We start from the raw sequence: 56,974 nt of genomic DNA on the forward strand, positions 1-56,974 counted from the left end.
GATGCCGAACCCCGAGCCGTCCTGGGGGTCGGGTGCGGTCCGTACCAGCGGGTGCAGTCCGAGCTCGTCGCGGTAGAAGTCGACCGATCGCCCGAGGTCGCGGCAGTTGACGTTGCAGTGCTGCACGTGGCGGAGCATCTTCAGTCCCGGTCGGTCGGGCGAATGGTGGCGATGATGTCCTGGATGCCGCCGAGGTCGTAGGCCGTCTCCGGGTCGGCTCGCACCGCAGCGTCGAGCGCGTGGGCGTCGTCGCCGACCAGGATGCGCCACCGGCTCTCGCGCACCCCGTCGAGGATGACGGTCGCCGCGTCGGCAGCCGACATCGGGGCGTTCTGCTCGAAGGCATCGGCGGCGGCGTCGAAGAGCTGCTGGACGTCGTCGGTCAACGCCGGGTTCTCGCCGTGCCGAAGTGAGCTCCGCACGATGCCGGTCCCGATGTGGCCGGGCATCACGAGAGAGACGCCGACGTGGGGGGCGTGCACCCGCAGGTCGGTGACGAGCGCCTCGGTGAATCCCTTCACCGCGAACTTGGCGGCGGAATACGCGGTGTGTGGCTGGGTGGGGCCGAGGCTGGCCCAGAACCCGTTGACACTCGAGGTGTTGACGAGGTGGCCCTCGTCGGCCGCCACCAGCAGCGGCAGGAAGGCGCGGGTGCCCCAGTAGACGCCGCCCCAGCAGACGGCGAAGCACCGATCCCAACTCTCGCGAGTGCCCTCGAAGAGGCTGCCGCCGCCACTGATGCCCGCATTGTTGAAGACGAGATGGACGCGGTCCGTGTCGTGCTGCGCCACGACCTCGTCGCGGAAACGCAGGATCGCCTCCTCGTCGCCGACATCGCAGTGATGGCTGGTCACCTCGACGCCGGCCGATTCCTCGCGGATCTGGGCGGTGGTGTCGGCCATGTCGTCGTCGGACAGGTCACAGATGGCGACGTCACAACCCTCGGCCGCGAGTTGGCGGGCGATCTGGCGACCCATTCCGCTCGCACCGCCGGTGATGACCGCCAACTTTCCCGAGAAGTCCCGCATCCGGCGAGCATATGGGCGACGACGCTGCGGGACCTAAGCTCCCCGCGATGACCGATCCCCGCACGCTGAGCGATCTACCGACGCCGAGCCTGGTGGTCGAGCGTTCGATCTTCGACGCCAATGTCGCGGCGATGGCCGCCGCCCGGCCCGGGGCCCGGCTGCGCCCCCACGTGAAGGCGTTCAAGTCGACGGCCCTCGCCGCGGAACTGGCGGCGGCCGGCCACGAGAACTTCTGCGCGGCGACCGTTCGCGAGATGGAGGGCATGGCCCGGGCCGGTCTCGGCACCGACCTCCTCCTGGCCAACCAGTCGCTCGACCTGCGCCGCCTCACTCCACTGGTCGAGGCCGGTCACCGGATGACCGTCGCCATCGACTCGCCCGAGACACTCGCCGCCGCCGTGAACGCGGGTATTCCCGAGGTGCTCGTCGACGTGTTCGTCGGCATGCCGCGCTGTGGCATCCACGCCGACGGCGCCGGTGCGCTCGCCGACGCGGCACGGGCCGCCGGGCTCGGGGTGCGCGGGGTGATGGGTTACGAGGGGCACCTGATGATGGCCGACGCGGCCGACAAGCCGGCTGCCGTCGAGGCGGCGATGGCCCTTCTGCTCGCGGCCGCAGCCGATGTGGGGGGCGACATCGTGTCGGCCGGGGGCACCGGCACCTACGACGTGAACACGTGGGCCAGCGAGATCCAGGCGGGTTCGTACTGCCTGCTCGACACCGACTACGCGAAGCTCGAGTCGCCCTTCGAGATCGCCATCACGGTGCTCGCCACCGTGATCTCGGTGAACCGCGACGGCTGGGCGGTGGCCGATGCCGGCCTGAAGTCGTTGGGAATGGACCACGGCAACCCCACATGGCCCGAGGGCGATTTGTTCTTCTGTTCCGACGAACACACGACGTTGTTCGACCCCGACACCCGTATGCGGGTGGGGGACCGGGTGAGGCTCCAGCCCGGCCACGTCGACCCCACGATCGCTCGACACGAGGTGATGTGGGTCGTCGACGGTGAGGACATCGTCGATCGCTGGCCGGTCGATCTGAGGCACTGGTGAGCACGACCTTCCGCAACTGGGCCGGGAACCAGGTCTGTCTGCCGACCGAACGGGCGATGCCGCGGTCGTCCGACGAGGTGGCAGCGATCGTCGCCCGGGCCGCGGCCGACGGTGTGCGGGTGAAGGCGGTCGGCGCCGGTCACTCGTTCACCGCTGCGGCGATGACCGACGGCGTGTTGATGTCGCTCGACCATGTCGCCGACGTCATCTCGGTCGACACCGAACGCCGGCGGGTCACGGTGGGCGCGGGCATGCGGCTCGCGGACCTCAACGTGGTGCTCGACAAGGCGGGCCTGGCCATGCCCAACCTGGGCGACATCGCCTATCAGTCGATAGCCGGCGCGGTGGCCACGGCCACCCATGGCACCGGCGCCGAGCTCGGCAATCTGGCCACCACGATCGTCGGCATGGAGATCGTCGACGGCACCGGACAGCGGATCCGCTGCGACGAGAACGAGCGGGCCGACCTGCTCCGCGTCGCCCGAGTGGGCGTCGGTGCGCTGGGGATCGTCACCGAGGTGACCCTCCAGTGCGTGCCCGCGTTCGACCTCCACGCCGTGGAGACCATCGAGGTGCTCGACGACGTACTCGACGGCTTCGAGGACAACTGGCGGGGCAGCGACCACTTCGAGTTCTTCTGGATGCCGGGCGCTCGACGCTGTCAGGTGAAGCGCAACAATCGCACCACCGAACCGCGCCGCCCGCAGCCTCGGTTGGCCTACCTGCGAGACAAGATCGTCGCCGAGAACCTGGCGTTCGGATTGGTCACCAAGGTCGGTGCTCGTTTCCCCGGGGCGGCGCCGCGCATCGCCAAGCTCGTCGACTCCGGTGTCTCGGGGCGTGATCTCGTCGATGCCAGCCACCGGATCTTCGCCAGCCCGCGATGGGTGCGCTTCACCGAGATGGAGTACGGCATCCCGCGAAATGCCCTACCCGAGGCGATGCGGCGCGTGCGCGATCTCGTCAAGCGCGGAAGCGAGCCGATCTTCTTCCCGATCGAGGTGCGGGTATCGGCCGCCGACGACATTCCCCTGTCCACCGCGCAGGGCCGCGACACGGCGTGGATCGCCGCCCATGTGCACAAGGGCGGCTCCTACGAGACGTACTTCCAGGGCATCGAGCGGATCATGGCCGACTACGACGGCCGCCCTCACTGGGGCAAGCTGCACTTCCAGGACCACACGACGCTGGCGCCGAGGTATCCCGAGTGGGAAGCCTTCCAGGCCGTGCGGGCGGAGCTGGATCCCGCCGGCCGGTTCGCCAACTCCTACACCGATCGGGTGCTCGGACCGGTCGCATGACCGGGCGAGGTTGAGCCGGTGTGCCGATGAGTAGCGAGGTCGCCGACTTCTTCCGGGCGTTCGCCGACTACTCGTTGAAGGGCTACGCACCGATCTACGAATCGATGGTGCGCGCCGCAGCCGACAACGACGAGGTGATCGCGCTCGTGGCCTCGGCGCCGGCGGAAGCCCACGTACCCAACAACCTCCACGCGGCAGCCCGCTATCTGACGCTCACCGGCGTCGATCATCCCCTTGCTGCGGTCTACGAACCCGGATTCGTGATCGGGTCCGGCGAGGACGTGGGCGCGATGTTCTGCGATCTGGTGCTCGCCTGTCCCGATGAGATCAGCCGGCTGCTGGCGACCCGCTACGTCCAGACCAACGAGGTCAACCGGACGTCCGCGATCGCGCCCTTGCTCAATCTGATCGGCCGCCGGACCGGGTCGGGTCTCGCACTGATCGATGTCGGATGCAGCGCCGGGCTCAACCTGCTGCTCGATCGGTACCGGATCGATCTCGGCGCCGTTGCCCTGGGCCCGGCCGACGCTCGGCTGCATCTCGCCGCGGAGAGCCGGGGGAGCACGCCGGTTGCCGAGCCGGCCGACATCTCGTGGCGACGGGGCGTCGACCGCAACCCGATCGACGTCACCGATCCCGACGAGGCCCGCTGGCTGGAGTCGCTCGTGTGGCCGGACCATCCCGAACGGCTGGCTCGGCTCCGGGCCGCGATCGCCGAGGTGCAGGCCGACCCGCCGACGCTCGTGCGTGCCGATGCCGTCGCCGGTGTGCGCGCCGCGCTGTCGGCCGCGCCGCCCGACCTCCATGCGGTCGTCCTCACGACCTGGGTGGTCTTCTACTTCGACGAGCAGCTGCGCCGGGAGTTCGAGGCGGCGATCGTCGGCGCCGACCGGACGACGTCATGGTTGGCGATGGAGATGGCGGGCATCGTGCCCGGCATCGACGTCCCGCCGGCGCCGACCGGCGAAGGCGAGGTGAGCGTGATGACCCTGGTCAACGGTGGTGCCGGCCGACCCGTCACCCGCGAGTTCCTCGGCTTCACCCATCCCCACGGCGCGTGGGTGGATCTCGCCTGAGAAGCCTGAGGATCAGCGGACAAGCGTGGTGCCGCCGTCGACCGTGATGATCTGGCCGGTCATGAACGCACCCGCCGGGCCGGCCAGCAGCAGGGCGACCCCCTTGATGTCGTCGGCATCGCCCCAGCGGTGCATCGGGATCATCCGGAGTTCGGCTTCGTAGGCCGCCGGATCCTGCTTCGCGTATTCGGTGAGGTCGGAGTGGAACCGGCCGGGGGCGATGGCGTTCACCCGGATGTGTTGCGCAGCGAGCGTGGAGGCGAGATTGCGGGTCATCTGGTGCAACCCGGCCTTGGACACGCTGTAGCTGTAGGTGTCGCTTGCGTTGGCGCTGATGCCCGAGATCGACCCGATGTTGATCACCGCGCTCTGCTGCTCGGCCGTCGCCCGCTTGGTCAGCAACGGAATGAGGGCCCGGGTGAGGAAGAACGGTGACTTGAGGTTGAGGTCCATCACCTTGTCCCAGCCGTGCTCGGGGAACTCGCCGAGCGGGGCGAGCCAGCCGCGGCCGGCGTTGTTGACCAGCACGTCGAGGTGCGCTTCTCGCTCGCTGATCGTCGTGGCGAGCGTTTGCACGTCGTCCATGGTGGAGAGGTCGCCGGCCAGGGCGATGCACTCGCCCTCGTGAGCGGCCGTGAGTTCGGTGGCGGTCGCCTCGACGACGTCGGTGTTTCGCGCCGTGATGTAGACTCGGTCGGCCCCGGCCTCGAGGAACGCCTCGGCCATGTGGCGGCCCAGCCCCTTCGATCCGCCCGTGACGAGACACGTACGATCAACCAACGAAAAAAGTCCAGCGCCCATCCCGAAACCCTCCCACACCTGCAGCGTTGGGGTCAGACCCCCGTCCCAACTTGGGTTGTGAGGCGCTGTCGGGCGGACTCGAGGAGCGCGCGGAAGGCGGGGTCGGTCCGGGCGAGCGCTCGTGCCCGAGTCGTTGCTGACCGAACGCTGCTGGCGGAGCGAAAGCCGTAGCGATCGGCGAGGGTCTGGGCGGTGCCGGCGGTGAGTTCGGATGCAAGTAGGACGCAGGCCATCCGCAATTCGTTGCGCACCCCGCGCCCGCCGGCCCGGAGAAGCTCTCGCTCGGACGGCGACGACACACCGAGCGCCTGTTCGATGGCATCGGCGCCGGTGAGTCGTGGTGCAGAGCCGAGAATCGGGCGGTCGGGTTCGACCTCGCCGCCTACGACGAACTTCCGGTAGGCCGCGACATCCCCGGAGAATCGGTCCAGGATCGGTGTGATCGAGAGCCAAGGAGGCGCCGGTGAAACCCCGAGATAGGCGAGGTGGCTCGTCCATCGGAACACCGACAGCGTGGGCCGGTCCGAGGTGACCGGGTTGCGGTGGATGTAGCGCACGACCTGGTTGAGGTATCGGTCCTCGATGATGGGCTTCGTGCGATATCGGCCTCGAAGGAGCGCCCCGTCGAGGCCGTACTTGGTGTTGAACCGCTGTGTGTAGCCGCTGCACAACGCCTGCATGGTCGAGGAGAGCGACTCCACCGTGCCCCGGACGAGCAGGTGGAAGTGGTTGGGCATCAGTGCGTAGGCGTGGACCTCGAGTTCGTGGTGTCGCGCCGCCTCGCCGAGGCGGCGCAGGAATGCATCCCGGTCGCCGTCGTCGCCGAAGATCGGCAGCCGCCGTGCGCCCCGATTCATCACGTGGAACCATCCGTCGTCCATCAACCGTCTCGGAATTCGTGCCATGCGGTCGACGCTAGAAATCCACTGTGACACTCCGAGTTGGGACGGGGGTCTGACCCCAGCGCTGCAACTGGGGGAAGAAGCATGGGGGAACTGTGCGATGGGGGGTGTGGGTCGTCTAGGGTCACCGCAAAACCCCGAGAACTCGACAAGAGGAAATTTTTCAATGGCAACTTCGCAGCCCGCGATCCTGTCCGATCTCCAGAAGTACCAGTGGTACGTCCACATGAGCCGTGTCGACGGTGCCGACCTCGGCCACATCAAGAGCGTGCTGAAGGCCACCCAGGCCGACGCCGATGCCCAGGGCGTCAACCTGTGCATCCTGCTCGGCCCGTCGCTTGCCGCCGACCTCGGCGTCGAGACCGATGGCGATTTCCAGGCCTACCCCGGCTACGAGTCGCCCGACGGCGCCAAGGTCGCCAAGGGCACCCAGGAAGAACTGCTCCTGTGGCTGCACCACGCCGACAAGGACCTGATCTGGGAAGTCCAGCACACCGCCCGCAAGGCCCTCGCCGGCCACATGTCGGTCGCCCGTGAGACCCCCTGCTTCATCTACAAGAACAGCCTCGACCTCACCGGTCACATCGACGGCACCGGCAACCCCGAGCCCGAGGACCAGAAGGACCGCGGCATCATCGACGACGGCCAGGCCGGCGAGGGCGGTTCGTACTGCATCGCCCAGCGGTGGGTGCACGACCTCGACTACTGGGCCTCCCTGAGCCTCGATCAGGAGGAGAACACCTTCGGTCGCACCAAGGCCGACTCCACGAAGCTCGAGACCCAGGTCCCGCGCTCGCACCTCTCCCACGTGGAGCTGCGTGAAGGCACCACGGCCGACGAGTCCACGCCCAAGCGGGGCGAGATGGTTCGTCGTTCCACTCCCTACGCCTTCCACGACGGCACCGTCGGCCTCTACTTCATGGGGTTCTGCAAGACCCAGGCGCCCCTGCGTGAGCGCATGGAAGCCATGTACGGCCACAACGGCCACGAGACCGACTTCATCACCGACTACTCGACGCCTGCGTCGGGCGCGTTCTACTTCGCCCCGTCGGTCGAAGCGCTGGCGGCCGCGCTCGGCTGAGCCCCACCACTCGTGAGAAGGGCGGTCCTCCGGGGCCGCCCTTCTGCATTTTGGCGTGTCGCCCGGTTACCGTCGGGGCCATGGCGACCAAGGACGTGGCTCCCGCAGGAGCGGCCGACGGATCCGGATTGCGGGTCGTCGTGATCCGCACTCGGTGGAACCCCGAGATCATCCGACGACTGGCCGACGGCGTCGACCGGGCACTGGCCGAGGCCGCCGTCACCGACGTGACCGTCGTCGAGGTGCCCGGCGCCTTCGAGATCCCCTTCGCGGCCCGCACTGTCGCCGCCTCGGGCCGAGTCGACGCGATCGTCGCGATCGGCGCGGTCATCCGCGGCGAGACGACCCACTACGACCTGGTGTCGGAGGAATGCGCCCGAGGACTCCAGCACGTGCAGATCTCCACGGGTGTGCCGATCGGGTTCGGCGTGTTGGCCACCGAGAACCTCGAGCAGGCCCTGGCTCGCAGCGAGGGCCCCGACAGCAACGAGCCCGACAATGTCCCTCAGCCCCACAATGTGGGATACGACGCGGCACAGGTCGCGGTCGAGATGGCGTTGCTCGCCCGGGTCTGGCGCTGACCTCGTGACCGAGGCGCGTCGGCCGCCGACGACGCACGTGATCCACGAGCGACTCGCCGCGGGCTCGCGACCGGGCGAACGCACCGACGGCTACACGGTCGCCCTGGCAATCGAGGGCGGGGGCATGCGCGGTGTGGTGAGCACCGGGATGCTGGTGGCGCTCGAGCAGCTCGGTATGACCGACTGCATCGACTTCGTGGTGGGCACATCGGCCGGCGCGCTCGCCGGCGCCTTCTTCGTCGAAGGACTGGTCGCCGAGGGAAGTGTGCTCTTCTACACCGAACTCCACACCGAGCCCTTCCTCGATCGCAGCCGCCTGTTTCGACGTGAGGCCGCACTGGACCTCGACTATCTCGTCGACTCGGCTGCGGTGGATCGCGGTCTCGACTTCACTGCGGTCGCGGCCAGCCGCATCCCGCTGTTCGCGACGGTGTCGCCGACCGACCCGACCTCCGAGGTCCGCCATCTCCATGTCGGCGGCAGCGCGGTTCGGGTCTCGTCGATCCTCAAGGCCACGGCGTCGCTCCCGGTGCTCGCCGGCGGCGCGAGAACCGTCGACGATGCGTCCTACGTGGACGGGGGTCTTCATGAACAGATCCCGTGGCGCACGGCGGCGCGCCTGGGCGCCACCCACGTCCTGGTCCTGCCGTCGAAGCCGGTCACATCCCGAGAGGCGCTCGACTCGTTGAGCTTCGTCGAACGGGTGTCGGTCATCCCGGTGATCCGCCGTGTGCACGGTGACCACGTCGCCGATCTCGTGGCCCGACTGCCCCAGCGATCCTCACGCGAAGCGTGGAACCTCCGTGCCGTCGCGGAAGGCCGGGCGACGCCGATCGACGGGGTGGAGGGCCGGGGACAGCCGCGATTCGACATCGTTCACGTGCCCACGACGGTACGTCTGCCCGGCGCCCTCGAACGGGAACGCACCGTGCTCGTCGATGCCCTGATGGGTGGGGCGAGAGCGGTCATCGACCTTTTCGGTCTCAGCGACGACGACGGCGTGGTGGTCGAACCGCGGGTCGTCCTCACCCACCCGGGCGCGCCGGTGAAGCACTTCCGCGCCGCGCAGCTCACCGGGTTCGTGATCGACCGCGGGCCGGCGCCCGATCAGCCCTGACCTCTCCGCCGAATGCCGATCACGCCGGCACCAACCGCAATCGCCGCGGCCGCACCGGCACCGAGCACGAGGCCGGTGTTCGTACCGTCGTCGGAACCCGACCGGTCCGTGACCCGAGCGAGCGTGTCGGTGGGCGACGGGGTGGTGGTGGGCGCAACAGTGGTCGAGGTCGGTTCGTCCTCGGGCGCCACCGTGGTGGTGGTCGTGGTGGTGGTCTCCGGCGGTGCCTCGACGATGCCCCGGAAGGGACCGGTGACCTCGTAGGTGATGCCGCCGAACGACTCGGCCGAGTCCATCAGCGGGTTGATGTCGACGATCGGACGAGGCGACGGTCCCCGCTGGCTGGAGAAGTAGAGGCGGTCTCGCGCCGGGTTGAAGACCGGACCGGTGATCTCGGAGTGGTCCTGGTCGACCAGCCGGGCGAAGGGGGCGACCTCGCCGTCGGGGGTGATGACGACGACCTCCATGTTGCCGCCGTCCTCGGCCACGAAGATGTCACCGGAGCCCTCGTCGACGGTCAGGTTGTCGACGCCCGACAACACCGCGGTACCGGCCGCCACGTCGTCGGGGTTCGCCTCGTAGAGCAGCGTGTGGGTCTGGTTCGCCAGGTCGATGCCGTGGATCTTGTTGTCGAACTTCGTGGAGAAGAAGATCCAGTCCTCGAAGTACCAGATCCCCTCACCGCCGAGGAACGCGGTGGACTCGGGAACCTGGAGGCGGGTGGCGGTCTCGGCTGCGGAGGGATCGGGCACTTCGAGCCACGTCACCGATCCGTCGTCGGCCACCGCGCACACCTCGAGCAGGCCTGCCGTCAGGTCGGGGTAGTTGTCGGGGGTGAAGCGGTAGAGGCGCCCGTCGGGCATGTCCTCGGTCTCGAAGACGTGCTCGCGCACCGGATCGACGGCGGCCGCTTCGTGGATGAAACGGCCCATTGCCTCGAGAGCGACGGCGTCGGTCTCGCCCGACGGGTCGCATTCCCACAACACGCCGAGGCCGCCTGCGTAGTCCTCTTCGCCGGAGAGGAACGTGCCCCACGGGGTCGGCCCGCCGCCGCAGTTCGCGTTGCTGCCCCGCAGCACCTCGTAGGCGTCGGTGATGTTGCCGTCGGCGTCGTAGCGAATGGCACTGACGCCGGCGGCGCCGGGGATGAAAACCTCGCTGTTGACGGTGTGGATCCAGCCGCCGTCGTCTTGCGCGAAGACCGCGGCGCCGTCGGGAAAGATGTGCCACTCGAAGTCGGTGTCGCCGACCGGTTCTCCGGCCACCGCCACCACCCGCGACGTGAAGCCGGGCGGCAGTATCAGGCCGTTCTCGTCGGGTTCGATGCCATCGAGAGCCCCATAGGGGCTGGCGCCGGCGCTCTGTGCCCCGGCCGCGTTCGTGAGCAGCGGCAATGCGGCAGTGCCGCCTGCAGTGAACACGCCGGCCTGCAGAAATCGTCGTCGATCCATGGGCGTGAGAATCTCACATTCCAGTTCGGGCTGCGAGAACTGGGGGAGTGCAGGCAGGACGGGGCCCGGCGCGAGCCACGATCTGCCATCGGCCGTCGGATCTTCGCAGAACCGAACCCCGATCGTGGATGTCGTGGTGGCACCGGCGGCAGACCAGGACGAGGTTGGTGATGTCGGTCGAGCCGAAGTCCTCCCACGGGATCAGGTGGTGGGCCTCGCAACGATCGGGAGCGGCGCCGCAACCGACGCAGCCACGGTCGCGAGCGATCAGTGCTCGCCACTGTGCGATCGTGGCCGTGCGATGGTCGCGGCCGACCCAGATCGGCCGGCCGGGGCCGTCGAAGATCACGGGTGTGAGATTCGAGTTGCACGCCAACCGCTCGAGCACCGACTGCGGAAGTGGGGCGCCATCGATCACGGTCTGCGCCAGTCCGGAGGCGTCGGGGCTCAGGCGCTGGAGATCGGCGCTCACGAGGAGGTGGGCGCCGACCGGTGGAGTGGCTCGCCGCCCTGCGGCAAAGGAACCGGTCTCGGCACTGCACAGCGTCGAGAACGCGTCGGCGCCTCGCTGCGTGGACGTGCGGGCGTCCGCTGGGGCGTCGCGTCCGCCGTCGTCGTGCCACAGTTCCTTGAGCAGTGAATCGAGGCGACTCTTGGCCTCCTTGCCCGAGATCTCGTCGAGCTCGAAGAGGAACTTCCACATCCCGTCGTCGACCCAGTGGGCGTAGGACCGACGTCGCCGTTGCCGGGCGACCTGGTCGGCGCCGTCTTCGGGGGCGGCATGGGAAGCCGCCCATTCGCGGCTGCGCTTGGCGAACAGATCGGCGGGCGGCGCTGTCGTCTCCGGCACCAGCGCGGCGTCGGCCTGCTCGGGCGAGGTCGTCTCGCTCGCCGTCGCGATGGCCTTTGCGTGTTCGATGGTGAGGCGACCGTCGGCGAGTGCTTCGGCCGTGCGGGGCAGCGACTCGAGCTTCTCCGCCGTGTCGGCCAGCACACTGGCGGCTCTCGCCGACATTCCTCCCGTGCTGCGCAGCATCCCTGCGCCGTCGAGACCACGATCGCCGAGTCCGTCGGTGGCGTTGACGAGGCGGACTTTGTAGGCGGAGACCGCTCCCTCGAGTCGGCGGATCGCTGTGAAGCGGTCGTGGAGGCAAGCACGCGTCAGGTGGTCGACCGGGTCCTGTTCGAGAAGGTCGATCACGGCGGAGAACATGGGTCCATACTATCGAACACATGTTCGCCTTGCAAGGGATCTATGCAGAACCTCTCAGACGTAGACGAGCTCGAAGGCCACCGCGAGATCGAAGGGCGAATCGTCGCCCATTCCCTTGGCCGCTCCCCGTAGGAACGCATCGGGATCGGGCGGCTCGTCGAGGGCATCGAGGTAGACGCGATGACACTCGAGCGACGCGATGCCTCGATCGATCGTGTCGGTGACGTCGACGCAGTGCCGTGACTCAGGTGACGACCCGAACGCCACGAACTTCACGCCGGACCAGGCCGGACCGGCGTCGGGGAACAGCCACTCGTTGCCGGCGTCGCGGGCTGCGTCGAGCAGCGCCCGTCCGACGTTGCGGTGGTCGACGTGGTTCCACGAGGGACCGCCCCACGAGTCACGATGGTTGATGCTGATCAGCACGTCGGGCTTCGTCGCCCGGATCACCTCGGCCAGGTCACGCCGCAGCACGAGGTCGTTCTCCACCTGCCCGTCGGGGTGGTCGAGGTAGCGCAGGTCGTCGACGCCGACCGCAGCGCACGAGGCCTCCTGCTCGACGCGACGCAGACGCGTCGCCTCGGCCGGCTCCATTCCGGCGATGCCCGCCTCACCGGCCGTCACCAAGCAGTAGCCGACCCACTTTCCCTGGTCGGTCCAGCGCGCAACGGCGCTGGCGGCGCCGTACTCCATGTCGTCGGGATGGGCGACCACGGCGAGCGCACGGGTCCAGTCTTCGGGCAACGGTTCGAGCATGTTTCGAGCCTAGGGGTGCAAGAAACGTCGGTGCTCGTGCGTCGTTGTGTCTGATGGACGAGGTGGCGATGGAAGAATCGGCGCAGGTGATGAACGAACCGGAGGTGGCGGCGCTGTTCGAGCGGGAACGCCTCGGTCTCGTGCGTCTGGCGTTCCTCATGACCGGCTCGATCGAGACGGCCGAGGACGTCGTGCAGTCGGCGTGGATGAACGTGTTGCCCCGATTGGCCGACACCGACAAGCCCGGTGCGTACCTGCGCACCGCCGTGGTCAACGAGGCCCGCTCGCGGCTGCGTCGCCGGCGGCGAGCGCCGCGGCTCCCGTTGCCCGTCTCGGCCCATGTCGACGAATCGGCGGTGGAGCTCTGGGACGCGCTGCGACGGCTCCCCGAACGGCGCCGGGTGGCGGTGGTCCTGCGCTACTGGGGCGACCTGTCGACCGACGAGATCGCCGAGGCCATGGGCTGCCGGCCGGGCACGGTGTCGTCGCTTCTCCATCGAGGAATCGACTCTCTTCGCAAGGAGCTTGGTGATGACTGAGGAATCCGACTTCGAAGCGCGCATCCGCCGCGACCTCGACGCAATCGCCGGCGCGGTAGCGGACGTCCCCGCGGAGACGCCCGCGCCTCAGCCCGATGATGCCCACCCTCGGCACGCGCCGCTACTGGCCGCCGTGGCGGCTGGTCTCGTACTGCTCGCCGGCCTGCTCTGGGTGGCGAACGACGGTGATACCGACTCGAGTCCTGCCGACGTGGCCGGTAGCACCAGTACGAGCGTGGCCCCGACCTCGACCACGACACCGAGCAGCTCGACGACGGTCCCCGCTGCCGAGGCCGCGCCGCCGTCGGAAACCGGCTCCTATCGGCTCTGGCTTTCGACCGAGGCGGTTTCGACCGATGGCTCCGATGTCATCTTCGTGGTGCTCGGACCATCCGATGTCTCTGAGGTTCTGGAGTGGGACTCTGCCGTGTTGGTCGATCGCTGGAACGGTGAGGATTGGCAGCCGGTCGCCGAGGGCGGGAGCTGTCAGGACTTCTGGCATTGCTGGGGTGATCTCGGCGAGCGGGGCGCGAGTCTGGTCGAGTATCGCGAGCGACGGCAGTTCCTGCCCTCGGGCGTCGGCTACGCGGAGTACATCCATCTCGACGGACTCGACGAGGGATGGCACCGCCTCCGCCAGACCATCGACGGGGAGCTGGCCACGGGCGTGTTTCGAGTCCTGGAACCAGCCGTGATGCCGGCGGTCGCCTCGCTCGCGCCGGTCGGGGAGGATGCTCTATTCGTCGAACCGGTACTCGCCAGTACCGCCGGCGCGGTGCTCACCGTGAAACCGGCGATTGCCGCACCCGAGAACGACCTCGGTGAGGTGGCGTCGACCACCCGCCTCGATCAATGGGACGGCGAAGAATGGGTCGAGTTGCTGACGTTCGACACACCCCGTTTGACGCTCGAGATACAACTGCCACCCCTGCCACCGGGTCCCTACCGCGTAGTCCGGGGCCGAACCCCCGGTTCCGATCTGATCGGGAACCTCTGGGTGATCGACGGCGGCCCGAATCCGGTCGCGTGTCATGTCCTGCCGAGCCTCGATGCGCTGCTGACGAACGCGGACGACTTCGACGGCCCGACGCCCCCGACGACGGAGCTCCGCCCGTCGTTCGACGTCGGTGGCTTCCGGGTGCAGTGGGACTCACCGGACACGACGATCGCCTACTCCTATCCGATGGGGTCGGTGATCGATCTCGTGGGTGAGCGGTACTTCCAGGACGGACTGTTGCTGCTCCGGCCACTAGGGGACGCTGTGGAGGTGTGGGTCGAACTGCCCGGATGTGGCGATCCGGGTACCGTCACCGCCGGGTTCCTCGTGTCGGGGGGCTCCGAACAGCAGAATGTCGCGCTCGCGGCTCGACTGGGTCGCTCGCTGGCCCAGCGCTGGAACGTCGACGGGGGTACTCGAATCTGGGAGCAATGCCCGGACGGGGAATCGGTGATCTCGACGCCTCGCAACGGCGTGATCCTCGATGTCTGGATGTACTGCCGTGAGGTGGGCGACACCGATTCGCGGTTGGTTCCGGTGGCGACGAACATCATCTCCGAGTCGGTGATCGAGTCGGCGATCCAGCGCGGCCTTGGCGGCGGATGGAACGGACTGGAGTCGGCGATCCCTCTCGAACTTCAGTGGGCCTTGTCGGAGATCGCCATCATCGACGGCGTCCTGACGATCGATTGGGACTGGGACTTCGCAGCCGACCCGATCGACGACCTCACCACGTCGAACGTGTCGGGCCGGATCATCGATCAGATCGCGGCCAATGCGTTCCAATTCGAGGAGATCGATGCCGTCGACCTGGGCGACCTGCCGCTCGACCTCGGCGGCGACTCCGTCTACACCCGCGAACAATGGGAGCAGGCGCAGGCCGAGAACTAGGGTCGCGTCTGACCCAGGAGTTCCCATGGCCGACAAGAAGATCGTCACCGTTCTGCACCCCGAGGACGAGTACACGCACGAGCCCGACCCGGTTCCCAACTACAACGAGTCGATGTACCTCAACGGCTTCGACCTGGAGCGCGAGGTCGGCGCGTGGTTCCGCATCGGCAACCGGGTCAACGAGGGCTATGCCGAGATGACGGTGTGCATCTATCTGCCCGGCGGACGCGTGGCGTTTCTCTACGGCCGCCCCGAGATCGACAACAACGACGAGATGCACGCCGGTGGGCTCGAGATCAAGGTGGTCACACCGTTCGAGCACCTGAAGATCAACTACGACGGCAAGGTCTGCCTGCTCGATGAGCCCGAGCAGATGGCCAACCCTCGCGAGGCGTTCAAGACGAACCCGTTCGTGGAGTGCGAGGTGCGCCTCGACGTGCACGGCGTGTCGCCCATGTACGGCGGGCTGCCGCAGTACGAGGACGGCACCCCGATCGAGACCGACGCCGAGAAGAGCTTCGCCAAGGCCCACTACGAGCAGCACACCAAGGTGACCGGGACGATCCAGGTGGGCGACGAGATCATCGAGCTCGACGGCCTCGGCCTGCGGGACAAGTCGTGGGGTCCCCGCTACTGGCAGGCCGTCACCTGGTACCGCTGGCTGCCCATGATCTTCGGTCCCGACTTCGCGATGATGCTGTCGATCATCGACAACGAGGGCAGCACCCGTTATTCCGGCATGGTCCTGGAGGATGGCGAGTATCACCACATCCGCGACTGCCGTATCGAGTCCGACTGGGACGACAACGACTACCAGACCGGCATGCGGTGTTGGGCCAAGACCGACCACAAGGAGTACGAGATCACCGGCGAGGTGATCTCGATGATCCCGCTGCGCAATCGGCGCAAGACGCCCGACGGCGAGCAGCTCCACACCCGCATCACCGAGGCCATGACCCGCTACGAGTGCAACGGCCGCAAGGGCATGGGCATGAGCGAGTACCTCGACCAGATCGTCGACGGGAAGCCGGTCGGCACCGACGTCGGCACGTGAACCCGTTCTCGTGAACGAGCTCGCCGACCAGCTCGGCACCGAACTCGACGCCGAGATCACCGACCTCGTCCGACTGTCGGCGGGGGCGAGTCGCGAGACCTGGTCGTTCGCGGCCGACGGCGAGCCACTCGTTCTCCAGCGCTCGCGGTTCGCCGCCGGTCTCGGGGCCGGTGTCGACGAGCCCGCGCTGCTGCGCCACGCGCATGCGGGCGGCGTGACTGTGCCCGAGATCGTCGCGTCGTCGACCGGTGGTGAACATCCGTTGGGGAGGCAGTTCACGATCTCTCGCCATCTCGACGGCGAGTCGATCGCCCGCAAGATCCTGCGCGACGACGAGTACGCCACGGCGCGGGAGCGCTTCGTGGCCGACTGCGCCCGCGAGCTCGCGATGATCCACGCCCTCGACCCCGGGCCGATGACCGACCGGCTGCCGACGATCACCGATCCGGTCGCCGCCCAACGGGGCACCTACGAGATGCTGGGCGACCCGCACCCCGTCTTCGACCTCGCCTTCCGCTGGCTCGACGACCACCGTCCGCGGGCCCGTGAGCCCCGGGTGGTCCACGGCGACTTCCGCATGGGCAACTTCCTCATCGGCCCCGACGGCGTCGTCGCGGTGCTCGATTGGGAGCTCGCCCATCTCGGTGACCCGGTCGAGGACCTCGGCTGGCTCGTGGCCCGGGCCTGGCGATTCCGGGGCACGGGAGAGGTCGGCGGCCTCGGGTCCCGTGACGAACTCCTCGATGCCTATGCCCGGGAGAGCGGCGTCGAGGTCTCGCCCGCCGAGCTGAAGTGGTGGGAGGTGCTCGCCTCGCTGCGCTGGGGGGTGATCACCATGTTCATGGGCGACGAGTTCCGCAAGGGGAGCACCCGCTCGGTCGAACAGGCGACGATCGGTCGTCGTGTGGTCGAGACCGAGTACGACGTGATGCTGCTCCTGCTGCCCGAACTCCGGGAGGCGGCGTGACCGAGGAGCGCAGCCCGCGGCAGAACTGGCCCCACGACGTGCCCGCCGCTGCGGAGCTCGTGACGGCCGTCCACGACTATCTGGCCGACGACCTCGGCCCGCGGGCCGAAGGTCGGGACCGGTTCATGTTGCGGGTCGCCGCCAACGCGCTCGCCATCGCGGCGCGCGAGATCGAGGCGTTGCCCATCGACGGACCCGCCCACGCCGCCCGCCTGGCCGCTTTCGGAGTCGAGTCCGAACGAGAGCTCTGCGAGGCGCTACGGGCAGGAACGCTCGACGACCGCCGGGCCGAACTCGCCGAGTCGCTCTGGGCGACCACGCTCGACAAGCTCGCGGTCGCCAACCCCGACTACCGCGACGAGTCGATCGAGCCCGGGTGATCCGGCTGGTGTGACGGTCAGCGCTCGACGAGAGGTCGGAGCGTGGCGTCGATCGGGTCGAGGTAGAGCGTCTGCTCGGGGGGCAGCAGACCACGCTGCACCATCCGGTTCATGACCCGGACGACGATCGCGGCGTAGCGGGTGGCGGCGAAGAGCACCCACGGATCGATCGGTTCGAGCGTGCGGCCGCTCACCGCCTCGTAGTGCGCCAGCTGCTCGGCGACGGGGAGCGTGCCCGGGTGACGGTCGACGCCGGCGCCCACGTGGGCCCACTGCTCGAACATGATCCACCACCCGACGTCCATCTCGGCCGGACCGATGGACGCCGCCTCGAAATCGGTGACGCACGCGGGCGCGAAGTCGTCCCAGATGACGTTGCCCAGGCGGGCATCACCCCAGTTCAGCACGGGTGCGCCGCCGGCCGGGAGTTCGTCCTCGAGCCGATCGAACGCGGCGAGCATCAGCGGGTGGGGACGCCCGTCGAGCTCGCGTTCGGCGTAGTCGCGCCAGATCCGCAGTTGACGACGCCCGTCGTTCACCGACCCCTCGGGGGCCAGCCAGTCCAGACCGGCGGCGGCGACGTCGACGGCGTGGATCCCCGCCATCACCTCGATGCCACCGCGGATCATGGCCGAACGCTGGGCCGGCTCGGCATCGACGTAGAAGCCCTCGGCCACGTACAACGGGTCCTCGCGGGGGATCTCGCCACCGATGAAACCCATGACGAAGAACGGCGACCCGAGCACGGAGGGGTCGGTCTCGTAGCCGAGGAGCGGCGCGATCGGCACCGCAGCGGTGTCCTGCTGGGCAACGAGGGCCGACATCACCTTCCACTGGATCTCGATCTCGTTCTCCACCGGAACCTGGACGGGATAGACCGGCGGCTCGGGCATCTCCCGCCGGACGACCACCTGCTCGTCGGTGGTCACGCCGTGCCGGGTGACGGTGATCGGGACGATGAGTGTCTCCGCCGAGTAGCCACCGGTGGGGGTCTCCACGGTCCCGACCGTCACGTCGTCGGCGTCGTCGAGGTGGGCGGTGAGCCAGGCGGCGAGGTGCTCGGGGTGTTCCATGGGCAGACAGGATCGCCGCCGGGCGCCCCCGTGTCGAACCAGAGCTACCGTGCCGGCGATGGCATGGGAGTCGCCGCTGGGAGTGGGTTGCCCGATGTGGGCCAACCGCGACTGGGTGGGCACGGTGCTGCCGACGGACACGCCGGTGGGCGGCGAGCTGGCGGCCTACTCGCGGGTCTGCAACGCGGTCGAGGGCAACACCACCTTCTATGCCCTCCCATCGCCGACCACGGTCGCGCGATGGCGTGACGTCACCCCGGAGGGATTCCGGTTCCTGTTGAAGCTGCCGCGGACGATCACCCACGACCGCCGGCTGCGCGACGCCGACGCCGAGCTGAAGGAGTTCGCCGATCGTTTCGCACCCCTGGCCGACCGCCTCGGGCCGTGCTCGATCCAGTTGCCGGCATCGTTCGCGCCGAGCGACCTCGACGTGCTGACGGCCTTTCTCGACTCGGTCCCCGGTGACTTCGCCTGGGCCGTCGAGGTCCGCCACCCGGGGTTCCACGCGGGCGGCGACCACGAGCGTGCCCTCAACGATGCGTTGTATGCGGCGGGCGTCGACCGGGTGATCTTCGACAGTCGCCCGGTGTTCGCCGGGCCCCGTCGGACCCCCGAGGAGATGGAGGCGTGGGAGAACAAGCCCCGCCTGCCGGTGCGGGCCGTGGCCACCGGGCAGCAGCCGATCGTCCGTTTCATCGGCCAGACCGAGGCGGCGGCCAATCCACCTTTCTGGCGGCCCTGGGTGACGCGGGTGGTTCGCTGGATAGAGGACGGTCGGCGACCCCTCGTCTTCCTCCACACCCCGGACAACGTCGTCGCTCCGCAGCTGTGCCGGCAGTTCCACGACGAGGTCGCCGGCCGGGTCGCACTTCCGCCTCTCCCCGAGCCGCCTCCGGTGTTGCGAACCCAGGAGTTGTTCGACCACGATTAGGGTCAACCGCGTGCTCCGGACCAAGGCCATCCTGTTCGTCGCGGTCGGAGCGGCCTACGCAGTACTGGCCGCCGGGGTGGCGACGGCCGCCGACCCGCTCGGCCTGACCCTCGATCAGGGTGCAAGCGAAGTCCTCGGTGACGGCACCGACACGGTCGCGGTGTGGGTCTGTGACGTCGGCGGTGAGAAGGACTTCACGCCGGACGACGTCGCCGCGTGGGCGAACGCAGAGGTGGCTCCCTTCTTCTCGACGGTGTCACGGGGCCGATACGCCCTCGTGTTCGAAGCGGTCGGCGAGTTCGATCGGGTGACCGATTGTCTCACCGACGGCGTCAGGCTCACGAAGGACCTGCCGTTCACCAATGCCCTGGTCATCGACAACGGCAACACCCCCAGTGGTTTCGGAGGGCCCGGTGCGTGGTACTTCGCCAACGACACGGTGCTGCCGATCGGCCGTTCCGAGCCGCCGGCGGAGTCGGGACGCGGGTTCACGATCGGCGGCGAGACCTTCCCGCTGCCGGCGACGGCGGCCCACGAGATCGGTCACACGCTCGGATGGCCCCACTCGGGATCGGGCCTGACCGGCTTCGAGCAGTACGACAACCCCGCCGACCTGATGAGCGGGCACGGCGTGGACAACTTCTGTCCCATCGATGCCGATCTGTTCTACGGGCCGTGCTTCATCACCCACACGATCGCCTTCAATCGCTACGCCTCGGGATGGATCGACGCCGACGACGTGGCGCTGATCACGAAGCCGAGGGCGAGCGTCGACCTGGCCGGACCGGAAGCCGACGGCACCCAATTCGCCCTGATCCCATCGGCCGACCCGCTGCGCTTCACCACCGTCGAGGCCCGGCCCGCCGCGGGCTACGACGCCGATGCCGGCATCGAGGGGGTGATGCTCCACACCATCGACGGGACGGCGCCGTGCGGGAACCAGATCTGCTGGGGTATCGAACGACGCCAGTACCCGTCCCTGGGAGCGCCGGGGTCGACCGACCACGTACTCGGCGTCGGCGACAGCGCCGAGATCCACGGCGTCACCGTGACGGTCGACGCGGCCACCGACGACGGCTACACCGTCTCCTTCTCCGGGGCCGCCCAGGGATGCGCGATGGGCCCGAACCGCTTCGACGATGTGGGCGCGGGTTCGTTCGCCTTCAACGACGTCGGCTGCATCCGCATCCTCGGCATCACGACCGGTACCAGCGCGTCGACGTACTCGCCGAACGACACGGTCACCCGGGAGCAGATGGCGGCGTTCCTGGCCCGCCTCTATCGCAGGCTCGGCCAGACCTGCAGCGGCGCGCCGACACCGTTCGTCGACATCGCCGGGTCGTTCGCGGCGGCCGACATCGCCTGCATCTACGAGTTGGGCGTGACCACCGGTGTGTCCTCCACCCGCTACGACCCGGCCGGCACCGTGACCCGGGAACAGATGGCGGCCTTCCTCGGTCGCCTGTGGCGCGACGCATTGGGCAGCGGCTGCACCACCGACCCTGCGCCGTTCAGCGACAGCGGTGGCTCGTTCGCGAAGAACGAGATCGCCTGCATCTACGCCCTCGGACTCACGACCGGAACGACACCGACCACCTATTCACCTGGCGATGCCGTCACCCGTGAGCAGATGGCCTCGTTCCTGGCCCGCTTCTGGAAGACGGCCTGAGGTTGCTACCGTGGGCGTCGTGAGTTCCACTCCCGCATCTGACGCCCGCCGCGCCGGCTGGATGATTCTCGGCCTGCTGGCCGTGCCGGTGCTCAGCGTCTCGTCGGCCGCGATGCTCGCGGACGTGGCCGCCACGACCGACCCCGCGTCGGCCGCCGTCGGCATTCCGGCCACGCTCGTCGGTGTACTGATGGGCTGCGTGGTGTTCCGACTCGGCCGAGCCGTCGGGTCCGGAGTGGTCGCGCTGCGCACGATGCTCAGGGCGCTCGCGCCGGGTTCCGGCTCGAGCGCGGTGGCCGTCGCTGACGCGCGCAGGCCGAGTCCGTTCGTGCGACCGGCCTATCTCCTCGTTCCCGCACAGGTGGGCCGTCGCGGCCCCCCGGTGGCATTGCGCTAGACGACCACGCCCCGCCGACCTCCGGCCCGGGCGTCCCTACGCACATCCACCGGAACACCGGAACACAGAAACAAGGAGAACGCTCATGCGCGCTCGCGCGACACTGCGGCTGCTCGCCGCCCTTTTCGCTCTGACCCTCATCGCCTCGGCCTGCGGGGACGATGACGAGTCCACCACGGCCACCGACGACACGGCCGACGACGATGTGGCCAACGATGAGACGGCCACCGACGACATGGCCGACGGTGACATGGACCATGACGACATGGCCGATCACGAACACGATGACGACATGGACCATGACGACATGGCCGACGGCGACATTGACCATGACGACATGGCCGATCACGAACACGGCGTCGTCGAGGTGGCTGCCGACGGCGCGCCGACCGTCGATCTCGACGTCGTCGCCGACCCCGCCGGCGGGGTCAACATCCACGTGATGACCGAGAACTTCACGCCCAACCCCCAGGCGGCTTCGACCGACCATGTCGAGGGCGAGGGGCACTTCCACCTCTATGTCGACGGTGAGAAGGTCCTGCGGTTCTACGACGAGTGGATCTACTACGCCGGCGTGACCGAGGGTGACGTCGAGATCGGCGTGTCGGTCAACGCCAACGACCACCGCACCTATGCCGTGGACGGCGAGGAGATCCGGGCCGACATGGCGTTCACCGTGCCCGAACACTCCCATGACGACCACTCCCACGAGGAGGCCGAGGGCGTGGAGTACGTCGGCGATGCGCCGGCACTCGGCCTCGAGGTCGTGGAGGATCCGATGTCGGGCTGGAATGCGTTCCTCACCGTCGGCGGCATGACTCTCAGTCCCGAGCACGCGTCCGGCGAGCACGTGGATGGTGAAGGTCATCTCCACATCTACGCCAACGGCCAGAAGCTCGGTCGTCTCTACGGCACCGCCACCCACCTGGCGGCGTTGCCCGAGGGTGAGGTCGAGATCTCGATCGTGGCCTACACCAACGATCACCAGCCCTACCTGGTCGACGGTCAGCCGGTCTCGGCCGCCACGACGGTCGCCGTGGCGCCGTGAGGTTCCGGAGCCTCCTCATACCTGTCGTCGTCGTTGCGCTGCTGGCTGCCGCGTGCGGCGACGACGGGGAGGCGAGCGCGCCAGCGGACGCGGGTGACGATGCCGCCGATGTGGTCATCGAACTCGAGGTGGTCGACGGTGACCTCGTCGGTGGGTCCCGCCAGGTGGACGTCGGCCTCGGGCAATCGGTCGAGGTGGTCGTGTCGGGTGACAGCACCGACCAGGTGCACATCCACGGGTACGACCTCTACGTCGATCTCGTCGACGGGGAGGGCAGCACCAGTTTCGATGCGCTGATCCCCGGCACCTTCGAGATCGAACTCGAGGCGGCCGGACGGCTGCTCGTGCGAATGACCGTGTCGTGATCGGCACCCTGCTCGCCCACGGCATCGGCGGTCGCACCGACCTGCCGTTGCCCGCATGGCAGCTGGCCTGGGCCGCCGGGTTCTCCGTGGCGATCTCGTTCGTCGCGCTCGGCGCATTCTGGGAGCGGCCCCACCTGGCCGCAGCAGCCCGGGGCCGGGCGCTGTGGACTGCGGTGGGGCCGCCCGCCCGAGTTCTCGAAGTCGTTCTCAAGGTGTGCGGCCTGGGGCTGTTCGGCGTGGTGCTCTATGCCGCATGGCGGGGCAACACGAACTTCGCGGTGAACATCGCGGGCGATGCCTTCCTGATCTGGTTCTGGGTCGGACTCCAGTTCGTGTCGGCCGTCTTCGGTGATGTGTGGCGGGCGTTCAACCCCTACTTCACGATCGCCGATTCGGCGGCGTGGGTGCGAGCGAAGGTGACCGGCACACCGATCTCCGACATCGAACACGGTGCGGCCACGCTCTGGCCGGCCACGATCGCGATCTTCGCCTATCTGTGGTTCGAGTTGGCCTACAACTCGCTGTGGTTCGAATCCGAGATCCGATCCGCCGCCCACCCGCGATCGATCGCCGCGTTCCTCACCGTCTACAGCCTGGTCATGGTGGTCGGCTCGAGCGTGCGCGGGCGAGGCTGGGTCCGCACCGCCGACGGCTTCTCGGTCCTGTTCGCAAAGCTCGGCGCGATGGCGGTGTTCCACCTCGACGACGAACGTCGAATCCGCGTGCGACCGCCGCTGGCCGGTCTGGCCACGGTTGCGCCGGTCGTCGGCCTCGTGCCGTTCGTGCTCGTGGTGCTCGGCAGTACGTCGTTCGACGGGTTCACCCGGAGTTCGGTCTGGTTCGACATCGCCGGGGACCGCGCCGGTTGGAGCCTGACGGTGGTCTCGACCATCGGCCTGCTGGCGATCATCTTGTTGGTCAGCATGATCTACATCTTCGCGATGAACCTGATGGCGAGTGTGACCGGCGACGACGCCAACGAGTTGGCGGCGGTCTTCGGCCCGACCCTCGTGCCGATCGCCGCGGCCTATGCGGTGGCGCACTACTTCAGCCTGCTCGTGCTCGACGGTCAGCGGATGTTCATCCAGATCTCCGACCCGCTCGGCCGGGGATGGGATCTGTTCGGGACCAAGGACTACGAGATCAACTGGTTGCTGGTGTCACCGAGCACGATCGCCTGGGTGCAGACGTTGGCGATCGCCATCGGGCACGTGTTGGCGGTGGCGGCCGCCCACGATCGGGCGATCTCGCGTTACCCCCACGACGTGGCGGTGCGTTCCCAGTATCCGATGCTGGGGGTCATGGTCGTCTACACGGTGGTCGGTCTGTTCCTGCTCCTCGGGGTCTGAGCCCCCGGGTTCTCACTGGCCCTGCAGCCGCCCGGTGAGGAACCCGAGCACCTGGTCGAAGGCCTCCTTGGTCGGGTGCCCGGGGGTGTCGCGCCGTTCTTCGGTGAGCACGCTGTGGGCCGCCTTGCCGATGTCGTGGGCCGGATCGGGGCTGGGGATCTCGACGCCGATGAAGTCGTTGCCGAGGGCGGCCCGCAGGGTGGCGAAACGATCGGCCGGCACCAGCGGGTCGCCGGTGAACCTCAGGCCGAGCACCGGGCATCCGTCGGCCGCCCGGGCTGCCACCGTGGCGAGTTGGGCATCGTCGAGGCCGACGCTGGCCCGCCGTTTCCGGCCGACCCCGAAGGGCAGCGACGGCTGGGAGAGCACCGGCGCGACCACCGCGTCGTCGAGCAGCATCGCCAGCCCGAATCCGCCGGTGAAGCACATCCCCACGAAGCCGACGCCGGGGCCGCCGTGGTCGGCGTGGAGTTTTCTGGCCAGGGCGCGAAGCCACTCGGTCGCCGGCTGGTCGTCGCGGGTGGCCATGGCGTGGAACTCGCTGCTGACACAGGCCCGGGCGATCGTCGTCAGTGCGTTGACGGTCGTGGGCGGCCGACCGGGCACACCGAACATGCTGGGCATGGCAACCGACAGCCCGGCCGACAGGAGATCCTCGGCGAATCGGGTGACCTCCGGCGTGATCCCGGGGATCTCGGCGGCCACGAGGACGCACGGTCCCGACCCCTGGCGGTAGACGTCGTGGGTGATCGACTCGTGGGTGAATGGGTCGACGCGGAAGTCCTCGAGTGTCATGGCTGCATGCTCGCGGGCATGGTCACGCTATTCATGTCATTCCTGTTACGATCCGTGCCGCGATGAGTGTCCACCGATTCACCCTCCGCCGTTCTCTGGCCGCGGTCGCCGCGGCCTGCGTGCTGGCCGGGCCCCTCACCGTCGGCTTGGCCGGTGCACAGGACGAGGGCGACGTCGACGACCTCCGCCAGGAGCGGGAGAGCAACCGGCGCGACGCGGCCGAAGTCGCCGCGGAACTCGATGCCCTGGCGGCCGAGGACGACGAACTGGCCGCCGCGATAGCGGCGCTCGATTCGTTCATCTCGCTCCAGGAAGCCAAGGTCGCGGCGGCCGAGGAAGCGATCGCCGATGCCGAGGAGCGGGCCCTGCTGGCCCGTGAGCAGGCCGATGCGTTGGCGGCGAGCATGGTCGGCATCCGTGACGAGCTCGAATTCGCGGCCATCGACGCGTTCGTCGCCCCGCGACCCGACGTGCTCGGACAACTCGATTCCGACAATCTGCTCGACGTCGAGCTCAAGCAGTCCTACGTCGAAGGTGTGGTCGGCGACGAATACGAGCTGATCGACGAACTGCGGGTGGCCCAGGCCCAGCAGGACGACGCGATCCAGCGGGCCGAGGAAGCGACCCAGGACGCCGAGGCCGAGCGGGTCAATCTGGCCGAGGGGCTGGCCGAGCTCGACGAGAGCCGGGCCGAGGTCGAGGCGCTCCGGGTCCAGGTCAGGGCCCGGACCGCTGAATGGCAGGCTGTGGGCGCGGAGATCGAGGCGGCCGACGCCGCCATCGCCGCCCAGATCCGCGATCTCGAAGCCGAGCTGGCCCGGCAGGCGGCCGCTGCGGAGGAGGCCCGTCTCGCAGCCGAGGAAGAAGCTCGTCTCGCGGCGGAGGAAGCGGCCGCCGACGACGAGGCCGATCCGGACACCGATGACGATGCCGCCGACGATGACGAACCGGCCTCGCCGCCCGCCGATCTGGGTCCGTTCGCGGTCACCCATCGTCCCGTACCCGGTGCCATCACGAGCCCGTTCGGGTCGCGTGTACATCCGATCTTCGGCACGACCCGCAACCACTACGGCATCGACTTCAACGCCAGCACCGGCGACCCGATCGTCGCCGCCGCCTCGGGAACCGTCATCAGTGCAGGCTGGATGAACGGCTACGGCAACGTGGTCGTGATCTCCCACGGCGACGGCTTCACCACGCTCTATGCCCACCAGTCCGAAATCCTGGTGAGCGCGGGCGCCACGGTCTCCGGCGGCGACACCATCGGCCGGGTGGGCAGCACCGGCTTCTCGACCGGACCACACCTCCACTGGGAGATCCGGGTCGACGGCGTCGCGGTGAACCCCGCCAACTACCTCTGAGTCGGGAGCTGCTGCCCGGGTGTCGCCCGGGCTGACGTTCGGCCGAGCCTGTGCCTATGATCCCCACAGGGAGTGGGCGAATCATGCACCGAGAGTGGTCGAGTCAACGAGAGACGCAGTTGCCGCCCGAGCGTGGGCTTGCGTCCACCAGCTGGAACGAACGGCGCCTCGTCGCCTCGGCCGTGGTCGTCGCCGTCGCCCTGCTGCTCATCGGGGTCGGCGTGAGTCGCCTCCTCCATCCCGGACTCGTCGCCGCCGGTGATGTCTCGGCCCTCGACATCTCGGCCGGCGACAGTGCCGCGGACGATCTCGCGCCGGCCACCGAGGTGGGCGCGGCGGTCGAGGAAGCGCCGGCCACCGAACTCGGCGACGCCGTCGCCTCGCGTCGTGGCGGGCCGTTCGTGCCGGCGCCGGCCGAGCACCTGACCGTCGTCCATGTCTCCGTGAGCGTGTGCGACGCTCGCTCGTCGGGATCCGGCGTGGTGGTCGCCGACGGGCTGCTGCTGACCGCGGCCCACGTGGTCGGCGACGCCGCCCTCGTGCGGATCGATCAGGGTGGCATCACCGTCACCGGCGAGGTGCTCGGTGTGCTCGGCGACGAGCGCGACCTCGCGCTCGTCGCCGTGGATGCACCCATGCGCGCGCCGCTCGCGGCCGCGCCGGCGCCGGCCCTCGGCGCACCGGTCACGCTGGTCGGTTTTCCCGACGGCGGTCCGCGCACGGTCTCGGTCGGGCCGCGTGTCGACGTGACCGAGAATGTGGCCCGGTTGGCCGGGGGCGGCGAGATCGTGGGCGTCGACGTCGGTATCGAGGCCGGCATCTCCGGCGGACCGGCGATCGACGAGACCGGCACGATGGTCGGCATCGTGGTGGCCAAGGAGGCCGCCTCCGACACGGCCCTCGTCGTTGCGACCCCCGACCTCGTCGACATCGGCGATGCAGCCCTCGTGCCCGGGACGTGTGTCGGGAGCGCGTGACCGCGGGGTCGGTGTCGGGGGTTAGTGTCGATCGATGGCTGTTCGACACGCGCGGGTGATCGCGTCCGGCGCTCACCTCGCACCGCTGGTCGGGGCGGCGGCGGACATCGTCATCTGTGCCGACGGTGGCCTGGCGGCGGCGATCGAGGCGCAGCTCCGCGTCGACGTGGTCGTCGGTGACCTCGATTCGGCGTCGGCTGCGGACCTGGACGCCGCGGCGGCGGCGGGGGCCGAGATCCTCCGCCATCCGGCCACCAAGGACGAGACCGACCTCGAACTCGCGCTTCTCGAGGCCATGGACCGGGGCGCCGCGTCGATCGCCGTGCATCTCGCCGACGGCGGCCGCCTCGATCACCAGCTGGCCAACCTGGTCGTGTTGGCCTCACCACGTTGGCGGTCGGCGCGGGTCAGCGCGTGGGTGGGGGAGAACCGGGTGTGGGTGGTGCATGGCGAGCTCGAGTTGCCGCTGGCGGCCGGCGCGGCCGTTGCGTTGCAGGCCGTTGCCGGACCGGCGACGGTCACCACGACCGGCCTGGCGTATCCACTCCACGGCGAGGTACTGCGCTCCACCGAGGCACGCGGCATCGCCAATGAGGTGATCTCGGCGCCGGCGACGGTGCGGGTCGACGATGGCGTCGTGCTGGTGCTGAGCCCGCCGGGTCAATCGGCCCAGGCGACGTAGCGGCCCCGACGACGCTCGAGCGTGAGCGCCAGGTCGAAGCACGACGACAGGTTGGGGGCGGTGAGTACCTCGTCGAGCGGCCCGGCGACGAGCACCCGCCCCTGTTTCACGAGCAGCGCATGGGTGAAGCCGTCGGGGATCTCCTCGACATGGTGGGTGACGAGGGCCATCGGCGGCATCGACGGATCGGCGGCGAGTCCGCTCAGCATTCGTACGAAGTGCTCCCGTCCGGCGAGGTCGAGGGCCGCCGTCGGTTCGTCGAGCAGCAGCAGGCCCGGGTCGGTCGACAGCGCACGGGCCACGAGCACTCGCTGCCGCTCGCCCGACGAGCAGGCGCCGAATCGGCGGGTCGACAGGTGGGCAATGCCGACGCGCTCGAGCGCTCGGGCCGCGGCCTCCCGGTCGGCGTCGTCGTAGTCGTGCCACCAGGGTTCGAGCGCGCCGTTGCGGGCCGTCATCACCACGTCGGCAACGGGGAGATCCCCACGGAGCAGGTCGGCCATCGAGGCGCTGGCGAAGCCGACCCGCTCGCGGAGACGGCGCACGTCGGTGCGGCCAAGCCGTTCGCCGAGCACCTCGACGTCGCCCCCCGACGGGTGGAGCCACATCGACGCGATCCGAACGAGGGTGGTCTTGCCGCAGCCGTTGGGCCCGAGGACGACCCAGTGCTGGCCCGGCGCGATGGTCCAGTCGATGCCGCGGAGGATCTCCACGCCGTCGGTGGTGCGGTGCACCCCCTGCAGCCGCAGGACCGGCTCGGTCACGTCGTCGACACCGGTCAGATCGTCCGCACGATCAGCACCACTGCGGCGAACGAGGCCACCCCGAGAACGAGGGGTCGGACCCGTCCGGCATCCACCCGGGGTCGCAGCGGCCCGGCGGCGACGAAGCCCACCATGGCGCCGGGAACGAGCGCGGCCCCGACCAGCAGCTCGTCGGTGCCGAGTCGGCCGGCGGCGGCAATGGCGGGGAGGCTGATGAGGGTGCCGAACGCGAAGAAGGCGCTCATCGTCGCCCGGAGCGACGGACCGCTGCGATGTTGCAGAGCGAGCGCGAGCGGCGGTCCGCCGATGGACGCAGTTGTGGCGCCGAAGCCGGAGACGGTGCCGGCGCCGAAGAAGGTGGCGCGTCGTTCCGGGATGCGAACGAGGCCGCTCGACAAGGCGACGGCGACGAGGATGGTGATGCCCACCATGAGCTGGATGGAGCGATCGGTGGCCGCCGCCAGCACGAAGGCGCCGACGACGGATCCCGGGATCCTCCCGGCGGTGGCCCAGCCGACGACCGTTCGATCGACCTCGTCTCGTTCCCGCATGGCCATGGCGAAGGTGAGGGTGCCGGCAGCGATGAAGATCGGCCCGGGCACGAGATCGGGGTCGAGCATCGCGAACACGGGAGCGGCCAGCAGATTGGCGCCGAACCCCACCGACGCCTGCACGGTCGCGGCTGCGGCCATCACGACGGCGGCCAGGATGAGCACGTCGGTGTCGACGCTCATTCCGCGCCGCCATGGGCCACCCAAGTGGCGTACATCGAGGCGTAGCGCCCCTCATGGGCGACCAGTTCGTCGTGGCTGCCGAGTTCGACGATCTCGCCGTCGTGCACGACCGCGATGCGGTCGGCCCGCCGAGCGGTGGCGAGACGGTGGGCGATGATCACCGCGGTACGGCCCTCGAGCACGACGTCGAGGGCCTTCTCGACGCGTGACTCGGAGTTGAGATCGAGGTTCGAGGTCGCCTCGTCGAGTATCAGCACGCGGGGCCGGGCCACGAAGGCACGGGCGAGGGCCAGCAGTTGCCGCTCGCCGGCTGACAGCGAGGCCCCGCGCTCGTGCACGACCGCGTCGAGGCCGCCGAGTCGGTCGACGAGATCGTCGATGCCGACGGCGACCAGTGCGTCGGTGAGCTCGTCGTCGGTGGCCGTCGGCCGGGCGAACGCCACGTTGTCGCGCACGAGACCGGCGAAGAGGAAGGGCTCCTGGGGCACCACGCCGAGCTGGGAACGCAGGCTCTCGATGGTCACGTCGCGCAGGTCGTGGCCATCGATCGTGACGGCCCCCCGGTCCGGGTCGTGGAACCGGGTGAGCAGGCGGGCCACCGTCGACTTCCCCGCGCCGGTCTCGCCGACGAAGGCGACGGTCTCGCCGGGGGCGATGCGCAGGTTCACGTCACGTAGCACCGGTCGGCCGTCGACGTAGCTGAAGGTGACGTCGTGCAGTTCGATCTCACCGTCGATCGGCGGCAGCACCGTGGCGTCGGGCTTTTGCACCACCGACGGCTCGGTGCCGAGCAGCTCGCGCAGCTTCACGATGGCCGCGCCGCCCTGCTGGTAGGAGTTGTAGAGCTGCACCAGCGTCTGGATCGGGGCGAAGAAGCTGGTCAGGAAGAGCAGGAACGCGGCCATCTCGCCGACCGAGATACGGCCCCGCGTGACCATCGCGCCGCCCACGCCGAGCAGGGTCGCCTGGGTGCAGATGCCGATGAGCTCGGTCAGCGGGGCGTAGGTCGAGTTGGCCCTGGCCGCAGCGATGCCCGCGTCACGGTGCTCGCCGACGACGTCGCGATGCGCGGCCACGTTGACGGCGCGGCGATTGTGGGCGGCGATCACCCGGATACCGGCGAGCGACTCCTGCAGGTTCGACAACAGCGCGGCGATGCGATCGCGCACCAGCAGGTAGGAGCGCGACGAGACGTTGCGGAACCAGAGCGAGGTGACCAGCGTCGGGGGTACGGCCACGGCGAGCGTGATCAGGGCGAGGAGCGGGTCGTAGTAGAACAGCGCCCCCGTGATCACGAGCAGGGTGAAGACCTGCACCAGCAGGTTGACGATGCCCTCCTGGAAGAGCACGGCGAGCGCCTCGATGTCGGAGGTCATCCGGGTGAGGAGCACACCGGCCTTCTCGTCGGTGTGGAAGTCGACGCCCTGGCGTTGCATGTGGCTGAACACGCGGATCCGCAACGCCTCGTTCAGCCGTTCGCCGAGTCGGCCCGTGTAGGACACGCGGGCCCAGCCGAGCACGGCCGACAGCGCCACGGCGACGACATAGATCCCTGCGACCACGACGAGGACCGACTTGTCGCCCACTCGCACCCCGTCGTCGATCCCGATCTGGGTGAGTACCGGCCCGATCATCAGTGCGAGCGTCTCGATCAGGACCAGAAAGATCGCTCCGCCCAGTCGCCAACGATGCGGCCACAGGAAGAGCCGCAAGCCGAACGGACGCCGGTCCCATTCGTCGTGGGTCCAGTCGACCGGTTCGACGATGTGCTCCGGCTCTTCCTCGAGCACCGCCTCGACCTTGTCGCGCAGGTTGCCGGGCACATCGGCATGGGGAAGCCCGGCCGCGGCATTGGCCTGCATCGAGGTCGGTCCTCCGCCTCCCGAGAAGCCGCCGCCTGCGGCGAACATCAGCTGTCACCTTCCTGGATGTCGGCGAGGATCGCCGCGTAGCGGGGGTCCGTGGCGAGGAGGTGATGGTGCGCGCCCGACGCGACGATTCGTCCGCCCTCCATCAGCAGCACCCGGTCGGCGAGAGCGATCGTGGACAGGCGATGGGCGATCAGGATCGTGGTGCGGTCGGCCTGTCGGCGCCGGATGGCGTCGTGAATGCGTTCCTCGACCGCCACGTCGATCGCGCTGGTGGCGTCGTCGAGCACGAGGATCTTCGGGTCGGCCAGCAGTGCCCGAGCAAGGGCGATGCGCTGCCGTTGCCCGCCCGACAGGGTGAGACCGCGTTCGCCGATCTCGGAGTCGACACCGCCGGGCAGATCCGCGACGAAGTCGGCTGCCGCCGCATCGGCGATGGCCTCGTCGACCAGATGGGGCGGCGCGTCCGGCCGGGCGAACGCGACATTGTCGAACACGCTCGTGGCGAAGAGGAACGGGTCGTCGGTGACGACATTGACGGTGTCACGCAGGTCGTGCAGCGAGAGGTTGCGGACGTCGTGGTCGTCGACGAACACCCAGCCGTCGTCGACGTCGTAGAAGCGGGGAAGCAGGCGCGCGATCGTGGACTTGCCCGATCCGGTGGCGCCGACGATCGCCACGGTCTCGCCGGGGTCGACGGTGAACGAGAGGTCGGTGAGCACTTCGGTGCCGTCGGACACCGGATACGCGAAGCGGACGTGATCGAACTCGATGCGGCCCTCGGGGTCGGGCAGACGGACTGGGTCGGGCGGGTCGGTGATGGCCGGGGGCTCGTCGAGAATCTCGAACACCCGCACCGACGCCGCCGATGCGCGCTGCCACTGGAGCAGCATGAACCCGACCATGCGGAACGGTGTGGCCAGCAGCACCACATAGGCGCTGAAGGCGACGAGCGAGCCGATCCTGAGGTCGCCGTCGATCGCCTGGAGGCCACCGTAGAGCAGCACCAGCGCGAGCCCGAGCCGGGGAAAGGCCTCCATGGCCGGCGCGTGGCTGGCGCGGGTGTCGGCCACCTCGGTGCCGGCCCACCGGAGCCGCCGGGCCGCCTCGGCCAGCAGCTGGACCTGGCGCGGTTCCTGGGCGAAGGCTTTGACCACCCGCGTGCCCTGGATGTTCTCGTCGACGATCGTGGCCACGTCGGCCTGGCGGGCCTGGACGACCCACGACAGCGGGAAGATGCGATTGCGGAGCCGGACGCCGATGAGGAAGACGAAGGGCAGCGGCGCGAGCGCGACGGCCGTCAAACCGAGGTCGATCGCGACCATGACGATGACGGCGATCACCAGCAGCACGAGCTGCATCGCGATGAGCGGTCCGAACGAGAAGAGGATCTGTATCGAGCGGATGTCGGAGTTGGCCCGACTGATCACCTGACCGCTCTGCATGCGATCCCAGTAGCCGAACGACAACTCGGTGAGCCGTTCGTAGATCAGGTTGCGCAGGTCGGCCTCGATGCGGTGGGCGGCCCGGAACAGGTTGTAGCGGTACCCGAAACCGAAGACGAATCGGCAGAACGCGAGCACGAAGAGGGCGACGACATACGGCGTGACGGTGGCGCCCTCGTCGATCGCGTCGAGGCCTCGACCGACGGCGAGCGGGACGAGCACGGTGGCCAACGTCGCGATCAGACCCGAGGTGATGCCGATGACGAAGATGTTGCGCTGCGACCACACCACCGGCGACAGACGGCGCAGCCAGCCCTTCGTGGTGTCCGGATCGATCGCGTGCCGCGGACGCGAATAGCGGCTCGTGGTGCCGGGAGCCGCGCGGGGGGCCGAGTCGGGAAGGCTCGTCGTGGACATCGGCATTCTCCCCAACCTACGGGTACATTCAGCCAGCACGCAGATCGAGTTCGAGGAGTCCCGATCGACATCGCCCTCCGGTTGCTGGCCGCCCTTGCCCTGGTCGCCGCCAACGCAGCCTTTGTTGCCGCCGAGTTCGCCTTGGTCGCCGTCGATCGCACCCGGGTGGACGAGCAGGCTCGTCAGGGGAGCGCGCCCGCGGCGCGGGTGCAGGCGCTGCTCGACCGCATCTCGTATCACCTGTCGGGCGCCCAACTCGGCATCACCGTCACTTCGCTCATGCTCGGTTTCCTGGCCGAACCCGCAGTCGCGGCAGCGATCGAGCCGGGCCTCGAGTCCGTGTTCGGCGCGATTCCCGACGGGGTGTCGATCGGCCTCGCGCTGGTCATCGCCACCGTCGTCCAGATGGTGCTCGGCGAGTTGGTGCCGAAGTCGCTCGCCACGAGCCGGCCGCTCGAGTCGTCGTTCGCACTGGCTCGCCCCACTGCGCTCTACGGCGCCTTCGCCCGGCCGGTCGTCGCGGTGCTCGACGGCCTCGCGGCCTCGATCACCCGCCGCCTGGGGGTGGAGCCGGCCGAGGAGCTCGAAGGCACGCCTGATCGCGAGGAGCTCGAGCACCTGATCCGCAGCTCGGGTGAGGTCGGCATGCTGGACGAGGGCGAGGTCGAGTTGCTGACCCGTTCCATCCGCCTGGCCGACAAGTCCGCCGACGATGCCATGATTCCGCGCGTCGCCGTCGTCGCGATCGACGATCAGGCCACCATCGACGACCTCGTCGCGCTGGCCGTGGCCACCGGTCACTCCCGGTTCCCGGTGATGGCCGACGGACTCGACGACCTCGTCGGCGTCGTCCATGTCAAGTCGGTTCACAGCGTGGCGATCGATGCTCGCGCCGACACGCAGGTGATCGAGCTGATGGCACCTGTGCTCGCCGTGCCCGAGGCCCGCGACCTCGACGACCTGCTCGTGGACCTACGCGAGGGCGGTCAACAGCTCGCGGTGGTGATCGACGAACACGGCGGCACGGCCGGAATCATCACCCTGGAGGACATTCTCGAGGAGCTGGTCGGCGAGATCGACGACGAGCACGACGAGATAGCCACGTCGCTCACCCGCGTCGAGGCACGAGGCTCCACGGTGGTTCCCGCGTCGCTGCATCCCGACGAGGTCCGCGATCTCACCGGTTTCGACATGCCCGAGGGGGAGTACGAAACGCTCGCCGGTCTCGTACTCGATCGGCTCGGTGAGATCCCTGCACCCGGTGACCGCTGCACGGTCGACGGCTGGCGGCTCGAGGTCGTCGCGATGGACCGGCTACGCGTTGCGTCGGTGCGGGTCGTCGCGCCGCCCGAGGACGAGGAGGAAGAAGCGTGACGGCCGGATTCCTCGTCGCCGCGGTGGTCCTGCTCATCGCCAACGGTTTCTTCGTGGCCATCGAGTTCGCGTTGCTCGCGAGTCGGGCGTCGCGACTCCAGCCCATGGCCAAGGACGGCACCGATCTGGGGGCGGCGGCCGCGCTCGATGCCGTGCGCGATCTCCAACCCCAGCTCGCCGGTGCCCAACTCGGCATCACCATGGCCTCACTCGGTCTCGGCTTCGTGGCCGAGCCGGCCATCGCCACGCTGCTGGAGTCGGCCATCGAGGCGGTGGTCCACCTGCCGAGCGGCGTGCTTCACGCCGTGTCGTTCCTCATCGCCTTGAGCATCGTGGTCACGTTCCACATGGTGCTGGGCGAGATGGTGCCGAAGAACCTGGCCATCGCGAATCCCGAGCGGGTTGCCCGTCTGCTGGCGCCGTTGCACACGGCCTACGTGGCGTTGTTCCGTCCCGTCATCTGGTTTCTCAACGCGATCTCCAACGGCATCGTGCGGATGTTCGGCTACGAGCCGGTCGACGAGCTCAACACCGCGCTCACGGTCAACGAGTTCCACACGCTGCTCGCCGGTGCCGTCGAGGACGGCAAGATCGAGGACCTCGAACACGAGCTGCTCTCGGGCGCCCTCGATTTCCGGGCCCGGACCGCCGGGTCGATCATGACTCCGCGCCACCGGATGGCAACGGTTTCGCGAAACGCGTCGGTGGCCGAGGTCGAGGCGCTCGTGACGGAGACCGGACACAGCCGGGTGCCCGTACGCGGCGCCGGGCCGGACGACATCATCGGCTTCGTCCACTCGAAGGACCTACTGCGGCTGCCCCTCGAGGCCCGGGACGATCAGGTGCCGCTCGAGATGATGCGGCGGATGCTGATCGTCTCGCCCGACCAGCTCGTACGTGACCTCATGCGAGCCATGCGTCGGGCTCGTCGCCATGTGGCGCTGGTGCGGTCGGCCGACGGTCGGCTGTTGGGCCTGGTCACCTTGGAAGACGCCCTCGAAGCCCTCGTGGGCGACATTCGCGACGAGACCGACACCGAAGCCCGGGGATGACCCGGGCTACGTAGGTCAGACCGGTGCTGGCTCGCTCGCACCCACCGTGAATCGACGAAGCTCCCGACGGGCGGGGGCGAAGTCGTTGGGTCCACGGTGCAGCGTGGCGTGCTCGTCCCAGATCGCGACATCGCCGTCGCGCCAACGGAACCGGCAGACGAGATCGGGGTGGGCGACGAGATCGAAGAGCAGACGGAGCAGAGCTGCGCTCTCGCTGGCGTGGAGGCCGTTGATGCGACGGGTGTAACCCGGGTTCACGAACAGGCCCCGGCGTCCGGTGACCGGATGACGAACGATGACCGGGTGATCGAAACCGGGAAATGCCGCGAGGAGTTCGTCCGCTGTCTCGGCAGGCATGCGGGCCCGCATCTCGTGCGCGAAACGTTCGCCCGGATCATGACGGGCCGTCGCATCGGCGAGGAACTCCTGCAGCGCGGGCGAGAGCGCGTCGTGGGCGGCGCCGATGTTGCTCCACATGGTGTCGCCGCCGCGCGGCGGGGTGGTGACGGCGCGGAGGATGGCGACGTCGGGGATGTAGCTCGCCCAGGAGTGGTCGGTGTGCCATCCCTCGCCGTCCTGATCGGGGAGGTGCTCGGCGTCGTTGAACACCACACCGATGGCGACGGGGGCATCGAGGTGGGCCAGGATCGGGTTCGGAATCGGGTCGCCCCAGCGCCTCGCGAACTGCTCGTGCGCCTCATCGTCGAGCCGCTGGTCGCGCAGGAACACCACGTGGTGTTCGAGAAGCGCCCACCGCACGATCTCGAGCTGTTCGTCGGTCGCCATGGACAGGTCGATGCCCTCGATCTCGGCGCCCAGAGAGCTGGTGGTGGGAATGATGCGGATGTCGTTCACGAGACGAACTCCCTGATGCCGGTGAGTGGCGTGTCGAGCAGCTCCCGGGCCCGGCTGCTGTCGAGCGGACAGTTCCCGGGCCGGGTGGGGTCGTCCGGCCGGTCGGAGCCTTTCAGCGCGCCGGCGTCGACGCCAACCAGCCCGCACACCCGCTGCGCGAACTCGAGCCGACTCACCGTGTCGGCCCCGGCAACGTGGAGGAGACCGGTGACGTCGTCGCGGCCGGCCAGTTCCCGGCACGCGGCGGCGAGAGCGACGACCGAGATCGGGTTCCGGTACTCGTCCTCGTAGAAGCTCATGTCGGACCGCGTGGTGAGCATCACCTGCGGACCGGGATCGTCGCGGTCGCCCCAGAGCAGGCTGGTACGGGCCACGACGGCGCTCGGATCGGCTGTGAGCACTGCCGCCTCCGACGCCGCTTTGGCCCGGCCGTACTCGTGTACCGGCGACACCGGATCGGTCTCTCGATAGGGCCGGTCGGTGGTGCCGTCGAACACCACATCGGTCGACACGTGGACGAAGCGGGCCCCGACGCGTCGACACGCGGTGGCCATACGGGCCGGGGCGAGCGTGGTCACCGCATCGAGGTCGGGCCCGTGCTGGAGGTAGGCGGCGTTGATCACCGCGTGCGGGCGCAAGCGGAGGATCAGGTGCTCGACGCCGGGCCCGCCGTCGGCGAGATCGCACCGGTGCCAGTCGATCGACCCGTCGCCGGCCGGCGACGAGAAGTGGGTCGCCGAGGCCCCCGCGGCGCCCGCGAGCAGGTGGCGGCCGAGGAAGCCCGTGCCGCCGACGACGAGAAGGTCAGGCGCCGACAGAGTGATACCCGCCGTCCACGTGGATCATCGAGCCGGTGGTGCCACGGAACCAGTCCGACAGCAGCGCACAGGTGGTTTCCGCGACCGTGGTCGAATCGTCGACGTCCCAACCGAGCGGCGCCTTGTCGTCCCAGACGTCCTCGAACTGGGCGAAGCCGGGGATGGACTTCGCCGCCATCGTCCGGATCGGCCCGGCGGCGATGAGGTTGCAGCGGATGCCCCGGGGGCCGAGTTCGCGGGCCAGATAGCGATTGGTGGATTCGAGCGCGGCCTTGGCCACCCCCATCCAGTTGTAGGCGGGCCACGCAACGGTCGCGTCGAAGGTCAGGCCGACGAGTGATCCGCCATCGGTCATCAGTGGGGCTGTGGCCTCGGCCAGCACCTTCAACGAGTAGGCCGAGATCTCGACCGCGACCTTCACGTCATCCCAACCGGCGCCCATGAAGTCCTCGCCCAGACACGCCTCGGGGGCGAACCCGATCGAGTGCAGCGCGCCGTCGAGGCGGCCCCACTTGGCGTCGAGCGTCTCGCGCAGGGCGACCACCTGGTCGGGCTGGGTGACGTCGAACTCGTGGACCTCGGGCTCGGTGGGCAGCTTGCGAGCGGTGCGCTGGGTGAGCCGCAGCCCCCGGCCGGCGCCGGTCAGCACGATCTCCGCGCCCTGCTCTTGGGCCAGCTTGGCGACACCGAACGCGAGCGACGCGTCGGTGAGGACCCCGGTGATCAGGAGCTTCTTTCCCTCGAGTAGACCCACTGATCGACACCTTTCGACTGTCGGAAGCAACATCCGCACCGTACCCTTCGGCGCATGCACATCGGACTTCTCGGGGCCACCGGACCCGCAGGCATGGCCCTGGCCGCTCGCCTCGCCTCCGTCGGTCATGACATCACCATCGGTTCACGGTCGAAGTACCGCTCCCTCGAGGTGCGCGACTCGATCATCGAGAGCTGGCCCGACCGCGAGCTCTCGATCGACAGCAGCGACAACAACGGCGCGGCGGACGCCGAGCTGATCGTCATCGCCACGCCGTGGAACGCGGCGACCGAGACCGCCCACACCGTGCGCACCCAGCTGCGCGGCAAGGTCGTCGTCTGCATGAGCAACGCGCTGTCGAAGGTGGGTCGAGAGTTCCAGCCGCTGGTGCCACCCCGCGGTTCGGTGAGTGGCAGCGTGCAGGCCGAGCTTCGTGACAGCTACGTCGCCGCCGCGTTCCACCACGTGCCGGCCAAGGAGCTGGCCGAGCTCAGCGAGCCCGTGGTGTCCGACATCCTGATCTGCTCCGATCACGCGAAGGCCACCGTCACCGTCAGCGATCTCGTCAAGGAGATCCCCGGCATGCGTCCACTCGACGCCGGCGAGCTGTCCAACGCGACGGCGATCGAGGCGTTCACCGCGGTGCTGCTGCAACTCAACGTCCGCTACAAGACGCGGGTGGCGTTGAAGCTGATCGGAATCGACGAAGACGCCGTCTGAGCCGTGCAGCTCTACGACACTCATCTGGGTGCCGTGGTGCCGTTCGAGCCGGACCCGATCGTCACGATGTACGTCTGCGGGATCACTCCCTACGACGCCACCCACATGGGCCACGCGGCCACCTACGTCACCTACGACGTGCTCCAGCGTCGCCTCCGTGATCTCGGCCACGAGACACGGTGCGTGCGCAACATCACCGACGTCGACGACGACATCCTGGCGGCGGCCGCACGGCGGGGCGTGCACTATCTGGACCTGGCCTTCGGCGAGACCGCCCGCTTCGACGACGACATGGCGGCGCTCAACACCATCGCGCCATGGTCCGAGCCGCGAGCGACCGGGGCCATCCCCGACATCCGCGGTGTGATCGAGGCGGTGCTCGACCGGGGGATGGGCTACGTCGTCGACGGCACCGTCTACTTCGACACGGTCGCAGCCCCCGACTTCGGCGCGCTCGGTGGTCTCGGGCGCGAGCGGATGCACCAGCTCGCCATCGAGTGGCGTGAGAACCCGAGCGACCCGAACAAACGCGACCCGCTCGACTTCGTGATGTGGCGTCCGTCCGACGACGGGGAACCGGCCTGGGAGTCCCGTTGGGGCCCGGGCCGTCCCGGCTGGCACGTGGAGTGCAGCGCCCTCGCGTTGCGAGAACTCGGTCCCACCATCGACCTGCACGGCGGGGGAGTCGACCTGCTCTATCCGCACCACGAATGCGTCCGGGCCCAGAGCGAGGCCGCGACCGGCAAACCCTTCGTTCGCCACTGGCTGCACCAGTCGATGGTCCACCTCGGCGGAAGGAAGATGTCGAAGTCGACCGGCAACCTCGTGTTCATCCACGAGCTGCGCGAGCGCTACGACCCCATGGCGATCCGGCTCGCCCTGGGCGCGCATCACTATCGCCGACCCTGGCAGTGGAGCGACCATCTCATCGACGACGCCGTCGAACGGCTCGAACGATGGCGGACCGCCGGTGAGGGCGACGCCGCCCTCGACGACGTGCGCCGACACCTCGACGACGACCTCGACGTGCCCGCCGCGCTCGACTCCATCGACCTCGCGGCTGCCTCCGGCGAGGGCGTCGGCGACGCGGCCGGTTTGCTCGGCGTCGAGCTGACATGATTGTGAATGACATGGCCCGACTCACCTCCACCCACTCGACCTCCTCCCGCGACCACGGCTCGTTGCAGAAAGTGGCATTGCGCGCCCTCCGCCCCGTCTTCGCGTCGTGCTGGCGCATCCGCACGGTGGGCCTCGAGAACGTGCCCACGTCCGGGCCGGCGATCCTCGCCCCCAACCACACGTCGGTCATCGACTCCTTTTTCCTGCCGGCCGTCCTGCCCCGACGCATCACGTTCGTCGGCAAGGCCGAGTACCTCGACGACTGGAAGACCCGGCGGCTGTTCCCGGCGCTCGGCATGATCCCGATCGACCGCAGCGGCGGCGACGCCTCCACCCGCGCCCTCGACACGGCCGCCCGCCTCCTCGACGACGGCGAACTCTTCGGCATCTACCCCGAGGGCACGCGGGCCCGCGACGGCTACCTCCACAAGGGCCACACCGGGGCGGCCCGCCTCTCGATGCAGACCGGGGCGCCCATCATCCCCGTCGGCATTCTGGGTACCCGCACGATCCAGCCGCCCGACACGCGAGTGCCGCGGCCCTTCCGTCCGGTCGAGGTGCGCTTCGGCAAGCCGATCCGCCCGGCGTCGGCGCCCGACGTCGGCGACACCCGCATGCAGCTCCGTCAGATCACCGACGAGTTGATGTTCGAGATCCGGGCCCTCACCGGCCAGGACTACGTCAACACCTATGCCACCAAGGGCACCGCCGGGGCCGACGAGACGCCCGGGCGTCCGGCCGATCCCGAGATGCCCCCCCGGCGCTCGTCGGCCGAGGTGCTCCGCGCCGCCGTCTGAATATCGGGCCGAGCCGACAGGGGCCGGAGGTAGCCTCGGACGCGTATGTCCGATGTCATCTCCGTCAGCCTGCCCGATGGGTCGAGCCGTGAACTTCCCGCCGGCGCGACCGGCGCGGACCTCGCGGCCGACATCGGACCCCGTCTCGCCTCCGATGCCCTGATCGTCGTCGCCGACGGCACGGAGCAGGACCTCGACGTCCCCCTCACCGACGGTGCGGAGGTGGAGATCGTCACCCCGTCCTCGCCGCGGGGGCTGCACACCATTCGCCACTCGAGCGCGCACCTGCTGGCCCAGGCGATCCTCGATCTCCACCCCGGCACCCAGCTCGCGATCGGCCCGCCGATCGAGTTCGGCTTCTACTACGACGTCGAGCTGCCCGATGGCGCCACCCTGTCCGACGACGACCTCGAGAAGATCGAGGCTCGCATGAACGAGTTGGTCGAGGCCGACCAGCCCTTCGTGCGTCACGAACTCAGCCTCGACGCGGCGGTCGAGTTCTTCGCCGACGAGCCATTCAAGGCCGAGATCATCGAGCGGGTGCGCGACGGTGCGGCGTCGGGCGAGGACGTCGGCGAGGTGGCCGGCGACGTGATCAGCTACTACGCCAACGGCGACGCCGACGCGCCCGGCACCTTCCGCGACATGTGCACCGGTCCCCACGTGCCGAGCACCGGACGACTCCGTCACTTCAAGCTGCAGTCGGTGGCCGGCGCCTACTGGCGCGGCGACGTGTCACGCCCGATGCTCCAGCGCATCTACGGCACCGCGTGGGACTCCAAGAAGGCGCTGAAGACCCATCTCCAGATGCTGGCCGAGGCCGAGAAGCGCGACCATCGCCGCCTCGCCCAGGAACTCGATCTCGTGAGCTGGCCCGACGAGCTCGGGCCGGGTCTGGCGGTCTGGCATCCGAAGGGCGCCAAGATCCGCAAGCTCATGGAGGACTACTCACGCGAGCGCCACGAGAACGGCGGCTACGAGTTCGTCGTCTCGCCCCACATCGCGAAGTCGGTGCTGTGGGAGACCTCCGGTCATCTCGACTTCTACGCCGACGGCATGTACCCGCCCATGGAGATGGACGGCGCCACCTACTACCCGAAGCCGATGAACTGTCCGTTCCACGTGATGATCTACCGGTCGAGCCAGCGCAGCTACCGCGATCTCCCGCTGCGGATGTTCGAGCTGGGGGCCGTCTATCGCTACGAACTCTCCGGCGCGATCCACGGTCTGATGCGTACCCGCGGCTTCACCCAGGACGACAGCCACATCTTCTGCGCCCGCGACGACATCGAGCGCGAGCTCGCGTCGCTGCTCGACTTCGTGCTGAGTGTGCTGCGGGCGTTCGGATTCGACGACTTCCAGGCGAAGTTGTCGACCCGTCCACTCGAGAAGTCCGTGGGCGACGACGCGCTGTGGGACCAGGCCACCGAGGGTCTGCGCGGGGCCCTCGACGCCCACGGTCTCGACTATGTGGTCGACGAGGGCGGTGGCGCGTTCTACGGTCCGAAGATCGACGTCGACGTGAAGGACGCGATCGGACGGTCGTGGCAACTCTCCACCATCCAACTCGACTTCACGCTGCCCGAACGTTTCGGTCTCGAATACGTCGCGAGCGACGGCTCCCGCCAGCAGCCGGTGATGATCCACCGGGCCCTGATGGGTTCGATCGAGCGCTTCTTCGGTGTGCTGATCGAGCACTACGCAGGGGCCTTCCCGGCCTGGCTCGCCCCCACCCAGGTCCGGATTCTCCCTGTCGCCGATGTGCACGACGACCACGCACACGCGTTGGCCGCCCGCCTACGAGCCGCCGGGTTCCGGGTCGATGTGGTGGGTGCCGACGACGGCCTCGGCAAGCGGGTCCGCAACGGCAAGGTGGAGAAGATCCCCTACGTCCTGGTGGTCGGCGACGACGACGTGGCCAACGACACCGTCGGCGTCAATCGCCGTGGTGACGACTCGCCGGATCGTGACGTGACCGTCGACGACTTCATCGCCCGGCTCGCGGCCGAGGTCGAGACGAAGGCCTGATGGTCGAGCACCTCTGGGCCGGGTGGCGCATGCCCTACATCCGGTCATCACCGGAGGAGCACGAGGTTGACGTTCCCGACGGCATGACGCTGTTCGAGGCGATCCTCCACAGCGGCCTGCCCGACGACGAGACCTACATCCTGTGGCGCGGTGATCACTGCTTCGCGCTCCTCAACGCGTACCCCTACACGTCGGGCCACGTGATGGTGCTGCCGCAGCGGGGGGTGCCCCTGCTGGCCGATCTCACGGCCGACGAACACGCCGAACTCTGGGAAGGGGTGCGCTTTGCGACCGAGGCGCTCACCGCGGCGTACGAGCCGCAGGGGATGAACATCGGCGCCAACCTCGGCCGGGGTGCGGGTGCCGGCTTCCCCGACCACCTCCATGTCCACGTCCTGCCGCGTTGGGAGGGCGACACGAACTTCATGACGTCGGTCGCCAACGTCCGGGTGCTGCCCGAGGCGTTGTCCGACTCCTGGCTACGTATCCGCGAGGCGTGGCCCGTAGCCTGAGTCACGTGAACATCGAGGACGACAGCTCCGCCGACGACCGATTCGTCGCCCCCGAAGAGGTGAGCGACAGCGCGGAAGAGATACGCGATGCGCTGCCCGCCGATCTCGACACCACGGCCATCGAGATCCCGTACCTGTTCCCGAACAACAGCCGACGCCGCATCCCCGGGGTGCTCTACGTACTGATCGGCATCGCCTGCGTGCTGGTGCGAGCCAACGCGGGTGTCGACGCAGTGCTCGTCAACCGGGGCGTCACCGTTGCCGGTATCGCCCTCATCGCCATCGGCCTCTACCACCTCCAGGGTGGCTGGGACCTGGCCTTCGACGAGGAGCACGCGCTCCAGGCCGCCACCCGACAGGTCGGGTTCCCCGTCGGTCACGCGTCGGCGCAGCTCGGATGGCGCGGGTTCCGCAGCCGGCCGACCTGGCGGATCCTGCTCTATTCCAACGAGCCGACCCCCGAGAAGCGGGGCCTGGTGCTCGTCGACGGGATCGATGGCGAGATCATCGATCACTTCGTCGAGACCAATCCGGAAGACTGGACCGCGCTTCCGGCCTAGGCTCGCCGCGGTGGGGTGCGAGGCGGCGCAACGCAAGGCAAGGCGGAGGATCACATGGCTGTGCGGATCGAACGTCACGGCGACGGGCACCTGGTCCGCGTTGCGGGTGACGTCACCCTCGAGGTCGTGTTGGACGTGATCGAGCGAATCGAGTCCGATGGACCCCCCAACGCCTTCATCGTGACCGACATCGAGCCCGACACCACGCTCGATCTGACCCTCGATGACCTCCACGCGATCGCCCGCCGGCTGCGAGGCTCGTCCCGACGGCCCCGACGCAACGCCATCATCCACCCGGTGGGCGCGGGATTGGGACCGATCCTCGAGGACTTCCGGACGATGGTCTCCACGCTGTCCGACTCGTGGACTGCCGGTCCGTTGGAGGTCGAGACGTTCCGAGACCGCGACGATGCCATCCGGTGGGCTTCCGACGCGCTCGAGTGACGAGCGCATCGGGACCGGGCTGGTAGCCTGTGGTCGTTCTCGAGGAGTTCACATGTTCGACGGAAACTGGCGCACGACGGTCGACAAGGGCCTGACGCCGATCGGCCACAGCCTTCGCCGCACCGGCATCACCGCCGATGTCATCACCGTGATCGGCATCGCGATGGCGACGGTCGCCGCCGTCACCATCGGTGCCGGCCACATGCGGGTGGGCTTCCTGTTCCTCCTGCTCACCGGGATTCCCGACGCCCTCGACGGCGCGGTGGCCCGGGCCTCGGGCACCGGTTCGGACCGCGGCGCCTTCTTCGATTCGGTCTCCGATCGGCTCACCGACGGGCTGCTGTTCGGCGGCGTGGCCTGGTATCTCGCCAGCAACGAGCCCGGCCGCATCATGATGCTCCCGGTGGCCATCATGGGCCTCGCCATGTTCATCTCCTACCAGCGGGCCAAGGCCGAGTCGCTGGGTTACGACGCCAAGGGCGGCATCATGGAACGGGCCGAGCGCATCATCGTGCTCGCCCTCGCCCTGCTGTTCTCCGAACTCCTCATCCCGATCCTGTGGGTGATGTTCGTGCTCACGGCGATCACCGCGATCCAGCGCTTCGTGAAGGTCTGGCGCCAGGCCTCGCAGGACCGGCCGCTGCCGGCTCGTCGCCAGCGACGCCAGCCCCGGCGGCGCCGGTCGGCGGAATCGGTGTGGCGTGAGCGCATGCGCGAACGCCGAGCCCTTCGCGACGGCTGAGATCGGCCGACGGGGTGCCATCCGCCTCCGCCTATCGGGCGGGGTCGTTTCTCGCTCGCCACGTCCCGGCCGCGGCCGGGACCGGCGTGGCGCGCCTCATCGGCAACGGTGCGGCGACGTCGCGGGAACGGCGTGTCGTGGTCGCCCGGAATCTCGAGCGGGTCCTGGGTCGCCCGATGTCGAGGGTCGAGGAGCGGCGGCGGGTCGCCGAGACCTTCGAGTGGTACGCCCGCTACTACCACGAGAGCTTCCGGCTGCCCGACCTGTCGATCGAGGAGATCGACCGCGAGTTCGCCTACGAGGGATTCGGACAGATCGAGGCGGCCTGCGAGCGCGGCCAGGGTCCGATCCTGGCGCTGCCCCACCTCGGCACTTGGGAGTGGGCGGCCTTCTGGCTCTCGCTCGTGCCCGACTACAGGGTCACCGCCGTGGTCGAGGCGCTCGAACCGCCCGAGGTCTTCGAGTGGTTCGCGGGGTTTCGGGAGTCGCTGGGAATGAGCATCGTGCCCCTCGGTCCCGAGGCGGGCAAAGCGAGCGTCCAGGCGTTGAACAACGGCCAGGTGCTCTGCCTCCTCGCCGACCGTGACCTCCAGGGAAACGGCGTACCGGTGGAGTTCTTCGGCGAGCGGACCACACTCCCGGGCGGTCCGGCCACGCTGGCGCTGCGCACCGGGTCACCGCTGCTGCCGACGGCCGTGTACTGGCGCGACGGGCTTCGCTATGCCGTCGTGTCGCCGGCGCTCGACACCGAACGCCGCGGTCGCCTGCGCGACGACGTCGCCCGGGTCACGCAGGACCTGGCCCATCGATTCGAGTCGTTGATCGAGGCTGCTCCCGAGCAGTGGCACCTTCTCCAGCCGAACTGGCCGAGTGACTACGTCGCGCTGGCGCGGCCGATGCCCGAGCACCTCCGTGCGCTGGTCGACGAAGGTGACCGCTGATGCGGATCGGCATGATCTGCCCCTACAGCCTCACCGTGCCGGGAGGGGTGCAGACGCAGGTGTTGGGGCTCGCGCGGGCCCTACGGCGGAAGGGTCACGCAGTCCGGGTGCTCGCGCCGTGCGACGGCCCGCCGCCCGACGCCGGTGTCACGCCGCTCGGCCTCAGTCTCCCGACGGCGGCCAACGGTTCGGTCGCCCCTGTCGCCCCCGACCCCTCCGCGCAGTTGCGCACGATCCGGGCGATGCGCGACGAAGCGTTCGAGGTCGTCCATCTCCACGAGCCCCTTGCGCCCGGGCCGACCACCACGGCGTTGTTGACGAAGCCGGCGCCGTTGCTCGGCACGTTCCACATGGCCGGACGGTCGCGGGCCTACGAGATGATGAACGGGGTCGTGCGCTACCTGGCTGGGCGACTCGACGACCGCGTTGCCGTGTCCGAGGACGCACGCCGGATGGCGAGCGACAGTCTCGGCGGCGACTACGCGCTCACGTTCAATGCGGTCGAGTTGCGTCGCTACGACGACAGCGAGGTGTTCGCCACCACCGGCGCGCCCACCATCTTGTTCGTGGGTCGACACGAGGAACGCAAGGGTCTACGTGTGCTGCTCGACGCCGTCGCCCTGCTGCCGGCCGACGTGCGGGTGTGGATCGCGGGTGAGGGGCCCGAGACCGAGACGCTCAAGGCCGCATATGCGGGCGACCCGCGCCTCGAATGGCTGGGCGCCATCGGCGAGGACGAGAAGATCGCCCGCCTGAAGGGCGCCGACGTGTTCTGCGCGCCATCGCTGCACGGCGAGTCCTTCGGGGTCGTGCTGCTCGAAGGCATGGCCGCCGGCACCCCGGTCGTCGCGTCCGATATCCCCGGCTACGCCAATGCGGCACGGCAGGGGAGCGACGCCCGCCTCTTCGATGCGGGCAATCACGAGGCCCTCGCCGTCGCCATCCGCGAGGTGCTGGCCGATGACGGCATCCGACAGGCATTGGTGGCATCGGGACGAACGCGGGCCGAGGAGTTCTCGATGGCGGCGCTGGCCGACTTCTACATCCGGCGCTACGAGGCCCTGGTCGACCGGTAGGTGCATCGGAAACCCCGAGTGCAACGAGGATCGTGCGCGCAAGGGATACGCTGCCCACATGGTTGCGCTCATCATCGTCCTCGTCATCGTCGTGCTGCTGGTGATCTTCGTCATCAGCCTCTACAACAACCTGGTCAAGCTGCGGAACCGCATCGAGAACGCGTGGGCGCAGATCGACGTGCAGCTCAAGCGTCGCTGGGACCTCATCCCCAACCTCGTCGAGACGGTGAAGGGCTACGCCTCGCACGAGAGGGAGACACTCGAAGCGGTGATCCAGGCCCGCAACGCGGCCACGACCGCCGAGGGTCCGGCCGATCAGGCCGCCAGCGAGAACATGCTCACCGGTGCACTGCGTCAACTGTTCGCCGTGTCCGAGGCCTATCCCGACCTCAAGGCCAACCAGAACTTCCTCGAACTCCAGGAAGAGCTGACCTCCACCGAAGGTCGCATCGCCTTTGCCCGCCAGCACTACAACGACACCGTGCTGAAGTACAACACTGCGATCCAGACGTTCCCGGCGGTCGTCCTGGCCGGCCCGCTCCGCTTCACCGAGCGCGAGTACTTCGAGGCCGACGACGAGTCCCGTGGCAACGTCGCGGTCGAGTTCTGATCGCCTGCTGAGCCCACCGTGCCCACCATCACCGCTCGACTGCTGCTGGTCGCCCCTGCCGTCGTCGCCTTCCTCTTCACGACGCTGATCGTCGGCATCGTCGCGCCCGGTTCGCTGGCGTGGATCATCGCCCTCGTGATCGGGCTCGCCGCGGCGTTCGTGGTGATGTTGGTCCTGGAACGGCGGGCCCCCGACGCGGCCCTGCGCTCACTCGGGGCGGTGCCGATTCCGGCCGGGTCCGAGCCTCGGCTCGAGAGCCTCGTCGAGAGCGTCTGTGCGAGCCACGGCATCAGCGAACCCCGGCTCTACCTCGTCGAGTCGTTCGCCCCCGACGCGGCGGTGGCCGGCAATGCCGCCGACACCCGGCTGGTGATCACCACCGGTGCGCTGCGTCAGCTCGATCGGCTCGAGCTCGAAGCCGTCGTGGCGCGCGAGCTGGTGCAGTTCGGCAGCGGGATACATGCAGCCACCGTGCTGGCTGCCGTCGCCCCGCTCTACGGTCCTTTCGCGGCGCGTGTCCGCGATCGAGTTCTGGACGATCGTCGACTCGCTCGAGTCGACATCGACGGAGTGCAGCTCACTCGCTACCCCCCGGCCCTGGCCGCGGTGTTCGAGAAGGCTGCCGCATCGGATGGTGTGCCGGATCGGCCCGCCTCCCGTCACCTCTGGCTGGTTGGGCCGCGTGGTGTCGCCGATGCAGTTCAACCTGCGCTGGGCGAGCGTATCGACACCCTTCGGGAGCTCTAAATGCAATTCAACCGTCGCAGCCTGCTGGCTGCTGGTGGCGCCCTTGTCGCGCTGATCCTGATCATCATCGTGGTCGTCGTCTCCGGTGGAGGCGACGACGAACCAGAGGCGTCGCCGACCACCACGTCGTCGACCTCCTCGACGACGAGCACGACCACGACGACGACCCTGCCCGATGGGCCGGTGGCCCCGCTCACCGGCGAGCCGATCGACGAGGACTCGCCGCTGCTGGACCAGGCCGCCGTCGTCGTCAAGATCTCGAACAACTCGACGGTCCAGGACAACTGGAGTGGTATCGACCTCGCCGACGTCGTGATCGAGGAGCGCATCGAGGACAACGCCACGCGCTTCGCGGTGATCTTCCACAGCAACCTGCCCGAGCGGGTCGGGCCGATCCGGTCCGGTCGGACGAGCGACATCGATCTGCTCACGAACCTCGGCCATCCGATACTCGTGTACTCGGGTGCGAATCCGACCGTCACCGGTCAGTTGCGCGGTCTCCAGAGCGGCGGGCTCGTCGAGCTCGTCGTGGACCGTGGCACCAACGTCGATCTCGTGCGCGACACCGACTTCCGGGCACCGGACAACCTGTTCTCGAATCTGCCCGAGATCGTGGAGAAGTACGGCGAGGCCGCCGGCGCGGCCGCACCCCTCTTCACCTATCGCTCCGCCGATGACGATCGAGTCGCGGGTGATGACGGACCGGGGGCCACGGTGACCGGCCAGAACGACGTGAGCTGGGTGTTCGACGAGGCGCTCGGCTACGTCCGGGTGCAGGACGGCGAGATCCACGCCACGCAGGACGGCGCGCCGTTCGCGTTCGACAACGTCGTGCTGCTGGAGGTGGAGTACACCCCGAGCACCTTTGCACCGGGTTCGGTCGACGCCCGGACGGTCGGTACCGGTCCGGTCACCATCATGTCCGGCGGCGAGCAGTGGACCGGCACGTGGATGCGGGACACGCCGGACGACCCGTACAGCTTCTTCGACGCCGATGGCGCGCCACTGGCGCTCGATCCCGGCTCGACCTGGATGAGCCTGGTTCCCGAGGGATCCTACGGCTTCGACCTCGACCCGGAAATCGCGGCGCTCGTGCTGGAGGCCGAGGGATAGCATGACGGGCATGTCTGACAACGATGTGGCTGGCAACAATGCCCGTACGACCGGTACGCAGTTGGTCAAGCGGGGCTTGGCCGAGATGCTGAAGGGCGGCGTCATCATGGACGTCGTCAATCCCGAGCAGGCGAAGGTCGCCGAAGACGCCGGGGCCACCGCCGTGATGGCGCTCGAACGGGTGCCCTCCGACATCCGTCGCGACGGTGGTGTGTCGCGCATGTCCGACCCCGAGATGATCCAGGGCATCCAGGCCACGGTGTCGATTCCGGTGATGGCCAAGGCCCGTATCGGTCACTTCGTCGAGGCGCAGATCCTCCAGGCGCTCGATGTCGACTACATCGACGAGTCCGAGGTCCTCACCCCGGCCGACGAAGCCCACCACATCGACAAGTGGGCGTTCACCGTTCCGTTCGTGTGCGGCGCCACCAACCTGGGCGAGGCGCTGCGCCGCATCTCCGAGGGGGCGTGCATGATCCGGTCCAAGGGCGAGGCCGGCACCGGCAACGTCGTCGAGGCCGTCCGTCACCTGCGTTCGATCATGGGCGACATCCGCAAGATCGGTCAGGCCGACAACGCCGAACTCTTCGACTGGGCCAAGCAGCTCCAGGCGCCGTTGCCGCTCGTCCAGGAGATCGCCGAGACCGGCGAACTCCCGGTGCCGATGTTCTGCGCCGGTGGCATCGCCACCCCCGCCGACGCGTCCCTCGTCATGCAGCTGGGCGCGCAGGCCGTGTTCGTCGGTTCGGGCATCTTCAAGAGCGACGAGCCGGCAAAGATGGCCTCGGCCATCGTCGAGGCGGCCACCCACTTCCAGGATCCCGACATCCTCGTGAAGGTGTCCACCGGGCTCGGCGACGCGATGAAGGGTCTCGAGATCGCATCGCTCGAGACGAAGCTGGCCGAGCGGGGTTGGTAGCACCGACCGTCGGCGTGCTGGCCCTCCAGGGCGCCTTCGCGGCTCACGCCGCCATTCTCCGATCGCTCGGGGCGAACACCGTCGAGGTCCGCACGGGCGAGCAGTTGAGCGCCGTCGACGCGCTCGTCGTCCCCGGCGGCGAGTCGACCACCATGTCGATGCTGCTCGAACGGTCCGGCATGCTCGAACCCCTGGCGGCACGGGTCTCGGACGGGCTGCCGACGTTCGGCACGTGCGCGGGCATGATCCTCATGGCCGCCGAGATCAGCGACGGGCGCCCCGACCAGCATGCGCTCGGCGCCGTCGACATCGCGGTCGCCCGCAACGGCTACGGCCGCCAGATCGACTCGTTCGAATCCGACCTCGACGTCACCGGCCTCGATGCGCCGTTCCACGCCGTGTTCATCCGGGCCCCGCGGGTCCAGCGGGCGGGGACCGACGTCGAGGTGCTCGCCGCGGTCGACGGCGACCCCGTGCTCTGTCGCCAGGGCAACGTGCTCGTGTCGGCCTTTCATCCCGAACTGTCGGGCGACGATCGCATCCACCGCCAGTGGTTGGCCGACGCCTCGGCCTGAGCCGATACATTCGGTCGCATGAGTGGTCATTCCAAGTGGGCAACGATCAAGCACAAGAAGGGCGCCGCCGACGCGAAGCGGGGCAAGCTCTTCGCCAAGCTGATCAAGCAGGTCGAGGTGGCCGCCCGCACCGGCGGTGGCGACCTCGAATCGAATCCGACGCTGCGCACGATGTTCCAGAAGGCCCGCGACAACAGCGTGCCGCTCGACACGATCGAGCGCGCCGTCAAGCGGGGAACCGGCGAACTCGAAGGCGTCAACTACGAGACCATCACCTACGAGGGATATGCCCCTGGTGGCGTGGCGCTGCTGATCGAGTGCCTCACCGACAATCGCAACCGGACCTCGGGCGACATCCGCTCGACCCTGTCCAAGAACGGGGGCTCGCTGGCCGAGCCGGGTGCCGTCGCCTGGCAGTTCGAACGCAAGGGCGTCGTACTCGTGCCCAGCTCGGTCGCCGAAGACGACCTGATGCTCGTCGCCCTCGATGCCGGGGCCGACGACATCGTCGACGAAGGCGAGATGTGGCGGGTCACCTCGCCGCCGACCGACCTCAACACCGTGCGCGACGCGCTCGACGAGGCCGGCGTGCCCGTCGAGTCCGCCGACCTGGTGATGCTGCCGACGTCGACGGTCGAGATGACCGAGGTGGGCGACGTCAAGAAGCTCATCAACCTGATGGACCTGCTCGACGACCTCGACGACGTCCAGGACGTCCACGGCAACATGGACGCCCCCGACGACGTCATGGAAGCCGCCCAGCTCGACTGACGCGCCCGGGACAGGCGGTGTCAGACACCCGTCCCGCGGGGCGTCAACCGGCGGGCTTGCCGGTCGACCCGAGGTCGGCTCGGTAGCATCGCCCGATGTCATCACTCGGCCGTGTTGTGTCCTACGCCGACCTCGAGAGCGCCCGTGATCGCATCGCCGGCGCGGTCGAGTACACCCCGCTCACCCACTCGCTGACCCTGAGCGAGATCTGCGGCGTCGACGTGTGGCTGAAGTTCGAGAACCTCCAGTACACGGGCTCGTTCAAAGGCCGGGGGGCTCGCAACCGCCTGCTCGACGTCGAGCCCGGCCGTGGCGTGATCGCGATGTCGGCCGGAAACCACGCGCAGGGTGTCGCCCATCACGGCGCGCTTCTCGGCCTCGAGACCACGATCGTCATGCCGGCGAACACGCCGTTCGTGAAGGTGGCCCGCACCCGGGATCTCGGCGCCACCGTGGAGCTCGCCGGCGCCGACGTGATGGAGTCGGCCGCTCGGGCCCGTGAGCTGGCGGTCGAACGAGACCTCGAGTTCATCCATCCGTTCGACGACCCGGCCGTGATCGCCGGGGCCGGCACGGTCGGACTCGAGATGCTCGAACAGAACCCGGGTCTCGACGTGTTGGTCGCCGCCGTCGGTGGCGGGGGCCTTGCCTCAGGCCTCGCCGTGGCGGCGAGCGCGCACGATCGACCGGTCGAGGTCGTCGGTGTGCAGAGCCATCGCTATCCGCACATGGCCGATGCGCTCGCCGGTCGGCCGTCCACGGCGATGGCCGGGTCCACCGTGGCCGACGGCATCGCCGTCTCCGAGCCGGGTGCCCTCACGCAGGCGATCCTGGCCGCCCACGGTGTGGGGATGCTGGTGGTCTCCGAGGCGGCGATCGAGAAGGCGATCGCCATGTTGCTCGAGATCGAGAAGACGGTGGTCGAGGGCGCCGGCGCAGCGGCGCTCGCCGCAGTGATGGAGCACCCGAAGGCGTTCGCCGATCGCCAGGTGGGGCTCGTGCTGTGCGGCGGCAACATCGACCCTCGCACCCTGTCGCAGGTGACGCTCCGTGGCCTCGCGGTGCAGGGCCGGCTCAATCGGTTGCTGGTGGAGCTCGACGACACGCCGGGGCGTCTCGCACTGGTCTCGAAAGTGATCGCCGACGCGGCCGCGAACGTCGTCCAGGTCGACCACGACGGACTCGGCTCCACCGGCGCCCGCAGCACGATCCTCGAGGTCCGCATCGACACACTCGACCGCGACCACGCTCAGTCGGTTCTGCAAGCGCTGCTCGATGTGGGCATCAGCGCCACGCTGCTCGACTGGTAGCAGGGTGATGCTCCCGAGAGCGTCCCCGCGGGGACGTGGCCGTGAGGCCGACCTGCGTTCGGCTGTCAGGCCGTGACCTGCGTCAGCTCCGCCAACTCGGCGCGAGCGTCGTGGATCACGTCGCGGGCGGTGCGAAGAAAGAGCACCGCGATCGCGACGCCGACGATCACGTCGGGCCAGACGCTGTCGAGTTGCCAGACCGCCGCCGCGGCGGCGAGCACTGCCGCGTTGGCGATCAGGTCGTTGCGCGAGCACAGCCACGTCGAGGTCATGTTGATGTCGTCGGTGCGGTGCCGCCACAGGAGCGCGAAGGCCCACGTGTTGCCCGCGAGCGCGACGAGCCCCATGAGCGCCATCGCATCGGCTGCCGGTGGTGTGCCGTCGAGGGCACGCCAACCGGCCTGGCCCAGGACGACGAGACCGAACCCGAGCTGCACGACACCTTTGGAAAGCGCCGCCCGCGCTCGCCACCGGGTCCCGCGATGCAGCACCCAGAGGCTGAACGCATAGACGAACGCGTCGCCGAGCATGTCGAGCGAATCGGCGAGCAGCGCCGACGAGCGTGCCCACAAGCCGACGCCGAACTCGACGACGAAGAGCACGGCGTTGATCCCGAGGACCAGCCACAGCACGGTGCGCTGGCGGTCCCGCAGCGCGACGAGTGCGTCGTCGGCGGCATCGCAGCACCCAGCACTCATGGGTGTCAGTCTCTCACCGTCGGAGCCCTTCGACCACGTCGACCTTCGCTCAGGCCCGAGCGTCGGCGCGGGAATTTCCGGCCTGAACGGGCCGCCGCCGTTCGTGTCGGTCATGCTCCGGGGATGAAGACCGCCGCCATCGGACGCACGATCGCCGAGTCCACCCCGCACTGGCCGGAGCCTCCCCGCCCTCGAGACGGGGCACCGAACATCCTCATGGTGCTTTTCGACGATGTCGGGTTCTCCGACTTCGGTTGCTACGGCGGCGATGCCGCCACGCCGACGATCGACCGGCTGGCCGAGCGGGGTCTGCGCTACACGGGCTTTCACACGACGGCGATGTGCTCGACGACGCGAGCGGCGCTGCTCACCGGGCGAAACCACCACAGTGTGGGCATGGGTTGTCTCGCGAACTTCGACAGCGGCTTCCCGGGCTACCGGGGCAAGATCGCGAAGAGTGCGGGCACCATCGCCGAGATGCTGCGGGCCCATGGCTATCGCAACTACATGGCCGGAAAGTGGCACGTCACGCCGCTCTACGAGACCGGTCCGACCGGCCCCACCGACGGCTGGCCGCTGGCCCGCGGCTTCGACCGGTTCTACGGCTTTCTCGACGCCGAGACCGATCAGTACGCCCCCGAGCTGGTGCGCGACAACACCCACGTCTCGCCGCCCGGCACCTATGACGACGGCTATCACCTGACGGTCGACCTGGTCGACGAGGCGATCCGGATGATCGCCGAGCACGAGGCCGGCGCCCCCGACACGCCCTGGTTCACCTATGTCGCCCCTGGCGCCTGCCATGCGCCCCATCAGGTGCCGAAGGAGTTGATCGACCACTACGACGAACAGTTCGCCGAGGGCTGGGACGTTGCCCGCGACCGCCGCCTCACCCGGATGATCGACATGGGGATCGTGCCTGCGGGCACGGTCCTGCCGGATCGCAACCCGGGGGTGGCTGCGTGGGACGACCTGCCTGCGGACCAGCGTCGCGTGGCCCAGCGACTTCAGGCCGCCTACGCGGCGATGCTCGACCACACCGACCAGCAGTTGGCCCGCATCATCGACTTCCTCGATGCTTCGGGGAAGCTCGACGACACCCTCGTGCTGGTGCTCAGCGACAACGGCGCGTCGCAGGAGGGCGGTCCGCTCGGCTTCGTCAACGCGATGGGCCCCTACAACGGCATCCCCGAGCCGATCGCCACGAAGCTCGATCGGCTCGACGACATCGGCGGTCCCGACACGCACTCGAACTTCCCGTGGGGCTGGGCGATGGTCGCCAACACACCGTTGAAGCGCTACAAGCAGAACACCCACGGTGGTGGCGTGCGTGACCCGTTGGTCGTCTCGTGGCCGGCGGGGATCACGGGTGCCGGTGGCCTGCGCCACCAGTTCGCCCACGCCAGCGACCTCGTGCCCACGCTGCTCGAGCTGCTCGAGATCGAGCCACCGGCGAGCATCAACGGCGTGACCCAGCAGCCGATCGAGGGCACCAGCTTTCTCGCCACGCTGGATGATCCCGCAGCGGCCACGGGAAAGCACTCGCAGTACTTCGAGATGTTCAGCCATCGCGGTATCTGGATCGACGGCTGGAAGGCGGTCGCCTTTCACCAGCCGGGCACCCCGCTCGACGACGACGTGTGGGAGCTCTACGACCTCCGCAACGATTTCAACGAGGTCCTCGACCTCGCCGCCGAAGAGCCCGAACGGTTGGCGGCCATGATCGAGGAGTGGTGGGCCGAAGCGGATGCCCACCACGTTCTGCCGCTCGACGACCGTTTCGCCGAACGCTTCGCGCAGAACGCGGCGCGGGTCCATGGCGAGCGCACCCACTACGAGTTCTGGGCGGGGATGGGTCACCTGCCGTCTGACGTGGCCCCGGACCTGCGCAGTCGGAGCTACCGCATCGTCGCCGAGGTGGAGATCCCCGACGGCGGTGCCCAGGGGGTTCTCGTCGCCCACGGCGATGCCACGAGTGGGTACTCGCTCTACATCGAGGGCGGCCACCTCGTGCACGACCTCAACATCGGCGGATCGCACCAGGTCGTGCGCTCCGACGTGCCCGTCACCCCCGGTCGTCGCGATCTCGGCTTTCGGCTGAGCCGCGTCGACGAGGTGGCCACCGGCACGCTCGAGATCGACGGCGTCGACGTCGGATCGATGACGACCACCGACTTCTTCTTCCTGATGATCTCGTTCTCGGGACTCGACATCGGCCTCGACCGGTCGAGTCCGGTCGGCGACTATGCGTCACCCAACGTCTTCACCGGCACGCTGCGGCGGGTCGTCGTCGACATGGACGACGACCAGGATCTCGACCACGACGCAGCCGGCAGGATCGAACTCGCCCGCGAGTGACCCCCAGGGACAGGTGTCTGACACCGCAGGGACGGGTGTCTGACACCGCAGGGACGGGTCAGACGCCGTCGGCGACGCCGAGGAGGCGCTGGCGTTTGACGGCGCCCATGCCGCGCCAGGTCGACGTGATGCCGATCGTCCACGCGATGGCGCCGATGATGATCGTGGTCGTGGGCGTGCCGTAGATGGCGCCCGATGCCTGGGCGTAGGAGATGGCGATCAGCGGGAGCGTGATGAGGCCCGACGCCTGCTGCGCGGCCGCCGTCGACTTCACCCGACCGGACAGACGCAGCACGAGCGACAAGCCGATCAGGAGGAAGCCGGGGAGGACCCACAGCATCAGCAGCCACCACTGGGTGGTGGGGAAGAACCAGCCGCCGACCTCGGGGCCGACGATCAGGTTCACGATCAGCGAATAGGCGGTGAAGCCGACCATGGTCGTGAAGTAGCCGGGGAGCAGGCTGGCGAGCAGCTTGCCGAGATAGATCTCCTTCGTGCCGGCGGGGGAGTGGGCCAAGAACTCGCCGGTGCCGCGCTCGCGCTCGCCGACCAGGGTGGCGGCGCCGACCGCGGTCGAGATGGTGAGCGGCACGACGACGGCCATCGGGGCGAACAGGAACACGGCCAGCGCGTAGCTGGTGCGTCCCTGGGGTGTGTCGCCCTTGATCTGGTCCTGGGCCTTCTGGGGCAGGACCTCGAGCGTGTTGGCGATGTTCTGCACCGCCTCGACATCGCCGAGCGACGTGATGCTGAAGAGCAACACGAGCGGCACGATCACGAAGAAGATGCTGCCGAGGATGCCCATCGGCATCCAGAAGTCCTTGGCCAGGACCAGCTGCTTCACATCGGTCCGGGCGACGGTGAGGGTGCGGGACCAGTTCATGGTGGATCGGCTCATGACATGACCTCCTCGATCGTGGCTTCGCCGAGGTCGCGAGCGGAGCGCCGGACGGCGAAGTAGAGCTCCTCGAGGGTGGGCTCGTGGGGGTTCACCATGCGGATGCGATGGCCGGCCT

The 56,974-nt window shown here is 68.9% G+C and carries 59 protein-coding genes (2 of these 59 cut by a window edge); 40 read left to right on the top strand and 19 right to left on the bottom strand.

All coding sequences use genetic code 11. The annotated features are described in order from the left end of the window. Together RIB98_01335 and RIB98_01340 are read right to left on the bottom strand one after the other, a co-directional pair. Positions 1–138: the 5' portion of a VOC family protein gene (locus RIB98_01335; GenBank protein ID MEQ8839596.1), read on the bottom strand. The gene continues 600 nt to the left of window position 1, outside the view; only the first 138 of its 738 coding nucleotides appear in the window; its start codon is at positions 136–138; its stop codon lies off the left edge, out of view. A 2-nt stretch (positions 139–140) separates the two neighbouring features. Then, positions 141–1,028, bottom strand: coding sequence for an SDR family NAD(P)-dependent oxidoreductase (locus RIB98_01340; GenBank protein MEQ8839597.1), 888 nt, complete (start codon positions 1,026–1,028; stop codon positions 141–143). Positions 1,029–1,075: 47 nt separating this feature from the next. On the opposite strand from RIB98_01340, the gene RIB98_01345 reads away from it, so the two are divergent. From RIB98_01345 to RIB98_01355, 3 genes are read left to right on the top strand one after another with little or no spacing between them, the layout of a single operon-like run. Then, on the top strand, positions 1,076–2,083 hold the full coding sequence (locus RIB98_01345; protein MEQ8839598.1) for an alanine racemase: 1,008 nt from the start codon (positions 1,076–1,078) through the stop codon (positions 2,081–2,083). Next, positions 2,080–3,384 carry a D-arabinono-1,4-lactone oxidase gene (locus RIB98_01350; protein MEQ8839599.1) on the top strand — a complete coding sequence of 435 codons (1,305 nt, stop codon included), beginning with the start codon at positions 2,080–2,082 and terminating at the stop codon, positions 3,382–3,384. Before RIB98_01345 ends, RIB98_01350 begins: the two co-directional genes overlap by 4 nt. Positions 3,385–3,410: 26 nt before the next feature. After that, on the top strand, positions 3,411–4,460 hold the full coding sequence (locus tag RIB98_01355) for a DUF2332 domain-containing protein (GenBank protein MEQ8839600.1): 1,050 nt from the start codon (positions 3,411–3,413) through the stop codon (positions 4,458–4,460). A gap of 12 nt (positions 4,461–4,472) precedes the next feature. Here the strand turns inward: RIB98_01355 and RIB98_01360 are convergent, their stop codons facing one another. Together RIB98_01360 and RIB98_01365 are read right to left on the bottom strand one after the other, a co-directional pair. Continuing rightward, positions 4,473–5,240: an SDR family oxidoreductase gene (locus tag RIB98_01360; GenBank protein ID MEQ8839601.1), complete on the bottom strand. Its 768-nt coding sequence runs from the start codon at positions 5,238–5,240 to the stop codon at positions 4,473–4,475. Positions 5,241–5,293: 53 nt separating this feature from the next. Further along, the gene (locus RIB98_01365; GenBank protein MEQ8839602.1) at positions 5,294–6,166 is read right to left on the bottom strand and encodes a transposase; all 873 of its coding nucleotides are present in this window, start codon (positions 6,164–6,166) and stop codon (positions 5,294–5,296) included. Positions 6,167–6,329: 163 nt separating this feature from the next. On the opposite strand from RIB98_01365, the gene RIB98_01370 reads away from it, so the two are divergent. The 3 genes from RIB98_01370 to RIB98_01380 all read left to right on the top strand — a co-directional run bounded on the left by RIB98_01370 (position 6,330) and on the right by RIB98_01380 (position 8,942). After that, the gene (locus RIB98_01370) at positions 6,330–7,244 is read left to right on the top strand and encodes a Dyp-type peroxidase (GenBank protein MEQ8839603.1); all 915 of its coding nucleotides are present in this window, start codon (positions 6,330–6,332) and stop codon (positions 7,242–7,244) included. Between the two features lie 80 nt (positions 7,245–7,324). Then, positions 7,325–7,825 carry a 6,7-dimethyl-8-ribityllumazine synthase gene (ribH, locus tag RIB98_01375; GenBank protein ID MEQ8839604.1) on the top strand — a complete coding sequence of 167 codons (501 nt, stop codon included), beginning with the start codon at positions 7,325–7,327 and terminating at the stop codon, positions 7,823–7,825. A gap of 4 nt (positions 7,826–7,829) precedes the next feature. After that, a complete protein-coding gene (locus RIB98_01380) occupies positions 7,830–8,942 on the top strand; it encodes a patatin-like phospholipase family protein (GenBank protein MEQ8839605.1) in 1,113 nt (370 codons plus the stop codon). Here RIB98_01380 and RIB98_01385 read toward each other — a convergent pair. The 3 genes from RIB98_01385 to RIB98_01395 are packed head-to-tail and all read right to left on the bottom strand — an operon-like array spanning position 8,933 to position 12,362. Beyond that, positions 8,933–10,393: a DUF839 domain-containing protein gene (locus RIB98_01385; GenBank protein ID MEQ8839606.1), complete on the bottom strand. Its 1,461-nt coding sequence runs from the start codon at positions 10,391–10,393 to the stop codon at positions 8,933–8,935. The genes RIB98_01380 and RIB98_01385 overlap by 10 nt on opposite strands. 13 nt (positions 10,394–10,406) lie before the next feature. Then, positions 10,407–11,606: a DUF222 domain-containing protein gene (locus tag RIB98_01390; protein ID MEQ8839607.1), complete on the bottom strand. Its 1,200-nt coding sequence runs from the start codon at positions 11,604–11,606 to the stop codon at positions 10,407–10,409. A gap of 54 nt (positions 11,607–11,660) precedes the next feature. Further along, positions 11,661–12,362, bottom strand: a complete 702-nt coding sequence (locus RIB98_01395) for a PIG-L deacetylase family protein (GenBank protein ID MEQ8839608.1) — start codon at positions 12,360–12,362, stop codon at positions 11,661–11,663. 68 nt (positions 12,363–12,430) lie between these two features. Here RIB98_01395 and RIB98_01400 point away from each other — a divergent pair, with 68 nt between their 5' ends. The 5 genes from RIB98_01400 to RIB98_01420 are packed head-to-tail and all read left to right on the top strand — an operon-like array spanning position 12,431 to position 17,190. Further along, the gene (locus tag RIB98_01400) at positions 12,431–12,901 is read left to right on the top strand and encodes a sigma-70 family RNA polymerase sigma factor (GenBank protein ID MEQ8839609.1); all 471 of its coding nucleotides are present in this window, start codon (positions 12,431–12,433) and stop codon (positions 12,899–12,901) included. Further along, entirely contained in the window at positions 12,894–14,789 is a 1,896-nt protein-coding gene (locus tag RIB98_01405) for a hypothetical protein (GenBank protein ID MEQ8839610.1), read from the top strand. Before RIB98_01400 ends, RIB98_01405 begins: the two co-directional genes overlap by 8 nt. Positions 14,790–14,814: 25 nt before the next feature. Then, on the top strand, positions 14,815–15,843 hold the full coding sequence (locus RIB98_01410; GenBank protein ID MEQ8839611.1) for a hypothetical protein: 1,029 nt from the start codon (positions 14,815–14,817) through the stop codon (positions 15,841–15,843). Positions 15,844–15,853: 10 nt separating this feature from the next. Beyond that, the gene (locus tag RIB98_01415; protein ID MEQ8839612.1) at positions 15,854–16,810 is read left to right on the top strand and encodes a phosphotransferase family protein; all 957 of its coding nucleotides are present in this window, start codon (positions 15,854–15,856) and stop codon (positions 16,808–16,810) included. Further along, the gene (locus RIB98_01420; GenBank protein MEQ8839613.1) at positions 16,807–17,190 is read left to right on the top strand and encodes a DUF6285 domain-containing protein; all 384 of its coding nucleotides are present in this window, start codon (positions 16,807–16,809) and stop codon (positions 17,188–17,190) included. The genes RIB98_01415 and RIB98_01420 overlap by 4 nt, the downstream gene beginning before the upstream one ends. Positions 17,191–17,207: 17 nt before the next feature. Here RIB98_01420 and RIB98_01425 read toward each other — a convergent pair whose 3' ends face one another. Continuing rightward, positions 17,208–18,263: a phosphotransferase family protein gene (locus RIB98_01425; GenBank protein ID MEQ8839614.1), complete on the bottom strand. Its 1,056-nt coding sequence runs from the start codon at positions 18,261–18,263 to the stop codon at positions 17,208–17,210. A gap of 58 nt (positions 18,264–18,321) precedes the next feature. Between RIB98_01425 and RIB98_01430 the strand changes: the two genes are divergently transcribed. From RIB98_01430 to RIB98_01455, 6 genes are all read left to right on the top strand, one after another. Continuing rightward, on the top strand, positions 18,322–19,194 hold the full coding sequence (locus RIB98_01430) for a DUF72 domain-containing protein (GenBank protein ID MEQ8839615.1): 873 nt from the start codon (positions 18,322–18,324) through the stop codon (positions 19,192–19,194). Positions 19,195–19,204: 10 nt separating this feature from the next. Then, positions 19,205–20,863, top strand: coding sequence for an S-layer homology domain-containing protein (locus RIB98_01435; GenBank protein ID MEQ8839616.1), 1,659 nt, complete (start codon positions 19,205–19,207; stop codon positions 20,861–20,863). Positions 20,864–20,882: 19 nt separating this feature from the next. Continuing rightward, complete coding sequence (locus RIB98_01440; GenBank protein MEQ8839617.1) at positions 20,883–21,260, top strand: hypothetical protein; 378 nt, start codon at positions 20,883–20,885, stop codon at positions 21,258–21,260. 85 nt (positions 21,261–21,345) lie between these two features. Further along, complete coding sequence (locus RIB98_01445; GenBank protein ID MEQ8839618.1) at positions 21,346–22,308, top strand: hypothetical protein; 963 nt, start codon at positions 21,346–21,348, stop codon at positions 22,306–22,308. Continuing rightward, positions 22,305–22,673 (top strand): hypothetical protein, encoded by a 369-nt coding sequence (locus RIB98_01450; GenBank protein ID MEQ8839619.1) that lies wholly within the window; start codon positions 22,305–22,307, stop codon positions 22,671–22,673. The genes RIB98_01445 and RIB98_01450 overlap by 4 nt, the downstream gene beginning before the upstream one ends. Continuing rightward, the gene (locus tag RIB98_01455) at positions 22,670–24,022 is read left to right on the top strand and encodes a hypothetical protein (protein MEQ8839620.1); all 1,353 of its coding nucleotides are present in this window, start codon (positions 22,670–22,672) and stop codon (positions 24,020–24,022) included. Before RIB98_01450 ends, RIB98_01455 begins: the two co-directional genes overlap by 4 nt. A 12-nt stretch (positions 24,023–24,034) precedes the next feature. Here the strand turns inward: RIB98_01455 and RIB98_01460 are convergent, their stop codons facing one another. Beyond that, positions 24,035–24,817: a dienelactone hydrolase family protein gene (locus RIB98_01460; GenBank protein MEQ8839621.1), complete on the bottom strand. Its 783-nt coding sequence runs from the start codon at positions 24,815–24,817 to the stop codon at positions 24,035–24,037. A gap of 62 nt (positions 24,818–24,879) precedes the next feature. Here RIB98_01460 and RIB98_01465 point away from each other — a divergent pair, with 62 nt between their 5' ends. From RIB98_01465 to RIB98_01475, 3 genes are all read left to right on the top strand, one after another. Further along, on the top strand, positions 24,880–26,178 hold the full coding sequence (locus RIB98_01465; GenBank protein MEQ8839622.1) for a peptidoglycan DD-metalloendopeptidase family protein: 1,299 nt from the start codon (positions 24,880–24,882) through the stop codon (positions 26,176–26,178). 83 nt (positions 26,179–26,261) lie between these two features. Continuing rightward, complete coding sequence (locus RIB98_01470; protein ID MEQ8839623.1) at positions 26,262–27,155, top strand: serine protease; 894 nt, start codon at positions 26,262–26,264, stop codon at positions 27,153–27,155. A gap of 34 nt (positions 27,156–27,189) precedes the next feature. Then, positions 27,190–27,837 (top strand): thiamine diphosphokinase, encoded by a 648-nt coding sequence (locus RIB98_01475; protein ID MEQ8839624.1) that lies wholly within the window; start codon positions 27,190–27,192, stop codon positions 27,835–27,837. Here the strand turns inward: RIB98_01475 and RIB98_01480 are convergent. Genes RIB98_01480 through RIB98_01495 form a run of 4 tightly spaced genes read right to left on the bottom strand, consistent with a single transcriptional unit; the run spans position 27,816 to position 33,071 of the window. After that, positions 27,816–28,601, bottom strand: coding sequence for an ATP-binding cassette domain-containing protein (locus tag RIB98_01480; GenBank protein MEQ8839625.1), 786 nt, complete (start codon positions 28,599–28,601; stop codon positions 27,816–27,818). The genes RIB98_01475 and RIB98_01480 overlap by 22 nt on opposite strands. Before the next feature lie 14 nt (positions 28,602–28,615). Continuing rightward, complete coding sequence (locus RIB98_01485; GenBank protein ID MEQ8839626.1) at positions 28,616–29,335, bottom strand: sulfite exporter TauE/SafE family protein; 720 nt, start codon at positions 29,333–29,335, stop codon at positions 28,616–28,618. Beyond that, positions 29,332–31,245 (bottom strand): ABC transporter ATP-binding protein, encoded by a 1,914-nt coding sequence (locus RIB98_01490; protein MEQ8839627.1) that lies wholly within the window; start codon positions 31,243–31,245, stop codon positions 29,332–29,334. The genes RIB98_01485 and RIB98_01490 overlap by 4 nt, the downstream gene beginning before the upstream one ends. Beyond that, positions 31,245–33,071, bottom strand: coding sequence for an ABC transporter ATP-binding protein (locus RIB98_01495; protein ID MEQ8839628.1), 1,827 nt, complete (start codon positions 33,069–33,071; stop codon positions 31,245–31,247). The genes RIB98_01490 and RIB98_01495 overlap by 1 nt, the downstream gene beginning before the upstream one ends. Before the next feature lie 75 nt (positions 33,072–33,146). On the opposite strand from RIB98_01495, the gene RIB98_01500 reads away from it, so the two are divergent. Beyond that, positions 33,147–34,439, top strand: a complete 1,293-nt coding sequence (locus tag RIB98_01500) for a hemolysin family protein (GenBank protein MEQ8839629.1) — start codon at positions 33,147–33,149, stop codon at positions 34,437–34,439. Next, entirely contained in the window at positions 34,436–35,491 is a 1,056-nt protein-coding gene (locus tag RIB98_01505; protein ID MEQ8839630.1) for a hemolysin family protein, read from the top strand. Before RIB98_01500 ends, RIB98_01505 begins: the two co-directional genes overlap by 4 nt. Positions 35,492–35,506: 15 nt before the next feature. On the opposite strand, the gene RIB98_01510 is transcribed toward RIB98_01505, so the two are convergent. Genes RIB98_01510 through fabI form a run of 3 tightly spaced genes read right to left on the bottom strand, consistent with a single transcriptional unit; the run spans position 35,507 to position 37,918 of the window. Continuing rightward, complete coding sequence (locus RIB98_01510) at positions 35,507–36,346, bottom strand: TauD/TfdA family dioxygenase (protein MEQ8839631.1); 840 nt, start codon at positions 36,344–36,346, stop codon at positions 35,507–35,509. Then, positions 36,343–37,170 (bottom strand): sugar nucleotide-binding protein, encoded by an 828-nt coding sequence (locus tag RIB98_01515; GenBank protein MEQ8839632.1) that lies wholly within the window; start codon positions 37,168–37,170, stop codon positions 36,343–36,345. Before RIB98_01515 ends, RIB98_01510 begins: the two co-directional genes overlap by 4 nt. Continuing rightward, positions 37,151–37,918 (bottom strand): enoyl-ACP reductase FabI, encoded by a 768-nt coding sequence (gene fabI, locus RIB98_01520; GenBank protein ID MEQ8839633.1) that lies wholly within the window; start codon positions 37,916–37,918, stop codon positions 37,151–37,153. Before fabI ends, RIB98_01515 begins: the two co-directional genes overlap by 20 nt. Before the next feature lie 54 nt (positions 37,919–37,972). Here fabI and npdG point away from each other — a divergent pair, with 54 nt between their 5' ends. The 17 genes from npdG (at position 37,973) to RIB98_01605 (ending at position 52,902) form a co-directional block, all read left to right on the top strand. Continuing rightward, entirely contained in the window at positions 37,973–38,638 is a 666-nt protein-coding gene (gene npdG, locus RIB98_01525; GenBank protein ID MEQ8839634.1) for an NADPH-dependent F420 reductase, read from the top strand. 3 nt (positions 38,639–38,641) lie between these two features. After that, positions 38,642–39,757 carry a cysteine--tRNA ligase gene (locus tag RIB98_01530; GenBank protein ID MEQ8839635.1) on the top strand — a complete coding sequence of 372 codons (1,116 nt, stop codon included), beginning with the start codon at positions 38,642–38,644 and terminating at the stop codon, positions 39,755–39,757. 11 nt (positions 39,758–39,768) lie between these two features. Continuing rightward, the gene (locus RIB98_01535; GenBank protein ID MEQ8839636.1) at positions 39,769–40,554 is read left to right on the top strand and encodes a lysophospholipid acyltransferase family protein; all 786 of its coding nucleotides are present in this window, start codon (positions 39,769–39,771) and stop codon (positions 40,552–40,554) included. A 45-nt stretch (positions 40,555–40,599) separates the two neighbouring features. Next, a complete protein-coding gene (thrS, locus tag RIB98_01540; GenBank protein ID MEQ8839637.1) occupies positions 40,600–42,582 on the top strand; it encodes a threonine--tRNA ligase in 1,983 nt (660 codons plus the stop codon). Beyond that, positions 42,582–43,094, top strand: a complete 513-nt coding sequence (locus tag RIB98_01545) for an HIT domain-containing protein (GenBank protein MEQ8839638.1) — start codon at positions 42,582–42,584, stop codon at positions 43,092–43,094. Before thrS ends, RIB98_01545 begins: the two co-directional genes overlap by 1 nt. A gap of 5 nt (positions 43,095–43,099) precedes the next feature. Next, entirely contained in the window at positions 43,100–43,654 is a 555-nt protein-coding gene (locus RIB98_01550) for a hypothetical protein (protein ID MEQ8839639.1), read from the top strand. Positions 43,655–43,708: 54 nt separating this feature from the next. Next, positions 43,709–44,098, top strand: a complete 390-nt coding sequence (locus RIB98_01555; protein MEQ8839640.1) for a hypothetical protein — start codon at positions 43,709–43,711, stop codon at positions 44,096–44,098. A gap of 52 nt (positions 44,099–44,150) precedes the next feature. Continuing rightward, positions 44,151–44,840, top strand: coding sequence for a CDP-alcohol phosphatidyltransferase family protein (locus tag RIB98_01560; GenBank protein ID MEQ8839641.1), 690 nt, complete (start codon positions 44,151–44,153; stop codon positions 44,838–44,840). Between the two features lie 14 nt (positions 44,841–44,854). Then, complete coding sequence (locus RIB98_01565; protein MEQ8839642.1) at positions 44,855–45,781, top strand: phosphatidylinositol mannoside acyltransferase; 927 nt, start codon at positions 44,855–44,857, stop codon at positions 45,779–45,781. Next, positions 45,781–46,857 (top strand): glycosyltransferase family 4 protein, encoded by a 1,077-nt coding sequence (locus tag RIB98_01570; protein MEQ8839643.1) that lies wholly within the window; start codon positions 45,781–45,783, stop codon positions 46,855–46,857. The genes RIB98_01565 and RIB98_01570 overlap by 1 nt, the downstream gene beginning before the upstream one ends. Positions 46,858–46,915: 58 nt before the next feature. Beyond that, positions 46,916–47,467, top strand: coding sequence for a LemA family protein (locus tag RIB98_01575; GenBank protein ID MEQ8839644.1), 552 nt, complete (start codon positions 46,916–46,918; stop codon positions 47,465–47,467). Between the two features lie 18 nt (positions 47,468–47,485). Continuing rightward, positions 47,486–48,214: a hypothetical protein gene (locus tag RIB98_01580; GenBank protein MEQ8839645.1), complete on the top strand. Its 729-nt coding sequence runs from the start codon at positions 47,486–47,488 to the stop codon at positions 48,212–48,214. Continuing rightward, complete coding sequence (locus tag RIB98_01585; protein MEQ8839646.1) at positions 48,215–49,327, top strand: DUF3048 domain-containing protein; 1,113 nt, start codon at positions 48,215–48,217, stop codon at positions 49,325–49,327. Between the two features lie 10 nt (positions 49,328–49,337). Beyond that, a complete protein-coding gene (pdxS, locus tag RIB98_01590) occupies positions 49,338–50,246 on the top strand; it encodes a pyridoxal 5'-phosphate synthase lyase subunit PdxS (GenBank protein ID MEQ8839647.1) in 909 nt (302 codons plus the stop codon). A 14-nt stretch (positions 50,247–50,260) separates the two neighbouring features. Then, positions 50,261–50,821: a pyridoxal 5'-phosphate synthase glutaminase subunit PdxT gene (pdxT, locus tag RIB98_01595; protein MEQ8839648.1), complete on the top strand. Its 561-nt coding sequence runs from the start codon at positions 50,261–50,263 to the stop codon at positions 50,819–50,821. 18 nt (positions 50,822–50,839) lie between these two features. Further along, positions 50,840–51,592 carry a YebC/PmpR family DNA-binding transcriptional regulator gene (locus tag RIB98_01600; protein MEQ8839649.1) on the top strand — a complete coding sequence of 251 codons (753 nt, stop codon included), beginning with the start codon at positions 50,840–50,842 and terminating at the stop codon, positions 51,590–51,592. 95 nt (positions 51,593–51,687) lie between these two features. Then, positions 51,688–52,902, top strand: coding sequence for a threonine ammonia-lyase (locus tag RIB98_01605; protein MEQ8839650.1), 1,215 nt, complete (start codon positions 51,688–51,690; stop codon positions 52,900–52,902). A 65-nt stretch (positions 52,903–52,967) separates the two neighbouring features. On the opposite strand, the gene RIB98_01610 is transcribed toward RIB98_01605, so the two are convergent. Further along, complete coding sequence (locus RIB98_01610; protein MEQ8839651.1) at positions 52,968–53,600, bottom strand: cation transporter; 633 nt, start codon at positions 53,598–53,600, stop codon at positions 52,968–52,970. A 123-nt stretch (positions 53,601–53,723) separates the two neighbouring features. On the opposite strand from RIB98_01610, the gene RIB98_01615 reads away from it, so the two are divergent. Next, positions 53,724–55,958, top strand: coding sequence for an arylsulfatase (locus RIB98_01615; GenBank protein ID MEQ8839652.1), 2,235 nt, complete (start codon positions 53,724–53,726; stop codon positions 55,956–55,958). Between the two features lie 58 nt (positions 55,959–56,016). Here the strand turns inward: RIB98_01615 and RIB98_01620 are convergent, their stop codons facing one another. Beyond that, positions 56,017–56,856: an ABC transporter permease subunit gene (locus RIB98_01620; protein MEQ8839653.1), complete on the bottom strand. Its 840-nt coding sequence runs from the start codon at positions 56,854–56,856 to the stop codon at positions 56,017–56,019. Next, positions 56,853–56,974: the final stretch of an ABC transporter ATP-binding protein gene (locus RIB98_01625; GenBank protein MEQ8839654.1), read on the bottom strand. The gene runs 862 nt beyond the window's last position; the window shows 122 of its 984 coding nt (coding positions 863–984); its start codon lies beyond the right edge, outside the window; its stop codon occupies positions 56,853–56,855. The genes RIB98_01620 and RIB98_01625 overlap by 4 nt, the downstream gene beginning before the upstream one ends.

This window comes from Acidimicrobiales bacterium (assembly GCA_040219515.1).
Classification (GTDB): domain Bacteria; phylum Actinomycetota; class Acidimicrobiia; order Acidimicrobiales; family Aldehydirespiratoraceae; genus JAJRXC01.

Coding starts and splice junctions, on each gene's coding strand:
- RIB98_01340 (MEQ8839597.1), bottom strand. CDS start 1,028: ATGCGGGACTTCTCGGGAAAGTTGGCGGTCATCACCGGCGGTGCGAGC.
- RIB98_01345 (MEQ8839598.1), top strand. CDS start 1,076: ATGACCGATCCCCGCACGCTGAGCGATCTACCGACGCCGAGCCTGGTG.
- RIB98_01355 (MEQ8839600.1), top strand. CDS start 3,411: ATGAGTAGCGAGGTCGCCGACTTCTTCCGGGCGTTCGCCGACTACTCG.
- RIB98_01365 (MEQ8839602.1), bottom strand. CDS start 6,166: ATGGCACGAATTCCGAGACGGTTGATGGACGACGGATGGTTCCACGTG.
- RIB98_01370 (MEQ8839603.1), top strand. CDS start 6,330: ATGGCAACTTCGCAGCCCGCGATCCTGTCCGATCTCCAGAAGTACCAG.
- ribH (MEQ8839604.1), top strand. CDS start 7,325: ATGGCGACCAAGGACGTGGCTCCCGCAGGAGCGGCCGACGGATCCGGA.
- RIB98_01385 (MEQ8839606.1), bottom strand. CDS start 10,393: ATGGATCGACGACGATTTCTGCAGGCCGGCGTGTTCACTGCAGGCGGC.
- RIB98_01390 (MEQ8839607.1), bottom strand. CDS start 11,606: ATGTTCTCCGCCGTGATCGACCTTCTCGAACAGGACCCGGTCGACCAC.
- RIB98_01395 (MEQ8839608.1), bottom strand. CDS start 12,362: ATGCTCGAACCGTTGCCCGAAGACTGGACCCGTGCGCTCGCCGTGGTC.
- RIB98_01400 (MEQ8839609.1), top strand. CDS start 12,431: ATGGAAGAATCGGCGCAGGTGATGAACGAACCGGAGGTGGCGGCGCTG.
- RIB98_01405 (MEQ8839610.1), top strand. CDS start 12,894: ATGACTGAGGAATCCGACTTCGAAGCGCGCATCCGCCGCGACCTCGAC.
- RIB98_01410 (MEQ8839611.1), top strand. CDS start 14,815: ATGGCCGACAAGAAGATCGTCACCGTTCTGCACCCCGAGGACGAGTAC.
- RIB98_01425 (MEQ8839614.1), bottom strand. CDS start 18,263: ATGGAACACCCCGAGCACCTCGCCGCCTGGCTCACCGCCCACCTCGAC.
- RIB98_01430 (MEQ8839615.1), top strand. CDS start 18,322: ATGGCATGGGAGTCGCCGCTGGGAGTGGGTTGCCCGATGTGGGCCAAC.
- RIB98_01445 (MEQ8839618.1), top strand. CDS start 21,346: ATGCGCGCTCGCGCGACACTGCGGCTGCTCGCCGCCCTTTTCGCTCTG.
- RIB98_01460 (MEQ8839621.1), bottom strand. CDS start 24,817: ATGACACTCGAGGACTTCCGCGTCGACCCATTCACCCACGAGTCGATC.
- RIB98_01465 (MEQ8839622.1), top strand. CDS start 24,880: ATGAGTGTCCACCGATTCACCCTCCGCCGTTCTCTGGCCGCGGTCGCC.
- RIB98_01470 (MEQ8839623.1), top strand. CDS start 26,262: ATGCACCGAGAGTGGTCGAGTCAACGAGAGACGCAGTTGCCGCCCGAG.
- RIB98_01475 (MEQ8839624.1), top strand. CDS start 27,190: ATGGCTGTTCGACACGCGCGGGTGATCGCGTCCGGCGCTCACCTCGCA.
- RIB98_01485 (MEQ8839626.1), bottom strand. CDS start 29,335: ATGAGCGTCGACACCGACGTGCTCATCCTGGCCGCCGTCGTGATGGCC.
- RIB98_01490 (MEQ8839627.1), bottom strand. CDS start 31,245: ATGTTCGCCGCAGGCGGCGGCTTCTCGGGAGGCGGAGGACCGACCTCG.
- RIB98_01495 (MEQ8839628.1), bottom strand. CDS start 33,071: ATGCCGATGTCCACGACGAGCCTTCCCGACTCGGCCCCCCGCGCGGCT.
- npdG (MEQ8839634.1), top strand. CDS start 37,973: ATGCACATCGGACTTCTCGGGGCCACCGGACCCGCAGGCATGGCCCTG.
- RIB98_01535 (MEQ8839636.1), top strand. CDS start 39,769: ATGGCCCGACTCACCTCCACCCACTCGACCTCCTCCCGCGACCACGGC.
- thrS (MEQ8839637.1), top strand. CDS start 40,600: ATGTCCGATGTCATCTCCGTCAGCCTGCCCGATGGGTCGAGCCGTGAA.
- RIB98_01545 (MEQ8839638.1), top strand. CDS start 42,582: ATGGTCGAGCACCTCTGGGCCGGGTGGCGCATGCCCTACATCCGGTCA.
- RIB98_01555 (MEQ8839640.1), top strand. CDS start 43,709: ATGGCTGTGCGGATCGAACGTCACGGCGACGGGCACCTGGTCCGCGTT.
- RIB98_01560 (MEQ8839641.1), top strand. CDS start 44,151: ATGTTCGACGGAAACTGGCGCACGACGGTCGACAAGGGCCTGACGCCG.
- RIB98_01570 (MEQ8839643.1), top strand. CDS start 45,781: ATGCGGATCGGCATGATCTGCCCCTACAGCCTCACCGTGCCGGGAGGG.
- RIB98_01575 (MEQ8839644.1), top strand. CDS start 46,916: ATGGTTGCGCTCATCATCGTCCTCGTCATCGTCGTGCTGCTGGTGATC.
- RIB98_01585 (MEQ8839646.1), top strand. CDS start 48,215: ATGCAATTCAACCGTCGCAGCCTGCTGGCTGCTGGTGGCGCCCTTGTC.
- pdxS (MEQ8839647.1), top strand. CDS start 49,338: ATGTCTGACAACGATGTGGCTGGCAACAATGCCCGTACGACCGGTACG.
- RIB98_01600 (MEQ8839649.1), top strand. CDS start 50,840: ATGAGTGGTCATTCCAAGTGGGCAACGATCAAGCACAAGAAGGGCGCC.
- RIB98_01605 (MEQ8839650.1), top strand. CDS start 51,688: ATGTCATCACTCGGCCGTGTTGTGTCCTACGCCGACCTCGAGAGCGCC.
- RIB98_01610 (MEQ8839651.1), bottom strand. CDS start 53,600: ATGAGTGCTGGGTGCTGCGATGCCGCCGACGACGCACTCGTCGCGCTG.
- RIB98_01615 (MEQ8839652.1), top strand. CDS start 53,724: ATGAAGACCGCCGCCATCGGACGCACGATCGCCGAGTCCACCCCGCAC.
- RIB98_01620 (MEQ8839653.1), bottom strand. CDS start 56,856: ATGAGCCGATCCACCATGAACTGGTCCCGCACCCTCACCGTCGCCCGG.